This window comes from Flavobacterium sp., from assembly GCF_036759525.1.
Lineage (GTDB): Bacteria > Bacteroidota > Bacteroidia > Flavobacteriales > Flavobacteriaceae > Flavobacterium.
In genome coordinates this window covers 1-57,368 of the sequence record NZ_DAIOUN010000014.1, presented here as the reverse complement: position 1 = coordinate 57,368, position 57,368 = coordinate 1, and the positions used below count along the sequence as shown (strand labels likewise).

The window sequence follows — 57,368 nt, the reverse complement described above, 5'->3', positions numbered from 1 at the left end:
GTTTCTTTATAACCAATTTCAAAGGCTTCATGAAAAGCTTTTACGGCTTCAATCTGTTTTTTCATTTTTAAAAGTTTAGGAAAGTAAAAATACAAAAATGTAAGTTTCAATTCTTGGAGTGAATCCAAAACAATTAACTATTTTTGTTGAAAAATAACCTATTTTATGTTTAGTCAAGGACAATGGATTTTTGCCGGATTTTTTGTAGTTGTGTTTACTGCAATTATGATTTATGTATATCGTAAAGATTTAGCTCTCCATAAGAAATATTACAAAGGAAGTCTCAAAGTATTAGGAGCCTTTTTTTTGTTTATTCTCTTTTTATTTATTGTGAAAATCTATTTGAAACAGAAATAAAAAAAAAATCACCAAGTTTTGGGGTCTTGGTGATTCAGTACAACGGGGTAAACTTGGGGCAATACCATTGTTGTAGGTTAATGTGTTATTTGTTGAGCAAATATGTAACGTAAATCGATGTAAAACAAATTTAATCGATAAAATGCACATAATTTTAAAATAATACATATTTTTCTTATATTTATGAAGATTTTTATTTTCATAATCTTGAATCAAATTCTTAAAAAATAAATTAATTTTACAAAAAATAATTTCAATGAGAATTTTAAAATACATATTGTTACTTTTGATTTTAATTGTGGTTGCCGGATTAGTCTATTTTAGTACACTAAGCGGAGCCTATCAAGTCTCTAGAAGTAAAGTCATTCACTTGGAAAAATCAACTGTTTTTCAATATATAAACGATTATCGCAATTGGGAAGACTGGTGTGCCTTAAAAGATTTTGACTCAAGTGTAAAATATTATTATAGTGATAAGACCATTGGTAAAGGAAGTACATTTGAATGGAAAGGTTCTTCTTTTTCAGGGAAGTTAAAGACTATTTATAGTAAAGAAAATGATAGCATAACTCAAAAACAAATTATTAATAATGTGGAGGCAAATGCCTACATTACACTGAAAGACACCTTAAATGGCACAAAAATAGTTTGGAATTGCAACGGAACTCTTAATTTTTGGGGTAAGATCAAATCCTTTTTCATCGAAAATCAAGAAGACAAAATCGGTACTGTATTTGAAAAAAGTCTACATAAACTCCAAGATGTTCTGCATCATGAAATTAGTCGTTATTCTATAGAAGAAAACGGAGTCGTAGCTTTACCAAAAGAGTATTTTTTAAAACAAAAAGTTGAAATAAGCCCTGAAAACTTTTACAGTAACTTACAACACCTGATACCTGATTTAGAAAATTTTGCGGTAACAAATTCTATCTCTTCCGGTCAACCTTCATTTATCAATTACCTATCAAATAACATTTCCAAAAATCCACTTCGCCTAGAAATTGGTGTTCCTATAAAAGAAGTTATTTTCACTTCTCAAGAAAGTCAATTTACTTGTGATAGTATTCCGGCACACCATGCCATTAAAATCACTTTAAAAGGCGATTATTCGCATACCCGAAAAGCTTGGAAAAAAGCCTTGGACTATTTGTTAAAAAACAAACTTGAAGCATCGGATAAATTAAATTATCGCGAAGTGTATGTGAAAAAAAGTAGTGATATTAAGAATCCCTCGGAATGGTTAACCTATATTTATATTCCATTAGCACAATTTAATCGGGCTAATATTGTTGCATCGGATACCCAGTCATCTGGCGAATAAATAATCAGATTAAACTTTTACTTCCAATTGATGTCTTACTCAAAAAGTAGATTTTGCAAGACGAAAAAGATTTTGTTAAAGAACTGATAGCACCTCAAACGCAAGAACAAGCGTTTAAAAAACTTGTGGAGCTTTATCAAAGACCGCTTTACAATCACATACGTTCTATCGTTTTGAATCATGATGACGCACACGATGTCTTACAAAATACTTTCATAAAAGTTTTCAGAAATATCAATTCATTTAAAGGTGATAGCAAAATATTTTCATGGATATACAGAATTGCAACCAATGAATCATTGACATTTTTACAACAAAAAGCAAAGAAAAATAATAGTTCCCAAAGTGAATACCTCAGTAAAGAAATTGATAAAATGGAAGCTGATGTATATTTTGAAGGTTCTGAGATTGAAATGAAACTTCACCGAGCTATTGCAACATTGCCCGAAAAACAGCAATTGGTTTTCAAAATGCGGTATTATGAAGAAATTAAATACGAAGATTTAGCCGAAATACTGGAAACTTCTGTAGGTGCCCTAAAAGCATCTTACCATTTAGCGGTGAAAAAAATTGAAAAGTTTTTAGATATTAATTAAACCAACATCCCAGAATAGTGTCTTATACATATGAAACCTGTCAAATTAAATACTGAACCAAAAATTAAAACCGGATTTACAGTCCCTGAAGGGTATTTTGAATCTTTTTCTGAAGAATTAATGAACCAAATCAAAGAAACAGATTCAAAAGTTATTCCTTTAAAGTCTAAATTACTTATACGACTCAGTGTTGCAGCCAGTGTTGCACTATTTTTAGGTTTAGGTACCTACTTTTATGTTTTGACAAAATCTGAAAGTGATTATTCCGAGCAAATAGAGATGTATTTAACTTCAAATACCCAATTAACCACACATGATATAGTTTCCTTCATGGAGTATTCAGATGTAAGCTCTCTTGAAGCCAAACACAATTTACAACCCGATGAAATAGAAGGATTCCTTTTGGATAATTATGAAATAGACGAAATTATTACACATTCAACAGAAAATTAAAAATCATGAAAAAATATTTTCCCTTACTTTTAGTTGTTTTATTTTTACAGTCGTTTGAGGTATTATCACAACCCTCAGGTAAAAAAGAGCGTGTTAAGGCATTAAAAACCGCATTTATAACAAGTGAACTAGGATTAACACCTACTGAAGCTGAAAAATTTTGGCCTATTTACAATGCCTTTGAAGAGAAACAATTTGAATTGCGTCATGAAAAAATGCGTTCCTACTTGAATCGAATGAATAACGATGTAGACCAAATGAGTGAAAAAGAAGCGACTCTACTTTTATCTCAAATGGAAAGTGTTGAAGATGAATTGTATCAAATTCGAAAAAAATTAATTCAAGATTTGCGAAATGTACTTCCCGTTCATAAAATTATAAAACTCCGAAAAGCAGAAGAAGATTTTAATCGGGATTTATTACGTCAAATGAGAGAAAATAGACCCTTACCCAAAAGAAATTAATTTTTCCGAATTAACGATTAAAGGTTAACTTATCTATTCTATTTTTTCCGGCTGCAATAGCTACCTGTTTGTTCAAAAAACGAAGAGTATGGTAGTTTGAATTGGAACTTATTTTTTTCCACTTTATGCCACTATCTTCTGAAAAATACAAACCCTGAGTACTAACGGCTACCAATTGTTTACCCCCCGAGTTGGGAACAAACTGTACACAAGAAGTATAACCCGGTCCTTCGCCCTCCCCTATTAATGACCAGCTCTTACCACCATCTATTGTTATGGCTTTATTTTGATTATTTGCAGCTTGATTTTCATAATCCCCCCCAGCTATAATCCCAATGGTGTCATCATAAAAATCAGCCGTAAAAATACCACTCATTTTACTTCCACTTACAATTGGTGTCTCATAAACCTTCCAGGTTTTACCCTTGTCTGCAGAATGAAAAACTCGGGCGTGACTTCCACCTGTAGTTATCCAAGCCTGCTTTCCATGAACTACTAATCCTGTATTGCTTGCCGCAAAACCGTATTCATCTGCAAATAAAGGTGGTAATAGTTGGTTCATTTTTTGCCAAGTTCTTCCACCATCTCTAGTTATCAGAATCGCTAGTTTGTTACCTTGAGGATCGCCTACTGCAATTCCGGACATTTCATCCCAAAATTGAATGGCATTGTAAAATGCTGTAGCTTGCTTGTCTTCAAATACTATTTGAGGCGTATTATTTTTTTTATCTATTTTATAAATTACCGCAGGTTTTTCGGTACTCAGGAGAAAAATATTTGAACTGTTTTGTGCAATTCCTCTAAAATGTGGACTTGTTTTTTGGTGTTGTATTGAATCCTTAAAATGTTTATCATTTTCTAAATCATAATACCCATAGTTACCATTATTTGTAGCATACCAAATTATATTCTTAGAGATATCAATTGCTCTTACACTCATTGAATCTGCAATTAATGTATCAATCGTAACATCTAAAATGGGCAAACGTTCAGCAATCAAAACTTCTTTAGGTGTTTTTTCACAACAGATTAATAGTAGTGCAAATAGAACAAAATAAGAAAAACGCATAATCTCATATTTTTTTCAAATATAAAAAAACAAAAAATTTAACAAGAAAAATTAGTGTAAAGAGTAAAAATAAACGTTGAAATTCATTTTGGCACAAATATTGGTTAGTTATAATTAAAGTTTGAGTATCCATTTCTAAATCAAAAGACTATGAAAACAAAATTTTATATACTATTTGCCATATGGGTTGGGATAACCGATATGTATTCGCAAGATAGAACTACCGTAAGAGCTAATTCTATTGATATAAGTGACAACTTAGATCTAAGAGCTATTGCACACATATTTGGTGAATCAACCAACTTAGAAGATTTTGAAAGACGTTTGAATAATCCAAACAATCCCATTTCAAACTTGGATTTGAATAACGACAATCAAGTAGACTATTTAAGAGTTATTGAATCTGTAGAAAACAGAACCCACCTGATCATAGTTCAAGCGGTTTTAGAAAGAGATATATTTCAAGATGTAGCTACAATTGAAGTTGAAAGAGATCAATCGAATAGAGTACAAGTTCAAATTGTAGGAGATGTTTTTATGTATGGTCCAAATTACATTTACGAGCCGGTTTATGTTTATACTCCGGTAATCTATAACACCTTCTGGGTTTACGGTTACAGACCTTACTTTTCCCCATGGTATTGGGGGTATTATCCCGGCTATTTTTATGCGTGGAACCCTTTTCCTATTTATCATTACAGAAATCATGTTAATGTATTTATAAATGTTAATAATACCTGCCATTATGTAAATCATAGAAGAAGTACACGTGCTATTGCTTTACATCAAAGTAGAAGAGCCAATGGATATGAAAGAATGTACCCAAATAGAAGTTTTAGCAATCGAAATACCGGATTTTCTAACCGTTATGAATTAACCGAAACCCGATCTAACTCTGGAGGAAGATCTCAAAACTATGGAAGTACAAATGGTGTAAGAAACAATCCAAATAACTCTTCGGCTTCAAATTATTCGCCAAAAAACAATCAATCTCGTTCAAATGGTACATATCAAAACAACTATACCAGTACACCTAGAACAAGAAATGGAAATACAACCACTAATTATAGTAGTGAAAATAATTCCTCCAATTATTCGCCAAGAAATAATTCGAATCCAAGAAATAATCAAAGTATAGGCTCAAATGAAAATAACTCTGGTAACAACCAACCGGTTCCGAGAATAAATCAGTATTCTTCAAATCAAAACAATCCGAGAAGCACGAGCAGTTATACTAATCCAAGATCCTATCAAAATAGTTCATCAAGTACTTACACTGCTCCAAGAATAAATCAAAACAATTCTTCGGTGCAAAATAATCCAAGAAGTTCAAACAGTTATTCAAGTCCAAAACCAAATCCAAGTCAGTCCTATCAAGCTACACCAAGAAGTAATCCAAGAACTACCACAGAGTACAACTCATCTGCCAGTTCACCCAAGAGTGCCTCAAGTAGCCCAAGGGTACAAAATTACAATCAACCCAGACCTAGTACTCCAAGCGGAGGAAGCCGACCACAGATTAGTTCTACACCCAGAAGTCAAAGTGCAGGGCAAGGTAGTTCCGGTAGAGGAAATTCAAATGGACGAGGATAATTTAAAAAAGCGGTATAATACACCGCTTTTTTATTTTTTTAATAATATCCCGATTCTAACGAAAGATAAATAGAAATAAAATGAGAAATTGATCCCAGTAAAACAAAACAATGCCAGATAGCGTGGTAATAATTTTTACTACTTTTTACAAAAAAATAAACTCCCGACGTGTAAAAAACACCACCTATAATAACCCAAATCAAAACATGTAAAGGCATATTATCAAGCATTGGATTTGAAATAAAAAGTATCATCCAACCCATTAACAAATAGAGAATTAAGGATACTATTTTAAATCTTTGGGTAAAAAATAATTTAAAAATAGTTCCCAAGCCTACCAATCCCCAAATTATCGATAAAAAAACAAATGAAGTTTCTGCAGGTAAATACCTTAATACCAATGGTGTATAGGTACCGGCAATTAAAAAATAAATACTTATGTGATCTATAATTTGTAAACGATTTTTCTTTTTTCTGTTCTTTGAATAATGGTATAAAGTTGATGCCGTGTAAACAAAGAACAATCCAAAACCAAAGAGAACTACCCCTAAAAAGATTTTAAAATCATAATAAAAATAAGCAATTTCAAACAGAATGGGCATTCCCAAAAAACAAAAAAGTACCCCAACTAAGTGTGTTAGGGTATTATATAATTCTTCATTTTGGGATTGAACACGCTTTTCCATTAAATGTAAAAACTCTAGTTTTCAGGATACTAAATTATATATAAGCTTAGATTTTTCAAAAAAAATTATTTTCAATCTTTAATTTTAAACACTTTTGTCAAAATATCATCCATTAAACACCATTTGGTTAAAGATGATTGCAATAAATTGGCTCCTACAAATGCAGTAAACCACAACCAATTTTGGTTGACATAAACAGCCAATAACAAACTGATAATAATAAATGTGCCAGCGATTCCGCGTACGATTCTGTTTTTCATTTTTTTAAGGTTTTAAGGTTCTGAGGCTCTAAGGTTCTGAGGTTTGGGACTATTTTTAACTTAGTCCCTCAGTTCCTCAGCACCCTAGTACCTCTTAAATAAATTTTTCGATATTAAATGTGGCCAAATGTACTTTGGATTTAGTTTCTAATTCTTGATTGAAAGCGAGAATTAATTCATATACTTTTTCCAAATTTTCAATCGGTACAAAAGCATAAAAAGCAATTGATTCGTTTTCATTTACTTCGCTCCCAAACCAATTTGAGGCTAAAGCTTCTTCTGACACATCTTTAAATCCGGTTACATCTCGATATGAATAGGTTTTTACACCGGATTGTTTGAGCAAATGCTGGATCTCTCGTTTGAAAGAATGAACAGCTGTTATAAGGACTAATTTCATTTTTTAAGGTTCTGAGGTACTAAGGCTCTAAGGTTCTGAGTATTTACTAATTACTATTATCTAAGGATTATCAACTATGGACTATTCACTAAGGACTAAGGACTAATCACTAATCCCTATTCTTCTCCCATTTCTTCCGTTCGGTGATGTAATAAATTAATGGAACAACTATTAAAGTTAATAATGTGGATACAATCGCTCCGGCTACTAACGATATGGCTAATCCTTGGAAAATCGGGTCAAATAGGATAATTGAGGCTCCAATTACAACGGCTCCGGTGGTTAATAAAATGGGCGTGGTTCTAACAGCTCCGGCTTCAATAATGGCTTGTTTAATTTCTATGCCATCATTTAATCTGATTTCGATAAAATCGATTAAGAGCACCGAGTTTCGCACCATTACTCCGGCCAAAGCAATCATTCCGATGAATGAAGTTGCAGTGAAAAAAGCTCCTAGTAACCAGTGTCCTAAAACAATTCCTACCAGCGAAAGCGGAATGGCCAACATCATCACAATGGGTGTTTTGAAGTTTTGAAACCAACCTACAATTAACATATAAATTACTAAGATTACAACTAAGAAAGCCACGCCTAAATCACGGAAAACTTCTAAGGTAATTTGCCATTCACCGTCCCATTTTACGGTAAAATCATTTTCATCTGTGGGCTGTTCCATGTACAATTCGTTCACTTTATAGCCTTTTGGAAGTTGCATTTTTTCCAATTTCTCATTCATTCCTAAAATGGCGTACACCGGACTCTCCAGAGCTCCCGCCATATCAGCTAAAACGTACACCACTCGCTTTTGATCTTTACGATAAATTGTATTTTGCAACGTATCGGTAGTTACTTTAACCAAATCACTCACTGGAACCACATTGCCTCGACTTCCTTTAATTTTTACATTTTGAAGGTCTTCGATGGAAGTTTTATCTGCATCGTTTAAGGATAAAGTAATACCAACCGGATTGTTTGACCGTTCGTCATACAAATGAGAAACCGGTATTTCACGCAATAAATACGTTAAATTCCCAACCACTTGTTGCGGAGCAATTCCGTTTAACATGGCTTTTTCTCGGTCAATTTCCAATTTGTATTCTACTTGAGGAGCTTCTACCATCCAATCGGTATCCACCACATCGGGAGTATTTTCCAAGATGGATTTCACTTGATTGGCCACTTTAATTTGTTCTTGATAATCGGGTCCGTAAACCTCTGCCACCAACGTGGAAAGCACCGGAGGTCCGGGAGGAACTTCTACAATTTTTACATTGGCTCCATACTTTTTCGCAATTTTTTGTATTTCCGGACGAACCCATTTCGCCAAATCATGACTTTGTAAATCACGGTCTTCTTTGTGCAACAAATTCACTTGAATATCGGCCATGTTGCTTCCGCCACGCATATCATAATGACGTACCAATCCGTTAAAAGTTATCGGTGCAGATGTCCCAATATAATTTTGATAATCTACCACTTCGGGTACAGTTGACAAGTATTGAGCAATTTCTTTGGTAACCGCTGCAGTACGTTCTAAAGTGGTTCCTTCCGGCATATCAATCACCACTTGGAATTCATTTTTATTGTCAAACGGCAACATTTTTACCGCAACCGATTTGGTAAAAAACATGACCACAGAACCTACTAATAATACAACAGTTACCAAGAACATTGCATTACGTTTTTTAGAATTATCCAATAACGGTTGTTCTACTTTTTTGTAAATTTTATAAATCCATGATGTTTCTAAACCTTGTTCTTCTTTTTGTTCTTGTTCCTCTTTTTCATGCAATAAATGATAGCCCAAATAAGGTGTAACGGTTAATGCCACAAATAAGGATAACAACATCGCAATAGAAGCTCCAATCGGCATCGGACTCATGTAGGGCCCCATCATTCCGGAAACGAAAGCCATTGGAAGAATTGCCGCAATAACCGTAAATGTGGCCAAAATGGTTGGATTTCCTACTTCATTAATCGCATAAATCGCAGCTTGCTTGAAGGGTAATCGCTTCATTTTAAAATGCCGGTGCATGTTTTCGGCGATAATAATACTATCATCTACCACAATTCCCACCACAAAAACTAAGGCAAAAAGCGTGATTCGATTTAACGTATAACCTAATAAATAATAACTGAATAAAGTCAACGCAAAGGTCAACGGAACAGAAAAGAAAACAACTAAACCTCCTCTCCATCCCATAGCCAACATTACCAATACCGTAACTGCAATGATGGCTACACCTAAGTGTAACAATAACTCGCCCACTTTGTGCGATGCCGTTTCACCGTAATTACGGGTTACTTCTACCTGTACGTCATCTGGAATTAAATTGGTTTTGAGTTGTTCTACTCTTTCTAAAATCTTGTCCGATATTTTCATTGCATCGGCTCCTTTTACTTTTCCAACTGAAATAGTAACAGCGGGATATTCGCTTGGTTTGTCGCTATACTTTTCATTTGCTTTTCCATATCCAAAAGAAACATAACTTCGAGCTGTAGAAGGTCCGTCTTGAATAGATGCCACTTGTTTTAAATACACCGGCATATTTTGATTTATTCCCACTACCAAATTTTCTACATCTTCGGCATTGGATAAAAATTTTCCGGTAGTAATTAAATATTCCGTGTCATTTTGAACAAAACTTCCCGACTGCGAAGAACCGTTATTGGCTTGAATCATTTGCATAATTCCCAGTGCATCTACCTTGTTTTCAGCCATTTTGTCTTTGTCTAAAACGACTTTCAATTCGCGAGTTCTTCCGCCAATTTCTTTGGTAATGGCAACATCTTTTACTTTTTCAATTTCAGAAGTCACTTCTTCTGCCAGTTGTCGAATTTCAAAATCATCATATTTTTCACTCCACAACGTTAATCCCAACATCGGAACATCATCAATCGATCGCGTTTTTACCAAGGGTTTATAAACACCTTGCGGAAAAATATGTTCGTGTTTGGCTAATTCATCATACAATTTCACATAGGACCGCTCAATGTCTTCGCCAACATAAAATTGAACAATTATCATAGCTTGACCGTTCATTGCCATGCTGTGCAAATGTTCAACACCTTTGATGTTTGACAACACTTTTTCCAACGGTTTAATGACACGGCTTTCTACTTCTGCCGGAGTGGCTCCCGGATAACCAATCATAACATCGGCCATGGGAACATTAATTTGTGGTTCTTCTTCTCTTGGAATTAAGAACGAACTGTATACGCCAATTACCATCAAAGCTACCATCAATAAAATGGTTAGTTTGGAATTGATAAAGAAATTGGCAATTTTACCTGAGATACCTTCTTGCATGTTATTTTATTTTTGTTTCAAATTTCAGGTTTCAAGTTATTGTTGTTTGAAAACTGCGACTGAAAACTGTTTACTATTTACTGAACACTCACTTTAGCTCCGTTGAACAATTTCCCTTCTGCCGAAACGATATACGGTTCTTTGGACGATAATCCGGAAAGGACTTCTACTTTGTCGCCGTAGGTTTTTCCGATACGTAACCATCTTAAAATGGCGGTATTGTTGGCAACAGTGTAAATTCCGGTAAGTTGTCCTTGTTTTACCAATGCCGATTCAGGTACTAAAACTTGTTCTGAACCTTCATTTGCAACTGATGTTTTTTCAATTGGAAATTGCACGTTGACAAACATTCCGGAAAGGATGGTTTTATCCATTTCATCTAAATTGACTTTCACCAGATATTGTCCGCCGGTGTTTTTGGCTGATAAACTCACTTCCGAAACTTTTCCGGTTACTTTTTTATTCATTGATTTAATGATGACCGAAACTGCCATTCCTTGTTTGATTTTAGAAATATCACTTTCAGAAACCATAGCGGTCACTTGTAATTTCCCGGAACCTTCCACACTCACCAATGGCATTCCAGGATTGGCCATGTCGCCTTCTTTGATGAATGTATTGGTTACAATTCCGCCAAAAGGAGCTGTAATGTTGGCATAACTAAATTGAGCCATGACTTCGTTACGCATTTGTTTGGCACCTTCTAAACCGGCTTTTGCCATTTCAAAACGAGCAGTCATGTCATCTAATTCTTTTTGCGAAGCACTTTGTTGAGCAAACAAGTTTACAAAACGATCGTAATCTTTTTTGGCATTGTTATAACCAGCAGTTGCTTGTAAAATGGCTGCATCCACTTGTGCTTTTTTGGCTTGTAAATCGGTATTGTTGATGCTCACTAACAGTTGACCTGCTCCTACTTTTTGACCTACTTTCACATGAACTTTGGTTACATAACCCATCATTCGGGTGCTCACGTTGGCACTGTTTTCGGCTTCAATTTTACCACTTGACGTCACAAATGGACTAGTTGAATTTTCGATTGAACCATTAACTTTTACGGCAATGGCAGGTAATGTTTTGACTTCTTTTGGGTCGTTTCCGCAGGAAAATAAAAGGACTGCTGAAAAAATGATTAGAGATTTTATTTTGATATTCATAAGATTGTGATTTAGTATATTGATTTGTTGAATGCTATTATTTCGTTAAAAATTCCAAATACATTTTGGTGAAATTGTATTCAAAAACCGCTTGTAAATATTCTAATTCCTTTTGGGCCGATTGCGTTTCCGTCATCAATAAATCAGTCGTTTTTTCTAACCCTTGAGCAAAACGATTTTGACGGATTCTGAAACTTTCTTGTGTTTGTTCAAAGACCAATTTGGAAAGTGTCACTTTGTTTTGAGCATCGGCTAACTGGCGATTGGTTTTGTTCAATTCCAGCTGACTTTGGTTTTTGTATTGTTCAGCTTCTGTTTCCGCTTTTTGGTATTCAACTTTTGATTTTTGGAATTTTCCGATGGATTTATACCCGTCAAATACGTTCCATGACAATTGAGCCCCTATAGTATAACCGTTTGCACCAAATTGAAAGATTTCGGTATCGTATAATTCATAGGTTCCAAAAGCATTCAAACGGGGCAGAAAACTCATTTTACCGGATTTCATCCTGTTTTTATAGGCTTCGGTTGATTTTTCCATCGCTAAAAAATCTTTTCTTGATGTTGATAATTGAGCGTTTTCTAATGTAGGATTGATATCGTTTTCGAGATTTTCAACCGGTTTATAAATACCGCCTTGGGTATCTTCGTTCAATAAAAAAGCCAAATAATCGGAGGCGTTTCGCACATTACTTTTGGCATAAGAAAGTTGATTGGTAATTTCATTTACCCGAACTTGCACATCCAACACATCTGTTTTTTGCAACATACCTTGTTTGAAATAATTGTTGACCAAATTCAGATTGGCTTGTGCAGTAGAATTTGCTTTCTCCAAAACCTCAACCGCTTTATAAGCCAATTGCAATTGCATGAAAGCTTTGTTCACTTCCAATTCTAAATATTCTTTGGTGCGTTCGGTTTGCAATTGGTAAGCTTCCATTTTAGATTTGGCTGCTTTTCTTTCGTATAAACCATCTACATTTAAAATGGGTTGAAGCACTTCAATTCGAGTGGCATAATTTTGCACTTGTGAAGGATCATTCAACAAAGCCGGATTAAAATCGGCTTGCGTTAAGATTTCTTGATTCAATTTTGAACCAAATGCCATTAAAGGATTGGTTGTTGTAATGGCTGTATGCGAAGCCGAAATATTCGGTAAAAAAAGAGCATTGGATTGGCGGTAATCTGAACGAGCCGACTCAACATTTTGTTTGGAAATTTTCAATTGAAGATTTTGCTCCGATAATTTTATGGCTAAATCTGATTTGGAAATTTGCAACGTATCTTGACTGAAAAGTGCTGATGAACTGATAAATATCCCGATTACAATTGTATTTTTAATAGTTTTCATTCGATTTACTTCTTAATTACAAGGCAAAAGTAGAACGATGAAAAGAAGTGTGCAGTAACATTTGTTACCAAGCGAATTTTTTATACTTTTAGAAGAGTATAATTGGAAAGAATTGGTTAATTATAAACGAAGTTTCGGAAAAAACCGACCCACTTTTTCCTTATATTCTCTATATGAAATGAATTTTTGAGCAAGTTGTTTTTCTTCATAGGTTGATTTCAAATAAAACCAAATGAATAACAAACCTGAAATTAAAAGTTTATAAATTGAATACTTATAAAGTGCATAACCTAATGCAAACATCAATATTCCGGTATAAATAGGATGTCGACTGTATCGAAAAAAACCGTTTGTGAGTAATTCCGCTTTTTCGGTTGGCGTTGGGAAAGCGGTAAGATTGGATTTTAATTCAAAAACGGTTAGCAGTGCAATCATAAAACCGATAAAAGCAATCACCATTCCGAATGTTGCAAGAAATTTTGGAATTTCTAAGGGTTGAAAAAAATCAAACGCATAAGCTCCAAAAAGAAGAAATTGGATAAAAACAAAAATGTAGTCTTTGCTACTCTTTTTCATTTTTTTCCTTTTTCTTAGGCGAAGTTACAAACAAATTAAACAGTAAACCACCCATTAAACCTCCATATAATGTGCTGTTTAATGGTTTGGAGGTGATGGCACATGTTCCACTAACACAACCTATTTGTTGATAATAGAGATATCCAGCAACTAGTCCTACAACCACCCCAATTCCGGTAACAATGATAGCTTTTTTATTCATTTGTTTTTTTTGTAAAGGTAATACTCCAAATCCCACGTACTTCATTTTCATCATATCCAATCGCTAAATCCTTGGGATATAACTTCAAAATTTGACGTTGTACTTCCGGTTTGATTTGTTTTCCGTGACATTGCAAACACATGGTATTGGTTTCTATTGGATAATAAAACTGAATTTTATCTCCTTTTTCCAGAGCAATGGGTTTACTTTCTTTTTTTTCTGCCAATTCTTTCTTGAATTGAGCAATATAGTATAATTCCTCTGCATAAGCTTTGTTATTTGGGTTTCGATTCTTGTCGGAAACTCTTTTTATGTTAGCGTTAAACTGCGTTGCCATACTATCTGTCAACGGAATCGCTTGATGGTTACAAAAGGTCAAAGCTTCCATGGTTCCTTTTTGCTGAATGGCTTCCATTAAATTTTTACCTAATACTTTTTTAGTACCCAATGCATAATCTAAACCGATATCGGCGTATGTTTTAACTTCATCTACTTCTTCTAATTTTTTACCGGATTGTGTCCAATTTTCATTACCGTGACCTTCCCAATGAGCTTTAAACCATTCGGGTTCTTCAATTTGATAGTCATACATAAAGGCAGCAATTTTCTCTATACTACCTTCCGGAAAAGCTTGTTTCGGCATGAGTCCGTGTTTTTTTACTGCACCATACATCAAGGCTTTTTCTTCTGTAGGATGGGCTACAAACGCTTTTACATTTTCAATAAATTCCGCTTTGTTATACCCTTCCCTATCAATATACCTAGCTTTTATGGCCACCATTGGTGGAGCAATTCTACCTTGGTTTTCATCAGCTGTCGGGCTATGGCAAAGGTAACAGTGGGTTTCCATTAATTTTTTGGCTTCAAGTGGGTCAAAAGTTGAAGCCATTGGAATCTCCTCTATATCTTGGTATTCCTGTTTGCTATTTTGGCAACTGATTAATAAAAATAAACAATATACAACATATATATATTTCATAGTCTTTGAAAATATGGCTAAATGTAATGATATAAAAAAATTAAAATTGTAACATAGGTTACATATAAAATATTTGAGATGTAATTCTAGATTAGAAAATTATAGTGATTCAAAAAAATCTCTGTTTGTTTTTGTAAATGATTGTCAAAAAAAGTACATTTCTTGTATTTCAAAAACTCTTTTACAACTTAATTAACTCCCAAAAACATGATTAAAATCATATATTTTAAAAGTATAAATTATGAGATTTGTACAAAAATAGAAACATGAAATTTTGGAAAAAACTGAGTAAATCAGAACAGATAAGCCACATTCAAGAAGCTTTAGCAAAAAATGTAAACTTTTCGGTAGATGCTTCTCTAGGCTACCCTGCATCTAAATTGGATGGTAAAGTGTTTTATGATGACGCTCCATTTTTAAAAGATGCTCCCGTTTTGAGTACCTATGTAGCCAATCCAAATCATATAGGGTGTCATACAACCGGCACTTCAGAATTAGCTTTTAAAGGCACACAAGCCATAGAAAAAGAAGTGTTGGATATCCTTGCTGTGGACGTTTTTGGATCGGATGATAACCAATACGATGGCTACATTGCATCGGGTGGAACCGAAGCTAATATTCAAGCCTTATGGATGTATCGGAACTTTTTTAAAAATGAATTCCAGGCCAAAGCTGACGAAATTTTAATTATCGCTTCAGAAGACACCCATTATTCTATTGCTAAAGGTGCAAACCTATTGGGTTTAGATTGGTTAAATGTACCCGTTGATTTTGAAACTCGAACTATTGACGGACTTGAATTTGAGATAAAGTTAGGCGAAGAAATTAAGAAAGGGAAAAAATATGCAATTGTAGTATGTAATATGGGCACTACCATGTTTGGCTCTGTAGATAATCCGGAGACTTACTTGGAATGGTTGGCTATGTATAACATTCCATTCAAACTTCATATTGATGCCGCCTACGGAGGATTTGTATATCCTTTTTTAGCTGAAAAAAATACTCTTTCCTTTTTAAATCCTAATGTATCATCTATCACCGTTGACGCTCATAAAATGCTGCAAGCTCCCTACGGAACCGGAATATTTTTATGTCGTAAAGGACTCATTGAAAATGTGCTTACCAAAGAAGCAGAATATGTTGAAGGAATGGATTTAACTCTATCGGGAAGTCGTTCGGGGGCAAATGCCGTAGCAATTTGGATGATTTTAACAACCTATGGTTCTAATGGATGGTTTGAAAAAGTAAAAATCCTTCAAATGAGAACAGATTGGCTATGCAAACAATTGGATGATTTGGAAATTCATTATTTTAGAGAACCCAACATGAATATAGTTACAATAAAATCCAATCGAATTCCTTTAGATTTGGCTAAAAAATTTGATTTGGTTCCGCAAAAACATAACGAAACCAATGAATGGTATAAAATTGTAATCATGGAACATGTAGAAGTAGATGACTTGGCAGATTTTCTTTTTCAGCTCAAAGAGCATATTTTATTTGCCGATTAATTTATTAAGTGATTAATCCAATTCATAGAAACAAATTTCTTTGCTTTCAATAAAAATGAAATAATTTTACAACTTGATATGTATAGAAAAAAAAGAGCATCGATTAGAATGCTCTTTTTTTAATTTAAAAACTAAGACTTAGACTCTTTGCTTTTAGATGCACAACAAGATTTCTTTTCAGAACCTGTATCGCATGATTTTTTCTCTTCTGCAGAACAAGATTTTTTTTCTTCAGCTTTTTGTTCTGTTTGTGCCTTTTTCTTTTTGTCTTTATTTTTTGGCTCTCCGGCTGTAGCATCAATAGTAAATAAGAAAGCAACAACAGCCATTAAAGAAATTACTTTTTTCATGATAGAATAAAATTTAAATTAATGAATTTCAAATATATAACTTGCATTTGATTTTTTTTGTTAAAAATTAAAAAATATTTTGATTTCAAATCATATTTATATCGAGTACAAATAAATTTTTTAAGATTTAGATTTAAAAAGTTTAAGGGTTGTGGGATAAAAGTAGGCTTCATCCAGATGCCCCATTTGTTTTTTGTCTTTTGATAAAAGATGTACGTGAATGTTGCTGTCATGATGGGTAAATATAGTGTGATGGTGCGTTGAATAAAACCCAATCAAATCTACATTCTCATTGGTAACACTGTAACTTATCTTTCCCTTGTGTGCATCTTCAGGACTGGAAACTTTTGTACCAGTTGGTAAATTAACAACATGAAAAACCGCACTTTTGATATTGGTTTCAATTTTAAATACAAAGGGTAGTGTATCCTTTTTTTCCAATTTATTTAAAAAGTCTTCCAAAGACTTCAAATCTTCAACTGAATCTGGTACAGGAATTTCCTCCCATTCTTTCACTTCGGCATAAACAAAAAAAGGGGCTTTTACACTAAACGTTTCAGATACAATATGTTTCATTTCCGACTCAACATAGGAAACAAAATTACGGCCTTCAAAAAGAGTGATTTCACCTTGCAAAAATTCAACCGGACCAATACCATATAAATTTGGATTATCCGGAAGCGTATCAAGTGCTATCGTTCCTTGAAGTTCACCTTTCTTCATGACATTTTTCATAGCCCCAGAATACATAACAAGAGGTATTGTTTTTACCTCTTTTTTAACTTCTGAACATGAAATAAGTAAAACTAAAACTCCAATAAACGGTAATTTATACATGTATCTGTGCTTTATCTTTTAGAATTTGAATCAATTGTGCATGTGAAAAAACACCGGATTGTCTCCATAGCTGTTGCCCATTTTGGTACAAAATAAGGGTTGGAACTCCTCTCACTTGAAAATCAGATGCTAAGGATTGATTTTTATCTACATCAATTTTTAGAATTGTAATTGTATCACCCAAAGTATCTTTTACTTCCTTAAGTATAGGAGATAACATTTGACACGGACCACACCAAGTGGCAAAAAAGTCAACTAAAACCGGTTTATTTGATGAAATAATGTCTTGAAAAGATGCCATTTTTATTTAATTCCAATTTAAATATCCTCCTTTTAAATCAATAACTTGAGTGAAACCCAAATCAATCATCTTTTGGGCGGCAGTTTGACTTCTAGAGCCACTTCGGCAATAAATATAAACCGGTTGGGTTTTATCCAATTTTTGAATTTTTGTCTCAAAAGAAGATTCCAACACATCAATATTCTGTGCGTTTACAATAGCCCCGTCAGCGTATTCCTCAGCGGTTCGAACATCTACCAATTGAACCTTTTGATTTTGAATTGCTAATTTGAACTCCTCTTTTGAAACAACCTTAACTTTTGAACTCGATTGTGAATTGCAAGCTAAAGTAACTCCAACAAATAAAAGAAGAAACAGATATTTTTTCATAAACTTTTACTATTTAAATTATAAAGTACTTGGGCACACATAGGCCGTTCTTTTAATTCCTGTATTTTTAATTGCGGCATAACCTCCTTTTACATCAATGACATTGTGATACCCTCTAGCTTTCAAAATAGAGGCAGCAATCATACTGCGATAACCTCCGGCACAATGCACATAAAAATCTTTTTCTTTTGGAAATTCACTTAGATGTTCATTCAAAAAGTCTAAAGGAGTAGATGGCACATCTACAATATGCTCAGAAGCATATTCTCCCGGTTTACGAACGTCAAATACCAATGCTTTTTCATTAATTTTTTCTTCTAAAAAAGTCGCATCTACTGAAGTTATAGTATCATATTCCATTCCGGCTTTTTTCCAAGCATCAAATCCGCCTTTTAAGTATCCTATTGTATTATCATATCCAACACGTGCCAAACGTGTAATAGTTTCTTCTTCTCTACCCTCAGGCGTAACCAGTAAAATAGGCTGTTTGTAATCTAAAATCAATGCACCAACCCATGGAGCAAATTGTCCATCAATGCCAATAAAAATAGATTTTGGAATATGTCCTTTTGCAAAATCATCCTGATGCCGTACATCTAAAACCAATGCATCTGTATCATTTGCAACTGTTTCAAAAACACTAGGATCAAAAGCTTGTGCTTCTTTTATGATGTTTTCAACATTTTCATAACCCTCTTTGTTTAATCTTACATTCATTGGGAAATAAGCCGGTGGCGGCAATAAACCGTCAGTAACTTCTTTAATAAATTCTTCTTTGGTCATGTTGGCTCGTAAGGCATAATTGGTTTCTTTTTGTTCACCAATTGTACCCACCGTTTCTTTGCTTAGATTTTTTCCACATGCCGAACCGGCTCCGTGTGCCGGATAAACAATTACATCATCTGCTAAAGGCATGATTTTAGTACGTAAACTTTCATACAACAATCCGGCTAAATCTTCTTGGGTCATATTGGCCGCTTTTTGAGCTAAGTCAGGACGTCCTACATCACCCAGAAAGAGGGTATCTCCACTAAAAATAGCATAATCTTTTCCGTTTTTGTCTTTTAACAAATAGGTTGTACTTTCCATAGTGTGTCCCGGAGTGTGCAAAACGGTAATGGTTATTTCACCCAATTGAAAAACTTCACCATCTTTTGCAATATGAGCTTTAAATGACGGATTAGCATTTGGACCAAAAATAATTGGAGCTCCCGTTTTTTGGGCTAACGTAACATGTCCACTCACAAAATCGGCATGAAAATGGGTTTCAAAAATAAATTTTATTTTACCGTTCGAATTTTCGGCTTTGTCCAAATAGGGTTGCACTTCACGAAGAGGATCTATAATCGCAATTTCACCTTGACTTTCAATAAAATAAGCTCCTTGAGCTAAACAACCGGTATAAATTTGTTCAATTTTCATATGCTTTTTATTTGTTGTAAAATTACAATTCTATACTCATAATAGATGTAACATTAGTTACAAATATAAAAAATAAAAAAAGCCCAAACGAATCCATTTGGGCTTTGACAAATTTTTAAGACGCTAATCACAATAATGTTGTAGGACAAACAAATTCTGTTGTTGGAATTCCTTCGCTTTTAATAGCATTGAATCCTCCAATAACATCTTTGAAATTGGTAAAGCCATTTTGTTTTAAAATAGAAGCCGCAATCATACTTCTATATCCTCCGACACAATTTAGAATAAATGGTTTTCCTTTTGGGATTTCATTCAATCGATTAGCTAATTCATTCAACGGAATATTAATAGCGTCCAAAACATGTTCGGCATTGAACTCGCTTTTCTTTCTCACATCAATTAACGGAATCTTTTTTTCTAGTTCAATTTCTAAATGATTTGCGGTAATTCGGTTAACGGTATCGATTAGCATTCCGGCATTTTTCCATGTTTCAAATCCACCTTCAAGGTAGCCAATGGCACAATCATAACCCACTCTTGCAAGACGAATGATGCTTTCTTCTTCTTTTCCGGGATAGGTTATCAATACTATTTTTTGTTTGATATCTGGTATCAACTCGCCTACCCACATGGCAAAATTGCTTTCCAAACCAATATTTAAACTGTTTGGAATAAATCCCTTAGCAAAATCTTCCGCTCGACGCGTATCTAAAAGTAAAACATCTGAAGAGGTTACTCGCTTTTCAAATTCATCTAAAGAAAGAGCTTTATTTCCTCTTTCCATTATCGTATCCAAACTTTCATAGCCTTGAATATTCAGCAACACATTTTTAGGAAAATAACCGGGAGGTGTCGTTAATCCGGTGAGCAATTCTTTTACAAATTCATCTTCGGTCATATCCGGACGCAATGCATAATTGGTTTTCTTTTGATTTCCAAGTGTATCGGTTGTTTCTTTACGCATCATTTTTCCGCAAGCAGAACCTGCTCCATGATTGGGATAAACAATCAAATCATCGGGTAAAGGCATAATTTTATTTCGCAAGGAATGAAACAACATTCGGGCTAATTTGTCTTCCGTTAAATCGGCAATCACGTGCTGAGCCAAATCCGGACGACCTACATCACCAATAAATAAAGTATCGCCAGATATAATTCCATGTTTTATCCCTTTTTCATCAATCAACAAATAAGTTGTACTTTCGAGGGTATGACCGGGAGTGTGTAAAACCTTTACCGTGTAATTTCCCACTTTAAATTCTTGATTATCTTCGGCTACTAAAGCTTTGAAATTCGGTTTTGCGGTGGGTCCGTACACAATTGTTGCTCCCTCTTTTTGGGCTAAATCCAAATGACCGGAAACAAAATCGGCATGAAAATGCGTTTCAAAAACATATTTGATTTTAGCGTGGTCTTTTTTTGCTCTATCAATGTAAGGCTGTACTTCCCGTAATGGATCAAAAATAGCAGCTTCGCCATTATTTTCTAGGTAATAAGCTGCATGTGCGATACAACCGGTATAAATTTGCTCTATTTTCATCCTATAAAAATTTTGATAAAAATAAGGAGCACCAGTATTTAATTAAATGATATTTATCAGTTGTTCAAGAAAAAAAGTCCAATTAAAATCAGTAGAATTTGAAATAAGAAAATAACCAATCCGTAAAACAATCCTTTTTTACCGGATTGGATTAATGAAGAAAAACTAACTTTCAATCCAATGGCTGTCATGGCAATAGTTAATAAAATTTTTCCGGTTTCGGATGAAAATTTCAAAACCGAATCGGAAACTGGAAAAATAGAAACCCAAATCGTAATGAGTATAAAACCCCATAAATACCAAGGTAATTGAAAATAACTTTTCCAATTACGAGTAGCCGATTTATCTCTGATGAGAAAATTAAAAAATATTAATCCAGGTGAAAGCAAGGCTACTCTAGCCAATTTAATGGTTATCGCTTGCTCTCCAACCGCATCTGAAACTGCAAATGCAGCTCCCGCAACATTTCCTACAGAATGCAAAGTTCCACCAAGAAGTAAACTAATTTCTGTGGTTGACAATGAAAACAGTCCAATTAAAATAGGTAAAAACAACATGCCGAGTGTTCCAAAAAGATTTACCACTGCCAAAGCGATTCCGGTTTCCTCTTTGCTGTTTTTTAAACTTGGAGCTAATGCTGCTATGGCACTTGAACCACAAATGGCGGTACCAAAACCCACCATCCATCCTACGGTGCTGGGACAATTCATTTTTTTGGAAAGAAAAACACTGAAAATAAGTACCAAAAAAACAACAATTCCTACCAATAAGAAACTTTCCCAACCAATTTTCCCCATGTAAGTATAATTGATACCAACGGCTAAAAAAAGAATCGAAAATTCTAACACTTTTGAACCCGAAATACTAATTCCCGTTGAAAATGGAGCCGGAAGTTTAAAAAAATTCCCAATGATGATTCCGAACAGTAAGCCTATCAAAATGCTATTTAAAAACGGAAAAATCAAACAAACTATCCATGCTAAAGTGGCAATGAACAATGTAAACAAAATTCCCGGATAGGTATCTTTTAAAATCATTTGCAATTATAAAACTAATTCTTTTAGAATAATATAAATTCCCATTAAAAGTACAAACCAACCAAAACCGGTTTTCAGTTTGTTCCCATTGATTTTTTTGGAAAGAAAAATACCAATGAAAATACCTATAATTGAAGCTAAAGTAAAATAAAACAATAAATGCCAATCGATTTCCTGAGTTCCTTTCAAATCACCTAAAAAACCAATCAATGATTTTGCGGCAATGATAAATAAGGATGTGCCAACTGCCAGTTTTATAGGCATTTTGGCCAATAAAACCAAAGCAGGAATAATCAAAAATCCGCCTCCGGCACCCACTAATCCGGTTAAAACTCCAACCACCGTACCTTCCAAAAAAATCAGGGATAAATTGTACTGCATCGGAACATTTTCATCGCTTTTCACTTTAGATGGTTTAATCATGGATACTGAGGCCATTATCATTACAACGGCAAATAAAAGCATCAAAGCGATGGGTTTTGTAAAACTAAAATCACCAATTGTAAAAAGTATTTCTGGTATAAATGGTAAAAGAAAAGCCCGAGTTAAATAAACCGCACCAATGGACGGGATACCAAAAATGAGAACCGTTTTAAAATCAACTTTTTTAAGTAAAGCGTTTTGAATTCCACCAACCAAAGCGGTTGAACCCACAATAAATAAGGAATAAGCGGTAGCCAAAACCGGCTCAACCGCCATGATGTAAACCAAAATGGGAACGGTTAATATTGAGCCTCCACTACCAATTAGTCCTAACGAAACACCTACTAAAACCGCTAATAAATAACCCAAAAGTTTTGTGATTTCCATGTTTTATTTTTGTCAAATGTAGAGGAGTTTAGCAGATAAAAATGTAACTAATGATACTCAACTTATTTCAATTCGATAGAAGCTCGATGCAGTTTAATTCTACCTTCTTTTTCTAATGCTTTCAATAATCGAGAAATTACCACTCTAGAAGTGTGCAAATCATACGCAATTTCTTGATGCGTAGTATGAATTTCTTTAGAGTGTATGATTTTCGATTTATCTTGTAAATAACTTATTAATCGCTCATCCATATTCATAAAAGCCAAGTTATCAATGGCGTTCAACATTTCTTTTAATCGATTATTGTAGCTATTAAAAACGTAATTTCTCCAACTTTTATATTTTCCGAGCCATTCCTCCATTTTATGTACGGGAATCATAATCACTTTACCTTTGGTTTCTGCAACAGCACGAATTTCACTTTTTGTTTCGCCCATGCAACAGGCCATTGTCATAGCACATGTATCGCCTTTTTCGATAAAATATAAAAGCAATTCACCTTCATCAAAATCTTCTCTCAAAATCTTGATTGCCCCTTCTAACAGCAAAGGCATTTTTTTAATATAATCGCCAAAGTCAATTAAGATGTCACCTTCTTCAAAATCCCGAAGTAAGGAAACTGAAACAATTTCATCAATTAATTTATCTTCAAAAACAAATCCATAAGTGCTCTGTAATAATTCTTTCATGCGTTTTGTTTGTACTTGTTTACTATGTAAATATAATTTTTAAAATGTGAATTCCAGAATATTTTATAAAATTAAAGTTTCAGAAAACCAAACAATGTAACAAAAGTTACAAAAATGAAAATTGAAACCAATTGATAGACTTGTTTTTTGTAAATTGTCACAAAAAAAAATCATGAAAAAAATCTTTTTATTAACTGTGCTAATTACACTTCCCTTGCACGCTCAACTAAAACCAATTTCTTATCAAGATGGCAATCAAAAATTAAATGGTTTTATCATTTCGCCCTCTAAAGCATTAGTAAATAAACCCGGAATTTTAATTCTTCCGGCTTGGATGGGAATTGATGAACACGCTAAAGAAGTGGCTCAAAATTTAGCTAATTTAGGCTATCATGCCTTTATTGCCGATATTTATGGGGAAGGAAATTATCCTACCAATTCTAAAGAAGCAGGCCAACAAGCGGGTTTTTACAAAAATAATGTAGCAGATTACCATCGAAGAATTCAATTGGCTTTGGATCAATTAGTAAAAAATGGTGCAAATAAAGACAACATTGTTGTTATAGGCTATTGTTTTGGTGGAACTGGTGCTATCGAGGTCGCCCGAGCCGGAATGAATGTAAAAGGAGTCGTTTCTTTTCATGGAGGTTTAGGCAAAGCTTCAGATAGAATAACAACTGAAATAAAAACTAAAGTTTTAGTGCTACATGGTGCCGATGATCCCTTTGTACCTGAAAAAGAAGTGTTGGCTTTTCAACAAGAAATGAAAGAATCCAAAGCCGATTGGCAAATGGTTTATTATTCCGGAGCTGTTCATTCGTTTACCAATAAAAAAGCCGGAAACGATAATTCCAAAGGTGCTGCCTATAATGAAAAAGCAGACCGACGTTCATTTGTGCATTTTTTAGCTTTCTTGCAGGAGGTTTTGTAGGTTAACTTTGTTATTTTTGCTCACTTAAACTAATTCTTATAATGAAAAAATACATACTAAGTGCTTCGCTTATAGCATTATTAGTTGTTGGATGTTCAACTAATAAAAACGCTTCGAAAGAGGTTACAGCCGAAAAATACCTCTCCGAAATTAAAGCCGAAAATTTAAGCAAACACCTGTATATTGTAGCTTCTGATGAAATGGAAGGTAGAAATACAGGAGAACCGGGACAAAAAAAAGCCGGAGAATATATTATAGAACAATACAAAGCTATGGGAATTTCTTTTCCAATAGGTGCGAATTCCTTTTACCAACCCATTCCTTCTGAATTTTTTAAAAAGCAGTTTAGTCCCAAATTGGGTGATTCAGAAAATATTTGGGCTTTTATTGAAGGTACTGATAAAAAAGACGAAATTCTTGTAATTTCTGCTCATTACGATCATGTAGGAATGAAAAATGGTGAAGTATATAACGGTGCCGATGATGACGGATCCGGAACGGTAGCTCTATTGGAAATAGCCGCAGCTTTCCAAAAGGCCAAAAAAGCAGGCCATGGTCCTAGACGTTCTATCTTATTTTTACATGTAACCGGAGAAGAACATGGTTTACACGGTTCACGTTTTTATGCCGAAAACCCTTTATTCCCTATTGCGAATACCATTACCAACATTAATATTGATATGATTGGTAGAAGAGGTTATGGAAAAGAAGAAAACGACAATTATGTTTACGTCATAGGGTCAGACCGATTAAGTTCAGACCTACATCGAATTTCTGAAGAAGCCAACACCAAATTTATTGGGATGGAATTGGATTATAAATACAATGATTTGAATGATCCCAATCGTTTTTATTATCGATCAGACCATTATAATTTTGCAAAAAAAGGGATTCCTGCCATTTTTTATTTTAATGGCGTCCATGACGATTATCACAAACCTACCGACACGCCCGATAAAATTGATTATCCATTGTTAGCTAAACGTGCTCAATTGGCATTTGTTGTAGCTTGGGAATTAGCCAATGCGGCAGAACGACCTAAGGTAGACAAAGACGGAAAATAAAATCTTTATCACAAAAAACGCAATTCCAAAAATTGCGTTTTTTTTGTACCTTTATAGAAGATTCCTTTAAAATGGATAGTAGTGCACTAATACTTTTTTTACTGCTCACTTTATTGGCTGAAATTATCGGTACAATTGGTGGATTTGGTTCATCAGTATTTTTTGTGCCTTTTGCCGCACTCTTTTTTGATTTTCATACGGTTTTGGGCATAACTGCTGTATTTCATTTATCGAGTAATCTATCTAAAATCTACTTATTTCGAAAAGGATTAAATAAAAAACTAATATTGCAAATTGGAATACCTTCTGTAATTTTTGTCATATTTGGCGGATTTTTAAGCCGATATATTCAAAGTCAGATTCTAGAAATTGCATTGGGTCTTTTTTTAATTGGATTAAGTCTGCTGTTTTTGATTCAAGATAAATTAGTTATCCAACCCCGATTAAAAGAAACGCTATTGGGTGGAGCTATTTCAGGATTTTCAGCGGGATTAATTGGAACCGGAGGAGCGATTAGAGGATTAACCATGGCGGCATTTAATTTGGAAAAGAGTGTTTTTGTAGCTACTTCTGCCTCTATTGATATGATGATTGATCTTTCTAGAACTTTTGTTTACTATGACAACGGCTTCATTACAAAAGACATTTTGATATATATCCCCTATTTATTTATCATTGGATTTATTGGCAGTTGGTTGGGACAAAAATTGTTGGAAAAAATTCCACAAGAGCGATTTAAAAAAATTGCTCTTATTCTAATTTTCTTGATTGGAATATTTTCACTTTATCAAAATTTAAACTAAAAAAAGCCCTGATAATTCAGAGCTTTTCTTTTCAAATGTATAATAATAGATTATTCTAATTCTTCTTTTACAGTAGCATCCGGTGCATTTTTAGCAACAGAAGCAATTCCATTATCACGAGCGGCTACCGACTCATACATTTCACTATTGCCAATAATTTGACCGTTTGAGGCCTTTAAATTGAAATAGGGCTTTCCATTTTTAGATTCCAATCGGTCAAATCGCGAATCTACCTGAGCATTTTTACGAACCGATTCTATCCCGTTTTCACATGCCGCTTTAGTAGAGTAACCTTCACTAGCTAGAATTACTTGACCGTTTCCGGCTTTAAGTACAAATTGAAATTCTCCGTTTTTTCTTTTACTAATTACAAATGTTCCCATATTGATAAAATTTAATGTTTAAGCTTCATTAAAAATAATAAAAAAACGGTAAAATGAAGGCTGAAAATTAAAATTTTATGTAGAATTTGTTCTACAAAAAAAGCTTTGGTTTCCCAAAGCTTTAAAATCAGGGTGAATGAGGGGTCTCGAACCCCCGACCTTCGGAACCACAATCCGACGCTCTAACCAACTGAGCTACAATCACCATTTGTTTTTTATTGCAAAATTACATTTTGTATTGAAACAACAACTTTTCTTTTGCGAGTGCAAATATAGTGTAAAGCTTTAATTCTACAAAGATTTTTAAAATAATTTACATCAAATCTTGTAAGCTATTGACAGCCACATATCTTTCTACAGTAAAACCCTCTGCAAAATCGGTTCCTATGAGTCTTCCCAAGTCTTGCGAACGGTATTTTATACTGTCTAAAAAGTTCTGTGTAGCAATTGGAGTAACCGTTTCATTGGAATTGGGATTGTAAAATTGGGATTCATAGGCTCTAATTGCTTCTACTTTTTTATCCATAAATCCGGTAATATCTACTACAAAATCAGGTTTTATATCTTTCCATTGAATGTAATGGTAAACTACTTTAGGTCGCCAAGCTTCTTGAATATCTCCATTTAGTACGGTTTCAATTCGTTTTAATCCGGATAAAAAACAAGCATCAGAAACCAAACTTGCTCCTTTCCCATGATCAATATGACGGTCTTCTACAGCATTACATAATACAATTTTAGGACGATATTTTCGAATCATTTTAATGACTTCCATTTGATGTGATTCATCATTTCTAAAAAAACCATCTCGCATTTTTAAATTTTCACGAATAGATATGCCCAAAATTTCGGAAGCTCTTTTCGATTCCTTATATCTTATAGCCACAGAACCACGAGTTCCTAACTCGCCTTCGGTTAAATCTATTATACCAACTTTTTTACCTAAAGAAATTTCTTTAGCTAAAGTTCCGGCACAACCTAACTCAACATCATCGGGATGAGCACCAAAGGCTAAAATATCTAACTCCATATTGTACAATTTAAAGGATTTGTATCATCGTTTGCGATTTGTGTTCTGTTTCGTAAAATTCGGCTTCCGGATTACTTTCTCCGGTAATTCCGCAACCTACATAAATATTTACATTTTGACCTTCAAAACTTAAACATCGTAAATTAACAAAAAAATTCATTTCGTCCCTTTTCTCATTTTTTATACCTAAAAAACCCGTATAAAAACTCCTATCGTAGGATTCATTTTTCATAATAAATTCTACGGCTCTATCTTTAGGTAATCCACAAACCGCCGGAGTTGGGTGCAACGATTGCACTAAATCAAAACCAGATTTCTCAGACGTCAAAGTACCCGAAATGTTTGTTTTCAAATGAACCAAATCTCCAGCTTCAGAAGTGTAAGGTAAACTTACATCTAATTCCGATGAAAATTCTGCTACGGTTTGAACTATATAATCGGTAACCATTTTTTGTTCATGCATTTCTTTTGAGGTCCATTCCTTAAACAAACTGCCTTTGTAAGTACCGGCCAATGCAACTGTTTCAAAAGTTTTTCCTTTTATTTGAACCAATTGTTCCGGGGTTGCTCCCATCCAGCCTCCAACTTCAGGATGATAGAATAGGTACCTAAAAGCAGTATGATAACGTTGAATCAAATTTTCAAAAGCGGTAATACAATCCTCATTAAATACTGATTTGATAACTCTTGAAACAACTACCTTTTCAAGGTTGCCACTATGAATTTCATGAACTGCTCGTTCAACTAACCTTTGGAATACACCTGCTTCTGAATCTGATTTTTGTTTTGGATTAACTATGGGTTGCAGATGTTTTTTTGAATAACGTAGTTCATTAAAAACTGCATCTTCAAACGGAATGACTACAGATTCTGTACCTAAGAAAGAAGTAAATACAAATCCATCTTGACCCTTAAAATGATGCAATTTTGAACTTTTTTGCTCACCCAATGTCAAAACATCCGAATTAGGAAGAACATAAGCTACAAAAGGTTTTTTTTGTACCAAACATGTTCTAAGCTGATCAAATAGCGTCATTCACTTAGTTTTTTTTGGGTAAAATCATATTGGTTAACTTACATAAAGAAATTAACTTACCGTTTTCATCCGTTATTTTAATTTCCCATAGATGTAAACTTCTCCCTTGATGTAAGATTCTGGCTGTTGCAAAAACTTCCCCTTCACGTTTACTTCGCAAGTGATTGGCAGAGATTTCAATTCCGCGTGCTTCCTGCTTTTCATGATTTATAAACAATAGAGATGCAGCACTTCCAACACTTTCTGCCAAAGCTACAGTAGCCCCACCGTGAAGCAAACCCAAAGGTTGATGAACTCGAGAAGAAACCGGCATTTTGGCTGTCAAAAAACCTTCACCAACGTCAATATATTTAATTTGCAAAGTTTCCATTAATGTATTTTTAGACCACTCATTACAAAGTTTGAGCATTTTTTCTTTATCAAAATTCATATTGCCTATTTTTTTACAAAAATACGTAACATTATCAATATACACATGGAATGTAAACTAAAATGGAAAGTTCATCGTTATCTGATTTGTTTTGTCGTTTCAAATATTTAGTTAATTTTACAAAAAAAGTACTCCATGCGTCAATTCCTACTAGTGATCATTAGTTTTGTTTCAATTTTTTTAACTTCATGTAGAAACGATTTTGAATTTGAAAATCAAACAGTTGGTTTAGAGTTCTCAAAAGATACGGTTTATCTGGATACGGTTTTCACTAACATTGGCTCAAGTACATATACGTTAAAAGTTTACAATCGCTCAAATAAAAACATTAAAATCCCACAAATAAGATTAGCTCGAGGACTTGAGTCGAAATACAGAATGACGGTTGACGGTATGGTGGGCAATAACCGTATTTTTGAAAATGTAGAAATGCTGGCTAAAGACAGTATGTATATTTTTATTGAAGTTACAGCAGATGTTGCCGCTGCTAATCCATCCGATTTTTTATATACCGATCAAATTCTCTTTGGCCAAGGCAATCTGGAACAAAAAGTGGAATTGGTTACCTTAATTCAAGATGCCTATTTTCTTTACCCCCAGCGTTTTGACGATGGAACCACAGAAACTTTACCTATTGGAGAAGAAGAAATTTTTGGATTTTACTTAGACGAAAACGATCCAACCAACGGAAACGAACTGATTTGGAATGCTTCAAAACCTTACGTGATTTATGGGTATGCTGCTGTGCCTCCCAATAAAACTTTAACTGTAAATGCGGGAGCACGGATTCATTTTCATGCTGAATCCGGATTACTTGTTGCCAACAATGCCAGCATAAAAGTTAATGGTATGCCATCAACAAATCCAAATGACCCTTTTGAAAATAATGTGATTTTTCAAGGCGACCGATTGGAACCCTTTTACAAAAATATACCGGGTCAATGGGGTACTATTTGGCTAACACAGGGAAGCAAAGAAAATGAATTTACAAATTGCATTATCAAAAATGGCATTGTAGGATTGCTGGTAACCGGAAATACCGGGTTGAATAATTCCACCCCAGATGTTACCCTTAGAAATGTTCAAATTTATGATCATTCCAATGTAGGGCTTCTGGCTCGAACCGGAGTTATAAAAGGTGAAAATGTTGTTATTAACACCGCTGGTCAAGCTGCATTGGCTTGCTCGTATGGAGGTAAATACAATTTCAATCATTCAACATTCAACAACAATTGGCCGAGTTCCAGACAATTTTCAGTTCTTTTGAATAATTACATCGTAAATGCAGTACCTGAAGAACAACCAATGGTAGAAGCTACATTTACAAATTGCATAATTTATGGCTCCAATCAAATCCAAATGTTTATTGATAAAAGAGGTAATGGACAGTTCAATTATAAATTTGATCATTGTTTGATTAAATTCAATAACATAAACAATATTTACACAAACAATCCCTTGTATGATTTTACTAATGAATCATTTTACACCAATTGTTTGATTGCAACCAATAGCCTTGTAAACAATCCTAAATTTTTAAACGCAAACCAAAACCAATTAATTATTGGTGATGATTCGGCTGCAAAAGGAAGAGCTAATGCAATCTTTTCTACATTTCCTGATATTTTAAATAATCCTAGAAATCCCCCACTTGATCTGGGTGCATATAATTCTACCCTTTTTGAAGAAGATTAAACATTATTTTATAATTTTACTGTACTAACCCATAAATCAGTATTTTATGAAATTAAAATTTGTAACACTTATTGCGATTATTTCACTTATTTCTTGCGGAAAAAAAGAAGAAACTAATAGTGATAATGCAACTGTAAAAGACTCAACAATTGTTGAAGAAACAACGGTAACAATTCCTGACTCAGCCACTATTGCAAAAGCTTGGAATGATTTTATGACACCCGGAGAGCCACATAAAATGTTGGCATTAGAAAATGGAACCTGGCACGAAGAAATGACCCTGTGGATGGAACCCGGTGCTGAACCCATGAAAAATACAATGACAGCTGTTTCAAAAATGATTCTCGGAGACCGTTATCAAGAAACCATCCACAAAGGAGAATTTATGGGAATTCCATTTGAAGGTAAAAGCACGTTGGCTTATAACAATGCTTCACAAGAATATACTTCCACTTGGATAGATAATATGAGTACAGGAATTATGATAATGTCCGGAAAATATGACGAAGCTACTAAAACCCTTAATTTCTCAGGAACAACAGTTGATCCGGTTACTAAGAAGGAAAAAGCAGTTCGGGAAATCTACACAATTGTAGATGAAAACACCCGAAAAATGGAAATGTTTGATGTGGATTACAGCGGAAAAGAATACAAAAGCATGGAAATCATAATGACCCGAAAAAAATAAATTCACTTTTAATTCTATAAAAAGGCTGTTTTTTAAAAACGGTCTTTTTTGTTTACAACTTCGTGAATAAATATACTTTGAAACTACCTTTTTTCAACGTAAATTTGCACCAACAACAACACAAATATTTTTTATATGATTCATTTCTTCGGAAACGAAAGTGCTACTGTTTTTGCCGTTCAATCGCAAAACGAACTTTCAGCTCAGGATATCACAAAATTAAACTGGTTATTTGGCAATACAAATAAAATAGAAAAATCCGTTGTTACGGATTTTTTTGTTGGACCTCGTGCCGCTATGATAACCCCTTGGAGTACCAATGCCGTGGAAATCACTCAAAATATGGGAATTCATGGCATCATTCGCATAGAAGAATTTCATAAAGTTGAAAGCAATCACTCCGATTTTGATCCGATGTTATTTCAAAAATATTCCGAATTGCATCAAGACATTTTCACCATCAACATTCAGCCCGAATCTATCAAAGAAATTGAAGATATTGCAGCTTACAACAAACAAGAAGGGTTAGCTTTAAGTGATGAGGAAGTCAATTATTTGAATACACTTGCCATCAAATTGAAACGCAATTTAACAGATTCTGAAGTTTTTGGTTTCTCACAAGTGAATTCAGAACATTGCCGTCACAAAATATTCAATGGAACTTTTGTGATTGATGGTGAAGAAAAACCGTCCTCCCTATTCAAATTAATCAAAAAAACATCTGCCGAAAATCCGAACGATATTGTTTCGGCCTACAAAGATAATGTCGCCTTTATAAAAGGGCCTAAAGTGGAACAATTTGCTCCCAAAAGTGCCGATAAACCTGATTTTTATCAAACCAAAGAATTTGATTCGGTTATTTCCTTAAAAGCTGAAACGCATAATTTCCCAACAACAGTAGAACCTTTCAACGGTGCAGCAACCGGTTCGGGTGGAGAAATCAGAGACCGACTTGCGGGTGGACAAGGTTCGCTTCCGTTAGCCGGAACTGCGGTTTACATGACTTCATATTCTCGTTTGGAAGAAACTCGTCCTTGGGAAAATGCCATGGAAGAACGTAAATGGCTGTATCAAACTCCAATGGATATTTTAATCAAAGCTTCCAACGGTGCTTCAGATTTTGGTAATAAATTCGGGCAACCGTTAATTACAGGTTCGGTTTTAACATTTGAACACGAAGAAGATGCTCGAAAATTAGGTTTCGATAAAGTAATCATGTTGGCAGGTGGAATTGGCTACGGAAAAGCCAATCAAGCCCAAAAACACGAACCAAAAACCGGAGATCAAATTGTGATTTTAGGGGGTGAAAATTACCGAATCGGAATGGGCGGAGCGGCTGTTTCCTCAGCCGATACCGGTGCTTTTGGATCTGGAATCGAATTAAATGCTATTCAACGCTCCAATCCTGAAATGCAAAAAAGAGCCGCCAATGCCATTCGTGGTTTGGTGGAAAGTGATGAAAATCCAATTGTTTCCATTCACGATCACGGTGCGGGTGGACACTTAAACTGTTTATCTGAATTAGTAGAAGCGACTGGTGGATTAATCGATTTGGATAAATTGCCTGTAGGCGACCCTACTCTATCTGCCAAAGAAATTATTGGTAACGAAAGTCAGGAACGAATGGGATTGGTGATTGGTCAAAAAGACATTGAAACCTTGCAACGCATTGCCGAAAGAGAACGTTCTCCTATGTATCAGGTGGGAGAAGTTACGGGCGATCATCGTTTTACATTCGAATCAAAAACGACCGGAGCCAAACCAATGGATTTTGAATTGGCCGATATGTTCGGAAGTTCTCCAAAAATGATTATGAAAGATGTTTCAGTAGAACGCAATTTTACCGAAATCAATTATAAAGAAGACGACTTTGAAACCTATTTAGAACAAGTTTTGCAGTTAGAAGCTGTGGCTTGTAAAGATTGGTTAACCAATAAAGTCGATCGTTGTGTTGGTGGAAAAGTAGCCAAACAACAATGTGCCGGACCCATTCAACTACCGTTGAATAATGTGGGTGTAATGGCATTGGATTATAAAGGAAAAGAAGGGATTGCTACTTCCATTGGCCACTCGCCTATTTCGGCGTTAATCGACCCAAAAGCCGGAAGTCGAAATGCGATTGGTGAAGCCTTATCCAACATTGTTTTTGCTCCGCTCAAAGAGGGTTTAAAAAGTGTTTCGCTTTCTGCCAACTGGATGTGGGCTTGTAAAAATGAAGGTGAAGATGCTCGTTTATACAAAGCCGTTGAAGCGTGTTCACAATTTGCAATCGAATTAGGAATCAACATTCCAACCGGAAAAGATTCCCTTTCCATGAAGCAAAAATATGCCAATACCGAAGTTATTGCTCCGGGAACCGTAATTATTTCCGCTGCCGGAAATTGTAATGAAATTACAAAAGTGGTTGAACCCGTTTTTCAAAAAAATGCGGGTTCGATTTACTATATCAATTTGTCGCAAGATGATTTCAAATTGGGTGGTTCTTCTTTTGCACAAATCAGAAATGCGATTGGAAAAGAAACACCAACGATCAAAAATGCAGCTTTCTTTAAAAAAGCATTCAATGTGATTCAGGAATTAATCAAAAACGATGAAATTGCTGCCGGTCACGATATTGGAAGTGGTGGATTGATTACGACTTTATTAGAAATGTGTTTTGCGGATAATCATTTGGGAGCGAAACTCGATTTTTCATCATTTGAAGAAAAAGATGTATTGAAAATTTTATTCGCAGAAAACATCGGAATTGTGCTTCAAGCAAATGATGATAACGTTTTTGAATCATTCTTGAAGGAAGAAAATATCACATTCTACAAATTAGGAAAAGTAACCGATTCGAATAGTTTAGCGATAGGAAATTATTCGTTAGACATTGAAAAATACAGAGATACTTGGTTTAAAACGTCTTATTTATTAGATCAAAAACAAACCAAAAACGGTAAAGCGGCAGCTCGCTTTGTGAATTACAAAAATCAACCGTTACAGTATCAATTTCCATATCATTTTAAGGGTATAAAACCGGAGATTGATGCGTCAAAACCAAGACCAAAAGCAGCCATAATTCGTGAAAAAGGTAGTAATTCGGAACGCGAAATGGCAAACGCCATGTATTTAGCCGGATTTGATGTGAAAGATGTGCACATGACCGATTTGATTTCGGGTCGTGAAAACTTAGAAGACATTCAGTTTATTGGTGCGGTGGGTGGTTTTTCCAATTCAGATGTATTGGGTTCTGCCAAAGGTTGGGCAGGAGCTTTTTTATACAACGAAAAAGCAAAAACAGCATTGGATAATTTCTTCAAAAGAGAAGATACTTTATCGGTTGGAATTTGCAATGGGTGTCAATTGTTTATGGAATTAGAAGTCATCAATCCGGAACATGAAATTCACGGAAAAATGCACCACAACGACAGTCATAAACACGAAAGCGGATTTACTTCTGTCAAAATCCAAGAAAATAATTCGGTGATGCTTTCCACATTGGCAGGTTCAACTTTAGGCGTTTGGATTTCGCATGGCGAAGGAAAATTCAAGTTGCCCTATGAAGAAAGTCAGTATCATATAGTAGCCAAATACGGTTACGAAAATTATCCGGCCAATCCGAATGGTTCCGATTTCAATACAGCCATGATGTGTGATAAAACGGGACGTCATTTGGTGATGATGCCTCATATTGAACGTTCCACTTTCCCATGGAATTGGGCTCATTACCCCAAAGACCGAAACGATGAAGTGTCACCGTGGTTAGAAGCATTTGTGAATGCTAGAAAATGGATTGAAAAAATCAACAATTAACATCTTAGTAAAAAGATTATTATATAAAAATCAAGGAGTTGACAAATTTCAACTCCTTTTTTTAATAAATTGGTTTGAAAATCATTGTTTTTTCTCTAATTTGCATAAAATTCTATAAAAAGATGATTTCAATAACCCGCCTTTTTGATTTTCCCTATTATCAACTGGAAAAAAACAACATTCCGGACTGTTTAGTCACCAAATACAATGGTGAATGGGTAAAAACTTCAACACAAGAATACATCGATAAATCGAATGCAATTTCTAGAGCTTTTATTCGATTAGGAGTTCAAAAAAATGATAAAATAGCTTTAATATCTTCAACTAATCGAACGGAATGGAATATTTTTGACATTGGTTCGTTGCAGGTAGGAGCTCAAACGGTACCTATTTATCCAACTATCGCCTCAGAAGATTACGAATATATTTTAAATCATTCTGAATCGAGTTATTGCATTGTTTCAGATCAAGTGGTATACGACAAATTAATGGCTATTAAAGCCAATGTTCCTTCTTTAAAAGAAGTGTACTCTTTTGATGAGATTTCGGGTTGCAAAAATTGGAAGGAACTGCTTGAACTAGGTTCAGACGCTTCCAATCAAGATGTGGTGGAAGACCGTAAAAACAATGTAAAACCAGAAGAACTAGCAACTATTATTTATACTTCGGGAACAACCGGAAGACCCAAAGGTGTAATGCTTTCTCATCACAATATTGTTTCCAATGTTTTAGATAGTGCTCCTCGAATTCCTTTTAAAGAAGGCACAAGTACCGCCCTAAGTTTTTTGCCTATTTGCCATATTTTTGAAAGAGTAATTTTGTACATCTATCAATATTATTCTGTATCCGTATATTTTGCAGAAAGTATCGAAAAATTGACCGATAATTTAAAAGAAGTTCATCCTAATGTGATGACGGTTGTACCTCGATTATTGGAAAAAGTATATGACAAAATTTATGGGAAAGGAGCCGAATTGACCGGTATCAAAAAAATGCTTTTTTTCTGGGCAATTAACCTTGGTTTACGCTACAAACCCTACGGCCAAAACGGTTGGTGGTATGAAAAACAATTGAGTGTAGCCCGAAAATTAATTTTCAGCAAATGGAAAGAAGCACTTGGTGGAAAATTAGATGTTATGGTCTCAGGAAGTGCCGCTCTACAGCCTCGATTAGCCCGCGTTTTTGCTGCTGCAGGAATTCCCGTGATGGAAGGTTATGGTTTGACCGAAACTTCTCCGGTTATATCTGTAAATGATATGAGAAATGGACTTTTTAGAATTGGTACCGTTGGAAAACTTATCAAAGGTGTTGAAGTAAAAATTGCCGAAGACGGAGAAATTCTTTGTAAAGGTCCAAATGTAATGATGGGTTATTATAAAGACGAAAAACTTACCAGTGAAGTTATTAAAGACGATTACTTTCACACGGGAGATATTGGCGAATTTGACAAAGATGGCTTTTTACGCATAACAGATCGTAAAAAAGAAATGTTTAAAACCTCCGGCGGAAAATATATTGCTCCACAATTAATTGAAAACAGACTAAAACAATCATTCTTTATCGAACAAGTTATGGTTATAGGCGACGGCGAAAAAATGCCTGCAGCTTTGATACAACCCAATTTTGATTTTGTGAGAGAATGGGCCAAAAGACATCAAATTAATTTATCTGAATCTAATGAAGACTTAGTCAACAACCTCAAAGTAATAGAAAGATTCCAAGAGGAAGTGAATGAAGCTAATGAAAAATTCGGAAATTGGGAAAAAATCAAACGATTTGAATTAACTCCGGATGTTTGGTCTATTGATGGAGGGCACCTCACTCCTACCATGAAATTGAAACGAAAAATTGTAAAAGAAAAATACCAACATCTTTACGATAAAATATACAGTCAATCCTAATAACAAAACTCTCCAAATGGAGAGTTTTTTTTATTAAAATTGAATCATTTTAGCATTTTACAATTGTATTATTCAAAATTAAAATGTTAAAATTAAAAAATACTATGCGTGCATAATAAAATTTTATTAACTTTGAAAACGTTTGCGTAAAATATGAAAGATAAAACCATAGACTATATTCTTCGGGCAACTTGGCAATCAGTAGCCAGAATGTATAACGAAGAAGCTTCAAAATATGATGGCTCAATGGCTATAGGATTTGCATTACTAAGTATTGATAAAGAAGAAGGTACTCCATCCACCTATATAAGTAATAGAATGGGAATGGAGGCAACGAGTCTCACGCGAACATTAAAAACATTAGAGGAAAAAGGATTAATCATTCGGAAAAAAAATCCTGACGACGGTCGTGGAGTTCTTATTTATCTAACCGAATTAGGTAAAGAAAAAAGAGAGTTGTCAAGAAATACCGTCCTAAAATTCAACGAGGTGATTCGAGAAAATATTTCAGATGAACAATTAAAGAATTTTATCGAAGTAGCCGAAGTTATTACAGAGTTGATTAATGAGAAGAAGATTTTTTAATAGAGAATAAAATAAAGAAATTAGCCTTCATCGTTTAGATTTCTTCAATTTAATAAATCTGTGTTCTTAAAAATAAAACAAAAACCAGCGGAATTCTAATTCGCAATAAGAAATAAAAAATGAAAAGAACAATTAAAAAAGTGGCGGTCATCGGTTCCGGAATCATGGGCTCCGGTATTGCGTGTCATTTTGCCAACATTGGCGTAGAAGTACTTTTGTTAGACATCATTCCAAATGCTTTGACTGAAGCGGAAGAGAAAAAAGGACTCACTTTAGAAAGTAAAGTAGTTCGCAACCGTATCGTAAATGACAGTTTAACGAATGCATTAAAGTCCAACCCCTCGCCTATTTACAGTCAAAAATTCGCCAACCGAATCACCACCGGTAATACTACGGATGATATGTCGAAAATTGCCAATGTAGATTGGATTATTGAAGTGGTGGTAGAACGTTTAGATATCAAAAAACTCGTTTTCGAACAAATCGATAAATACAGAAAACCAGGAACATTGGTTACTTCCAATACATCTGGAATTCCGATTCAATTTATGAGCGAAGGTCGTTCCGATGATTTCCAACAGCATTTCTGCGGAACGCATTTCTTCAACCCAGCTCGTTATTTAAAATTATTTGAAATCATTCCGGGACCAAAAACAAGTCAATCCGTTTTAGATTTCTTAACCCATTACGGTTCACAATTTTTAGGAAAAACGTCGGTCGTTGCCAAAGATACTCCGGCCTTCATTGGTAACCGAATTGGTATTTTCGGTATCATGAGTTTGTTTCACCAAGTGAAAGAAATGGGCTTAACCATTGAAGAAGTGGATAAATTAACCGGTCCTGTAATTGGTCGTCCAAAATCGGCAACCTTTAGAACGGTTGATGTGGTTGGTTTGGATACCTTAGTTCACGTAGCAAACGGAATTTACCAAAACTGTCCAAATGACGAAGCTCATAATTTATTCAAATTCCCTGCTTTCATTGACAAAATGATGGAGAACAAATGGTTGGGAAGCAAAACCAAACAAGGATTTTATAAAAAAGTAGATAAGGATATTTTGTCGTTGGATTTGGATACGATGGAATACCGTCCGAATAAAAAGGCCTCCTTTGCCACTTTAGAACTTACCAAAACCATTGACAAACCAATTGATCGTTTCCGTGTTTTGGTAAAAGGAAAAGACAAAGCCGGTGATTTTTACAGAAAGAATTTTGCCGCGATGTTTGCTTATTGTTCCAATAGAATTCCTGAAATATCAGATGAATTATATAAAATTGATGACGCCATGAAAGCCGGTTTCGGTTGGGAAAATGGTCCGTTTGAAATTTGGGATAGCATTGGTGTCGCCAAAGGAATTGAAATGATGCGTGCAGAAGGATATGAACCGGCCACTTGGGTCACTGAAATGGTAAAATCTGAAAATGCTTCTTTCTACACCGTAAAAAATGGAGCCACTTATTTTTATAACATTCCATCAAAATCACAAGAAAAAATTCCGGGTCAAGATGCGTTTATCATCTTAGATAATATCAGAGAAAGCCAAAAAGTATGGGCTAATTCCGATGCTACGATTCATCATTTAGGTGACGGAATATTGAATTTAGAATTCCATTCCAAAATGAATACGATTGGCGGTGGCGTTTTACAAGGTATCAACAAGGCCATTGATTTAGCCGAAAAAGAATACAATGGTTTGGTTATCGGTAACCAAGGAGCAAATTTCTCTGTGGGAGCCAACATCGGAATGATTTTCATGATGGCTGTTGAACAAGAATACGACGAATTGAACATGGCCATCAAAATGTTTCAAGACACGATGATGCGTTGCCGCTACTCCTCTATTCCGGTTGTCGTTGCTCCACATGGCATGACCTTGGGTGGTGGTTGCGAAATGACGATGCATGCTGACCGCGTGGTAGCTGCCGCAGAAACTTACATTGGTCTAGTTGAATTTGGAGTTGGTGTAATTCCAGGTGGTGGTGGTTCTAAAGAAATGACCTTGCGTGCCGCTGATTTATTCCGTAAAAACGATGTAGAATTAAATGTGTTGCAAGAATATTTCCTTACCATCGGAATGGCAAAAGTAGCGACTTCCGCTTATGAAGCTTTTGATTTAGGTATTCTCCAAAAAGGAAAAGATATTGTGGTGGTGAACCGCGACAGACAAATTGCAGTAGCCAAACAAATTGCGTTGCAAATGGCAGAACAAGGTTACACCCAACCGATTCAACGCAAAGACATTAAAGTATTAGGAAAACAAGCGTTGGGAATGTTCTTAGTGGGAACCGACCAAATGCAAGCCGGAAAATACATTTCGGAACACGACAGAAAAATTGCCAACAAATTAGCGTATGTCATGGCTGGTGGTGATTTATCAGAACCTACATTGGTAAGTGAACAGTACTTATTGGATATTGAAAGAGAAGCATTTTTATCGCTTTGTACTGAGAGAAAAACGTTGGAGCGTATTCAATTTATGTTGACAAAAGGGAAACCGTTGAGAAATTAGTATTAAGACGGAAGTATTAAGTATTAAGACAGAAAAAGACTATATATATGCACAATTTTGAAAAACTTAAAATATGGCAAAAAGCAATGGATATTGCTGTTGAAGTTTATGAGATTTCTTTATTACTTCCAAATGATGAAAAATTTAACTTACTATATCAAATTAAAAAATGTGCAGTTTCTATACCATCAAACATTGCAGAAGGCTCAGGAAGAAATCACAATAAAGAATTTATTCAATTTTTAGGAATAGCAAATGGATCAACTTTTGAATTAATTACACAATTAATATTAGCCAAGAGACTAAAACTCATAAATGAAGAAATAGTTCAACCCATCATTAACCAGTTAGTTGAAGTTTCAAATATGAACTTTTCCTTTCAAAAAACATTACAAACAACATAATTAATTAGGAGTTAAAGTCTTAATACTTAATACTCCCATCTTAATACCAAAAACATGAAAACAGCATATATAGTATCAGGATTTCGTACCGCAGTTGGTAAAGCACCAAAAGGAGTTTTTCGTTTCAAACGTCCTGACGAATTAGCCGCAGAGACTATCGAATACATGATGGCTCAATTTCCCGATTTCGACAAAAAACGCATCGACGACGTAATGGTCGGAAATGCAATGCCCGAAGCCGAACAAGGTCTAAACGTAGGGCGTTTAATTTCATTAATGGGATTAAAAGTCACTGATGTTCCGGGTGTAACCGTGAATCGTTATTGTGCTTCCGGCTTAGAAACGATTGGAATGGCAACGGCAAAAATTCAATCCGGAATGGCGGATTGTATCATTGCGGGAGGAGCCGAAAGCATGAGTTTTATTCCAATGGGTGGCTACAAACCAACACCGGATTATTCAGTTGCCGCATCCGGTAACGAAGATTACTACTGGGGAATGGGTTTAACTGCGGAAGCGGTGGCAAAACAATTCAACGTGTCACGTGAAGACCAAGATGAATTTGCTTATCATTCCCACCAAAAAGCTTTAAAAGCTCAGGCAGAAGGAAAATTTGACAAACAAATCGTTCCGATTACCGTTGAACAGACATTTTTAAATGAAAACGGAAAAAAAGAAACCAAATCCTATACCGTTACCAAAGACGAAGGACCACGTGCGGACACCAATAAAGAAGCATTAAGCAAATTAAAACCTGTATTTGCTGCCGATGGTTCAGTTACAGCTGGAAATTCATCGCAAATGAGTGATGGTGCGGCTTTCGTATTAATCATGAGTGAAGAATTAGTCAACGAATTAGGCATCAAACCTATCGCCCGTTTAGTCAATTTCGCATCCGCCGGAGTGGAACCCAGAATCATGGGAATTGGTCCGGTAAAAGCCATTCCGAAAGCCTTAAAACAAGCCGGTTTAACTTTGAATGATATTGATTTAATTGAATTGAATGAAGCTTTTGCATCACAATCCTTAGCTGTAGTTCGAGAATTAGGGTTAAATCCTGACATTGTAAACGTGAATGGTGGAGCCATTGCATTGGGTCATCCACTAGGTTGTACAGGAGCAAAACTATCGGTTCAATTGTTTGATGAAATGCGTTTGCGTGGCAGTAAATACGGAATTGTGAGTATGTGTGTGGGAACTGGTCAAGGTTCGGCTGGGGTGTTTGAATTGCTTTAGAAGAAAGAAGCAAGAAACAAGAGAAAAGACTTATGAAGCATAACTTTAAAAATCTCAAAATTTGGTTAATAGCAATGGAAATAGCTGCAGATATTCACAAAATTTCTTTAGAATTTCCAAAATCTGAAATTTATGGTTTGGTAAGTCAAATGAATAGAGCTGCAGTTTCAATGCCATCAAATATTGCCGAAGGTTCAAATAGAGGAAACATACATTTCAAACATTTTTTAAATATCAGTCTGGGCTCTTCTTTCGAATTACAAACACAATTATTAATAGCAAATCAAAATAAATATATAACTAATGAAAAAACGATTGAAATAGAAAATAAGATTATTGAGTTCCAAAAAATGACCACTGGTTTTATCAGTAAGTTAGACTCTTAATCTTTCTTCTTGCTTCTTTCTTCTTTTCTCTAAAAAAATAAATATGAACGACATAACAAGAGGAGGACAATTCCTAGTAAAAGAAACCAAATGTGAAAATGTATTCACACCCGAAGATTTCTCAGAAGAGCAAATCATGATGCGTGATTCGGTAAAAGAATTTGTAGACAAAGAAATTTGGGCCAACAAAGACCGATTTGAAAAGAAAGATTATGCCTTTACAGAAGAAATGATGCGTAAAGCCGGAGAAATGGGCTTTTTAAGCGTTGCTGTTCCAGAAGCGTATGGCGGAATGGGAATGGGATTTGTTGATACCTGCTTAGTATGTGATTACATTTCAGGGGCAACCGGTTCGTTTTCTACTGCTTTTGGAGCTCACACCGGAATTGGAACTATGCCGATTACTCTTTATGGAACCGAAGAACAAAAGAAAAAATACGTCCCAAAATTAGCCTCAGGTGAATGGTTTGGAGCGTATTGCTTGACTGAACCCGGAGCAGGTTCTGATGCAAATTCCGGAAAAACAAAAGCTGTTTTATCCGAAGACGGAACACATTACAAAATCACCGGACAAAAAATGTGGATTTCTAATGCCGGATTTTGTTCGTTATTCATCGTTTTTGCTCGCATTGAAGATGATAAAAACATCACCGGATTTATTGTAGAAAATGATCCATCCAACGGAATCACGATGAACGAAGAAGAACACAAATTAGGTATTCGTGCTTCTTCGACTCGTCAAGTGTTCTTTTCAGAAACCAAAGTTCCGGTTGAAAATATGTTAGCAGCTCGTGGTGAAGGATTCAAAATTGCGATGAATGCCTTGAATGTAGGTCGAATAAAATTGGCAGCCGCTTGTTTAGATGCACAACGCCGTGTGACTTCTAATGCAATCAATTATGCCAATGAAAGAATTCAGTTCAATACACCAATTTCACAATTTGGAGCTATTCGTTATAAATTAGCAGAAATGGCAACTTCGGCTTATGCCGGTGAAAGTGCCACCTATCGTGCAGCAAAAGACATCGAAAACCGAATTAAAATCCGTGAAGCAGAAGGTGCCACACATCAGGAAGCGGAATTAAAAGGTGTAGAAGAATTTGCTATCGAATGTTCTATTTTGAAAGTAGCTGTATCGGAAGATGTTCAAAATTGTGCCGATGAAGGCATTCAAATTTATGGCGGAATGGGATTCTCCGAAGACACTCCGATGGAAAGTGCTTGGAGAGATGCCCGTATTGCCAGAATTTATGAAGGTACTAACGAAATTAATCGTATGCTTTCGGTGGGAATGTTAATCAAAAAAGCCATGAAAGGTCATGTGGATTTATTAGGTCCAGCCATGAAAGTGCAAGAAGAATTAATGGGTATTCCATCGTTTGAAACACCTGATTATTCGGAGTTATTTTCGGAAGAAAAAGAAATGGTGGCCAAATTGAAAAAAGCTTTCTTAATGGTTGCAGGTGCTGCTGTCCAAAAATACGGAATGGATTTAGATGGGCACCAACAATTATTGATGGCTGCAGCCGATATGTTGATAGAAATTTACATGGCAGAAAGTACCGTTTTGCGTACCGAAAAATTAGCCAAAAAAGTAGGCGAAGAAAAAGCCAAAGAACAAATTGCGATGGCCAAATTGTATTTATACAAAGCGGTTGACGTTGTATCTCAAAAAGGAAAAGAAAGCATCATTTCATTTGCCGAAGGCGATGAGCAACGTATGATGTTGATGGGATTACGTCGCTTCACCAAATATACCAACATGCCAAATATTGTTGGCTTAAGAGAAACCATTACGGCCAAATTAGTAGCTGAAAACAGTTACTGCTTTTAATCTTGTAGTTTAGTTTAATTCTGAAAGACCACACTTTAACAAGTGTGGTTTTTTTTAATACAACAAGGTTACCTCTTTAATTCCAAATTCTCTGAAGGTATCATCTTCAAGTAAAACCTTCAACTTTCCTTCATGAGTAACTTCTTTTATAATTCCCATGAACTTATTCCCTCCAAGGTCTTTAAATACAGAGGGTAAATCAATTCTAAACATAAGAGTATGGTAATTTTTCCAAACCAAATTCACATCTTGATGCATAACCATTACTCCTCTTTTAATTTCATTACAAAGCGAAACTAACAATTCATCGGTATCAAAAACCCGATTTGAAACCAAAGCTAAAGAGGATGCCTTTGGCAAATCATCAAAATGAGTCTGATTTACATTTAATCCTACACCAACAATTGAGAAGAATTCACCGTTAGTTTTGACCGTATTTTCAATTAAAATGCCTCCAACTTTTTTGGAACCTGACATTATGTCGTTAGGCCATTTAATACTAACATTAGGAATAGAATGTTTTTTTAACAAATGGCAAATCGCAATAGAAATCGTGGCATTTAAAGTAAATAAATCCTGAATTTCCAAAATCAAATCTTTAATTAAAATACTAAATGTCAGATTCTTACCTCCATCAGAAACCCAAGTTGTTCCCATTTGACCTTTACCGGCATACTGTTCTTTTGCAACAACAATTGTAAAGTTTTCAACCAATTGTTTAGAAGATAACTCTTTTAAATAGTGGTTGGTTGAGTTTATGGCATTTAGTTTGATGATATGCATATAAATTAGAGCTATCTATTTAATCTTGTGTTAAGGTTCAAAAATAAACACAAAAATTGATAACTTTGCGAAAATTATAAACATTAATGGCTAAAAAAACGATAAGTAAAGATGAGCTACTTAGTAACATCATCAAAGGTATAGAAGAAGTTAAAGGAAACGATATCGATATTTTAGATTTAAGAGAAATCGAAAACACGGTTTGTGACTATTTCATTATATGCAATGGAAATTCCAATACACAAGTAAATGCTATTGTAAATTCGGTTCAAAAAACAGTATCCAAAGAATTAAAAGATAAACCTTGGCATGTTGAAGGTGTAGAAAATGCCGAATGGGTTTTAATGGATTATGTAGATATTGTAGTTCATGTATTCCAAAAACATGTGCGAGAGTTTTACAACATTGAAGGATTGTGGGGAGATGCAAAAATTACTACCATTCCAAACAAATATTAATACGTATTATTACATATAAAAAAATGGCTAAAGAAAATAACTCGAATTCAAATCCAAATAAATTTAAAATCAATCCCTGGTTCATCTATTTCATAGTTGTAGGGATTTTAATATTTATAAGTATAGTTTCTGGTGGAAGTTCGTTTCAAGAACCCGGGAAACTTACAATTTCAAAGTTCAATGAATTTTTGGATAACGGTGAAATTGAAAAAGTAATTGTTTATAACAAAGGGGAAAACATTAGTGAAGCCGAAGTATTTATTACTAAAGAAGCTTTAAAAGACCAAAAACATAAAGCGGTTGTAAAAGATGTTTTAGGAAGAGAAAACACTGGAGCTCATTATCTTTTGCCCAATATTGCAGACGGTAAAATTTTTCAGGAAAAATTAGAATTAGCCAAAAAAGAAAATAAACTTTCCGACTATAATTACTTAGTAAAAAGCAATTGGGGTGGCTATTTGATTAATTTTTTACCCTTAATTCTAATTATTGTAATTTGGATTATCATCATGAGACGAATGTCTGGTGGTGGTGCCGGCGGTGGTGGCGGTCAAATTTTTAACATTGGAAAATCAAGAGCTAAGTTATTTGATGAAAAAACCGATGTAAAAGTTACCTTCAAAGATGTAGCTGGTTTAGAAGGTGCTAAAGAAGAAGTACAAGAAATTGTAGAATTCCTCAAAAACCCTGAAAAATATACCAATTTAGGAGGTAAAATTCCAAAAGGAGCTTTGTTGGTTGGCCCTCCCGGAACAGGAAAAACGCTTTTAGCTAAAGCGGTTGCCGGTGAAGCCAAAGTACCATTTTTCTCTTTGTCGGGTTCAGATTTTGTAGAAATGTTTGTGGGAGTTGGTGCCTCTCGTGTAAGAGATTTGTTCAAACAAGCCAAAGATAAATCTCCTTCCATCATTTTTATTGATGAAATTGATGCAGTGGGTCGTGCCAGAGGGAAAAATAATTTTTCTGGTTCAAATGACGAGAGAGAAAATACTTTAAATCAGTTACTAACCGAAATGGATGGTTTTGGAACCAATACCAATGTAATTGTTTTGGCTGCTACCAACCGTGCTGATGTGTTAGACAAAGCCCTAATGCGTGCCGGACGTTTTGACAGACAAATTTATGTGGATTTACCGGATATTAGAGAGCGTAAAGAAATTTTTGAAGTGCATTTGGCTCCTTTAAAAAAGGTTGAAGGATTGGATACCGAGTTTTTAGCCAAGCAAACTCCAGGGTTTTCAGGAGCAGATATAGCCAATGTATGTAACGAAGCCGCCTTGATTGCAGCCCGAAATAACAAAACAGCTGTAGACAAACAAGATTTTCTAGATGCAGTCGATCGTATAGTAGGCGGTTTGGAAAAGAAAAATAAAATTGTAACTCCAGAAGAAAAAAGAGCAATTGCCACACATGAAGCCGGTCACGCTACAGTAAGTTGGATGCTAGAACACGCGGCACCTTTAGTAAAAGTAACTATAGTACCAAGGGGTCAAAGTTTGGGTGCAGCCTGGTATCTTCCGGAAGAACGATTGATAGTTAGACCAGACCAAATGCTTGATGAAATGTGTGCTACAATGGGTGGAAGAGCTGCTGAGAAAGTAATTTTCAACCGAATTTCTACAGGAGCATTAAGCGATTTGGAAAAAGTTACCAAACAAGCTCGTGCTATGGTTACGGTTTACGGATTGAATGACAAATTGGGCAATGTTACTTATTACGATTCAAGTGGGCAAAGTGAATACAATTTCTCAAAACCCTACTCCGAAGAAACTGCAGTAACTATAGATAAAGAAATTTCAAATTTAATTGAAAGTCAATATCAAAGAGCCATTAAAATTTTGGAAGAGAATAAAGAAAAACTGGTTCAACTTGCTGACATTCTGATTGAAAAAGAAGTTATTTTCAAAGACGACCTAGAAGCCATTTTTGGTAAAAGACCCTTTGGAGATGAAATTCATGTAACTTTGGCCGAATAAAAAAATAATATATTTTTTAAAAATTAAAAAAACTCCAATCAAAAATGATTTTGATTGGAGTTTTTTTTATCTTTGAATGTTTTCAATCACTCTAATTAGAATTGTTCAAAAAAAAGTATGAGTCTTTTTAAAAAACTTTTTGGTTCAACTAGCGAATCTTCTGAAGAAAATAAAGAAAAGGAAGCAAGCCCTTTCAATCCTGAAATAAAAATTCCGGTTGACGAACTTTTTACCTTTAATTTTAAAAAAAATGGAGGTAAGTTTCTTTACTGTGAAAATTTGGAAGAAGTTAAAGAACAATTTTTAAATATATTAGAAGAAAACGACTGGTTTGAATGCGAAGCCGTTTGTTATGAACCTAAACTTTTTCATTTATTGGATGAAAATAAACTAACTTATAAAAATACAACTCAACCCCGATTTTTATTGGCTACTTGTGAAAATCTCATCGCTGATGAAGGGTCTGTATTGTTAACTTCGAATCAGATTAAACAATTTAAACCTCATGAATTACCGGCCAACATTGTAGTTTTTGCTACAACCAGTCAAATTCTTGAAAATAAAAGTGATGGCCTTCGCGAAATAAAAAAACGTTACGAAAAAGATTACCCAACTAACATTACAACCATTAAATATTTCGAAAAAGCAAAAGAAGAAGATTTTTTACATTACGGTAGTGCCGCCAAAAATCTATACCTTTTACTTTTGGAAGATCTCTAACATGAACGAAACGCTTCAAAGAGCCATATCGGGAACCGTTTATGTTGCTTTGCTCTTAGCTTGTATTTTACATTCAAGTTTTACCTTTTATATTCTGTTTGGTATTTTTTTAATTCTTACTATTCATGAATTCTCAAAACTGGTCAAAATTAACAAGTGGACTTCCCTTTTATTAGGAATTATAATTTATTCTTGGGCTTACCAAACCCAATTCAACCCCATTCTTGATGCTTGCATAACTCTATTTTGTATAAGTATTGCCCTAAAATTAATAGCCTTTTTATTTTCTAATCAGAAAACAAACTTGTATAGTTATGAAAAGTGGATGTATTTACTTGGCTATATTATATTGCCGTTTTTAATACTAAATAAGATTCCACTTGGAATAAAAGGGTACAATCCAAAAATTTTAATCGGTATTTTTATTTTGATTTGGACCAATGACACCTTTGCTTTTATAGTTGGAAAATCAATAGGAAAACATAAACTCTTCGAAAGAATATCACCCAAAAAAACTATCGAAGGTTTTCTTGGAGGTTTAATTTTTTCAATTCTTACCGGTATTGTAATTGCAAAATTCATCATCGAAACCAGTAATACTCATATCTGGATTGGAATAGCAGTATTAGTTAGTATATTTGCAACACTGGGTGATTTAATTCAATCTAAGTTTAAACGAATAGCAGGAGTAAAAGACAGCGGTACTATTATGCCCGGTCACGGAGGAATTTTAGATAGACTAGATAGTATTATCTTTGTAGCACCGTTTATTTATTTATTTTATCAAATTTTAAATTATGTTTCATAAAGAAGGAGCAAAAATTATTTTAATCACAACCGTTTTAGTAGCCATTGGAATATTAGCTGCAGATGAATTGATATCTATCGTTTGGTTGCGAATGGCAATTCAAATTATAGGTTTAATTTTCCTAATTCTAATTTTACAATTTTTTAGAAATCCAAAACGTTACACCAACCCAAATGACGATTATGTGATAGCTCCCGTTGACGGAAAAGTTGTAGTTATTGAAGAAGTCTATGAAGGGGAATATTTTAAAGATCAAAGGTTACAAGTTTCTATTTTCATGTCTCCCATAAACGTACATGTGACGCGTTATGCCGTAAATGGAAAAGTAAAGTTTAGCAAATATCATCCGGGTAAATACCTAGTTGCATGGCATCCAAAAGCCAGTACGGAAAACGAAAGAACAACAGTTGTAATTGAAAATCGCGTTTTTGGTGAAGTTTTATACCGACAAATAGCAGGGGCTTTAGCCAAAAGAATTATAAATTATGCAGAAGAAGGCATGCAAGTAATTCAAGGTGCCGATGCCGGTTTTATCAAATTTGGTTCAAGAGTTGATTTGTATTTACCTCTGGGAACAAAAATAAAAGTAAATTTAAATCAAACCGTTAAAGGCGGTGAAACCCTTATAGCTGAAAAATAGTTCATGGCTGAAAATGAATTGGATAAGCGTTTTGCAGAAGCTTTTGAAAAAGCTTCTAACATGACGGAAGCACTCCCGCCGGATGTTATGTTGCGTATTTATGCCTACTATAAACAAGCAACACATGGTACGGTAGGTTTTGCAAACTTGAGCAATAACGATTTAAGAAATGCTTTTAAAACTAATGCATGGATGCAAATAAGCCATCTTTCTGCAGATGAAGCCAAAGAAAAGTATATTGAAATTATTAATGAATTGCTTAATAAAAATAAATAATTATGAAAAAAAATGTATTTCTAGCTGTTTGTATTTCTTCATTCTTATGGAGTTGTAACAATTCAAAAAAACTTGAAGAAGTTGTTGAAGTTCCCTTACCCGAAACCGAGGAAGTAGTGGTTGAAATGGGAAATCCAGCCGATGTAAAAGTAGACGAAGGTGGTGCCTTTGAGATGATTCCACTACCCTATGCTTACAATGCATTAGAACCTTTTATTGATGCCCAAACCATGGAGATTCATTTCTCTAAACATCATTTGGCCTATGCCAATAATTTAAATAAAGCAATAGCAGGAACAGAAATGGCCAATATGTCTATTGAAGATATATTGAAAAAACTGGATTTGGAAAATAAAGCGGTAAGAAATAATGGGGGTGGCTATTACAATCATAATTTTTTCTGGGAAATCTTAGGTGCTAATACCGCAAAAGAACCCAGTGGTGCTTTGGCTGAAGCAATTAAAAAAGATTTTGGCAGTTTTGATAATTTTAAAACTCAATTTATAGAAGCGGGATTAAAACAGTTTGGTTCAGGATGGGCTTGGTTACTTACTGATAAAAACGGGAAGTTAACAATTACAACCACTGCCAACCAAGATAATCCTTTGATGACAAAGTTAGGAATAACCGGAACCCCAATTATGGCTGTTGATGTTTGGGAACACGCTTATTATTTGAAATATCAAAATAAACGAAAAGATTATTTGGAAAACTTTTTCAATGTAATAAATTGGGTAAAAGTTTCGGAAAAATATACGGCAGCAACACAAACCGGTATTTAAAAAAAAGTCCCTTACTAGGGACTTTTTTTATTTCAAACTGGCAATGCTTTGTTCCAAAGTGGCAATTTTTGCCAATGCATCTGCTTCTTTCTTACGCTCCATTTGAATGACTTGTTCGGGTGCACCCGAAACAAAACGTTCATTGGATAACTTCGCTTGTACCGATTTTAGAAATCCTAAACTGTATTTTAGTTCTTCCTCCAATTTTGCAATTTCTTCAGCAATATTCACATTTCCACTAACCGGAATAAAGTATTCATTCGATTTTACTCTAAAAGTTAAGGCTCCATGAATAGGCTCCTTGATATATTCTAATTCTGAAACATTACCTAATTTCAATACAATAGTATCAAAAGCTTTACTAGACTGTTCGTGATTTATAACTTTTAAAGTAATAGATTCTTTAAATGAAATATTTTTCTCTTTACGAATGGTTCTGATACCCGAGATAACTTCAGAAGCAAACTCAAAATCCGATACTAGAGATTCGTTTGTTCCAGAAATTTTAGGCCAAGTAGCAACTATTAATGCCTGCTCTGGTGAACGTTCTGTAATGTATTGCCAAATCTCTTCTGTTAAAAAAGGCATGAAAGGATGTAATAACTTTAAATTGGTTTCCAAAGCCTCAATAGCCTTTGCATGTGTTACAGCATCAATAGGTTGTTGGTATCCCGGCTTAATCATCTCTAGGAACCATGAACAAAAATCATCCCATACCAATTTATAAATAGTCATTAAAGCCTCAGAAAGTCGGTATTTATCAAAAAGATCATCTATCTCTACTAATGTTTTTTCCAATTTAGATTCATACCATTCTGTGGCAATTTTAGCATATTCCGGTTGAGTAAGAGAAGCATCAACATCCCATCCTTGAATCAACTTAAATGCATTCCAAATTTTGTTTGCAAAAGCTTTTCCGTTTTGACATAATTCTTCATCAAACATGATATCATTACCGGCAGAAGCACTTAACAAAAGTCCGACACGAACACCATCCGCACCATAATTATCTATCAAATCCAAAGGATCAGGGGAATTTCCAAGGGATTTAGACATTTTTCTTCGTTGTTTGTCTCGAACCAAACCGGTTAAATAAACATTGGTAAAAGGCTTTTCACCCGTATATTCATATCCCGCAATAATCATACGAGCTACCCAGAAAAACAAAATATCCGGACCGGTAACCAAATCATTGGTAGGATAATAATACTTAAAATCTTTATTTTCAGGATCTAAAATACCTCCAAATACTGCCATAGGCCACAACCACGAAGAAAACCAAGTATCCAAAGCATCTGCATCTTGTTTGATGTCTTTAAGGGTAAGATTTGAATTACCTGTTTTAATTTTAGCTAATTCTAAAGCTTTTTCCGGAGTTTCTGCTACAACATAATCTTCTTTTCCATCACCAAAATAATAAGCCGGAATTTGTTGACCCCACCACAACTGACGAGAAATATTCCAATCTCTTATGTTTTCTAACCAATGTTTATAGGTATTTAAAAATCGGTTAGGGTACAATTTAATCTCTTCGGTTTCTAAAACAGCCTGCAAAGCCGGTTTTACCAACTCATCCATTTTTAAAAACCATTGGTCTGACAATCGGGGTTCTATTACTGCTTTGGTTCGCTCTGATGTACCTACTTTATTGATATGATTTTCAATTTTATCAACATGCCCTAATTGCTGTAACTCTTGAACGATTTCCTCACGAACTACAAAGCGATCTTTGCCTTCATAATGTAATCCAAAAGAATTTAATGTAGCATTTTCATTAAAAATATCAATTATTTCCAATTCATGTTTATTGCCTAATTCTTTATCATTTACATCATGTGCCGGAGTTACTTTCAAACAACCTGTACCAAATTCCATATCAACATATTCGTCAAAAATGATTGGAATTGGCCTATTGCATATTGGCACTATAACTTTTTTACCCTTCAAATGTTTAAAACGCTCATCGTTTGGGTTAATACATACTGCAGTATCTCCCAAAATAGTTTCGGGACGAGTTGTAGCAATGGTCACAAAATCTTCGGAATCTTGAATTTTGTATTTTAGAAAGTACAATTTTCCTTGACGTTCTTCATAAATAACTTCTTCGTCAGAAAGTGTAGTCTTAGCTTCGGGATCCCAATTTACCATTCGATATCCTCTATAAATGAGTCCTTTATTGTATAAATCAACAAAAGATTTTATGACAGAGGCACTCATATCATCATCCATCGTAAATTTGGTTCTATCCCAATCGCAAGAACAACCCAATTTTTTCAATTGTTCCAATATAATACCTCCGTGCTTGTCAGTCCATTCCCAAGCATGTTTTAAAAACTCCTCACGTGTTAAATCCTCTTTATTTATGCCTTCTGCCTTCAACTTTGCAACAACTTTGGCTTCTGTAGCAATAGAAGCATGATCGGTACCGGGAACCCAACACGCATTGAATCCCTTAAGTCTGGCACGACGAATCAATACATCTTGAATAGTATTGTTTAACATGTGTCCCATATGGAGTACGCCCGTAACATTTGGCGGTGGAATCACTATTGTATATGGCGTTCTGTGATCTGGCTCTGAATGAAAATAGTTATTTTGCATCCAATATTCATACCATTTACTTTCGGCTTTTTTGGCATCAAATTGAGTAGGAATTCCCATAAAAAATATAAAGATTGAAACGTTAATTATTAATTTTTAGAAACAGATTTTGGTCTAATTTTTGTAACAATTTACAAAAGTACGGATTTAGGCAGAGTATTAAAAAAGAAATTATAATTTGTAGTTTGACTAAAAGTACTTAATTTTACAAAACCCAAAAATTCTAACCATGAGAAAAATTATTTTTACAGCTCTATTTGCTCTTTTTAGTATATCATTTTACGCTCAAAAAGGACCAAAAATTGTTTTTAAAGCAGTTGATAATACCATTGACTATGGAAAAATCTACAAAGGTGAAGACGATGGCGTTCGAGTTTTTGAATTTACAAATACCGGTGATGCCCCATTAATTATCACCAATGTGCAATCTACCTGCGGTTGTACGGTACCTTCAAAGCCAAAAGAACCCATAATGCCCGGTAAATCTGATAAAATTGAAGTAAAATACAACATGGCTTTAGGGCCAATTCGAAAAAGTATTACAGTAGAGTCAAATGCCGTTAATTATGAAGGCGGTAAAGTACACCTCAAAATAAAAGGGGATGTATTAGAAAGAACCGAAACTAGTCCGCTTGAAAAGAAAAAAGTAGGGCCACTACAATAAATCTAAAATCCCTTTGTTTAAAGGGATTTTTTTATAGAAGATTTTTTAATTTAAAGGTATACTTTAATATTTTACCTTCTCTATTTACTTCAAATTGAATCGTTTTTCCCGATTCAGCTTTAAGTAAATTATTTATTTCCTGTAGCGTAAAATTATGAGCATCCTGATTATTAATGGTAAGTAAAATATCTTCTTTTTGCAAACCGGCCAAAGCTGCTGGCGAATCTTCTCTAACAAAAGCTATCACATACATAGGTTTTAAAGAGAACTTATACTTTATTTTATCGTCACGATAATTCAAAGGTTCATTGATTTTCACATCAATGGAAGAAAAAGTTGAATTTTGTCGCTCAGAAACCCATTGTAAACCCGCATGATTTACTTCTATCCCGCTCTTATTGAAGTCAAAATCATTTTTAAAATTTTTGTTCCTTTTTAAATAAAGTGAATTTCTTTTGTAATCAAAAACGGTATAAAACCTTTTGAAAATTTCACCTCCCAAAGAACCTATTCTTTGAGGAACCCACTTAATATTTTGAATGGAAAGCGAATCCGGAAATGCAATTAAAGTATTTTCAAAACTAAATTTTTCAAAATTTAACTCATTAACTCTCGAACGATCGCCAAAAATATCACCGTTAAAGCCCCGCCCTAGAAAATCACGAAAAGTATGGCTTGGTTTTGTAAAATTTGATATTTGATTAGGAAAAAACCAAAAAGCATCACTATTGCCAATATCTAATAATACTTTTCCGAACCAAGTATTTGAACCTATATTAAAATGAGTAGTCAGATAGGGTTTATTGTTAATAACTTCAATTGGAAACTGATTATATTTAGATTTCTTTTTATCAAAAACGCTCTTGTTTGGATTGTAAATAATAATTTTGTTTGAAATGTAATCAATCTCAACTTCAAAATTCTTAAAAAATTGATAACCTATTATACCATTTACAGGGATTCCAATACTAGATGAAAAATTAAATTCTTCATCTAAGACAATATAGATTACATGATTTTTATCTACAATTGAATTCCGAATAACAATTCGGTTTTCAGAAGATTTTAATCCTTCAATAAGAGCAGCATTTCCCAATCCTCTCAATTTTATTTTTTCAACATTTGAAAATTGAATTTCAGATTTTTCATCCAAACTAAACAAAATAGTTTCTTCAACTCCGGTGTCTACTAAAAATGTAACAGGTACACCATTAATTTCTAGTGGAATAAAAATGAGATTATTTATGAACTTAAAGGGAATGGATAGGGATTTTCTTGAAGACATGTATCGAAATCCCTCTTGACCAAAGCCCAAAGTACAAAACACAAAAAAGCATAAAAACAGAGCCTTCAACTTCATAAACTTTTTTTCCTAAAATTAGGAATTTATAAATTAAAAATCAATTCTTTAAATATATCCTAAAAAGGATTGGGTCTGAATAAAAAAAGTTGCAAATTTGCAATTCAAAAAAGTTTAATCATGCCAAAAATTTCAATTAAAGGGCAAAGTATGCCCGAATCACCCATTCGTAAATTAGTTCCTTATTCTGAAAATGCAAAAAAAAGAGGCATAAAAGTATACCATTTGAATATTGGTCAGCCCGATATTAAAACCCCGGAAGTAGCTCTTAATTCGATTAAAAATTTGGATATTTCGGTATTAGAGTACAGTCATTCTGCCGGATTTGAAAGTTACAGAAAAAAATTAGCTGCCCATTACCAAAAACAGAATATTCCTGTCAATGTTGAAGATATTATTATTACAACAGGTGGCTCAGAAGCTCTTCTTTTTGCCATGGGTAGTACAATGGATAGTGATGATGAAATTATTATTCCCGAACCTTTTTATGCCAATTACAATGGATTTGCTACTGCATCCGGAGTTAAAGTTGTACCCGTAATTTCCACATTAGAAGAGGGATTTGCCTTACCTCCAATTAGCGAATTTGAAAAATTAATTACGCCCAAAACAAAAGCTATCTTAATATGTAACCCCGGAAATCCAACCGGATATTTATATTCGCAAGATGAAATTTTACAATTAGCAGAATTGGTAAAAAAACATGATTTGTTTTTAATAGCCGATGAAGTATACAGAGAGTTTACATATGATGGCGACAAGCATTTTTCTGTAATGAATGTAGAAGGTATTGAAGAAAATGCAATAATGATAGATTCTGTATCAAAAAGATACAGCATGTGTGGAGCTCGTATTGGGTGTATTGTTTCCAAAAACAAAGCGGTAATGGCTACTGCCTTGAAATTTGCTCAAGCCAGATTGAGCCCTCCAACATTTGCTCAGATTGCAAGTGAAGCTGCATTAGACACACCTGAAACCTATTTTAACGAAGTAATTTCAGAATACAAAGAACGAAGAGATATTCTTGTAAATGAACTTAATCAAATTGAAGGGGTCAAGGTAGCAATTCCAAAAGGAGCTTTTTATTGTATTGCTAAATTACCTATCAAAAATGCTGATGCTTTTGCCCAATGGCTTTTAGAAAACTATAATTATAATGGAGAAACAGTTATGGTAGCTCCAGCTGCCGGTTTTTATTCTTCACCGGGTGTAGGTTTAGATGAAGTTCGTATTGCTTACGTATTAAATAAAGAAGACCTCATTAAATCGGTTCGAATAATAAAAGAAGCCTTAAAAGTTTACAATGACTAATAAAAAAACCAGTTCAAATGAACTGGTTTTTTATTGTAAATCAATTTTTCTAAACCATCCTAAATTTAATTCACCATATCTAAGATTGATTTCTGAATTCAAAGTGGTTTTATTAAACTTCAAGGGAACCGTTGTAGTAATAACTGTGTAACTGTTTAGATCTTCTTGAATCTCTAGCACATCGTCATTAGTGTAATGGTATGTAATATCATCAAATTTAAACCGAATGAGATTTGACTTAACTAACAAAAATTCTTGAGTGTGAACTCCTTCATAATTGCCTTTTAACCATTCAGGCACACGCAATGTTTGAGCATCAACCTGTACTTCTTCTGTTTCGCAAGAGAAGAGAAATAAAGAGATTAATAGTAATGTTAAATATCGTAATTTCATAGTTTTATCTTAAACTCATGGATAAAACTACAGTATTCCTCAACATGCAACTATTTATATCGTTGAATTGTAAAAAAAATCGTTGTGCAAATTTACTATTGCATTTTACCGATAAAAAAACTCCCAATTCTAAATTGGGAGTTTCATTTTTATTTCATTTTTATAATTAACGTTTCAAAGAGAAGTGTGATTTAAACACCTTAATTTGTCCTTGTTCTTCATACTCTACTGTAAACCAATAATCT

General features: G+C 34.5%; 56 protein-coding genes and 1 tRNA gene. 29 read left to right on the top strand and 28 right to left on the bottom strand.

All coding sequences use genetic code 11. The annotated features are described in order from the left end of the window. The first annotated feature begins 165 nt into the window (after positions 1 to 165). The 5 genes from V7M80_RS10190 (at position 166) to V7M80_RS10170 (ending at position 3,191) form a co-directional block, all read left to right on the top strand. Positions 166 to 357 (top strand): hypothetical protein, encoded by a 192-nt coding sequence (locus V7M80_RS10190; protein ID WP_333695863.1) that lies wholly within the window; start codon positions 166 to 168, stop codon positions 355 to 357. Between the two features lie 256 nt (positions 358 to 613). Next, positions 614 to 1,678, top strand: a complete 1,065-nt coding sequence (locus V7M80_RS10185) for a GyrI-like domain-containing protein (RefSeq protein ID WP_333695862.1) — start codon at positions 614 to 616, stop codon at positions 1,676 to 1,678. A gap of 53 nt (positions 1,679 to 1,731) precedes the next feature. After that, positions 1,732 to 2,274 (top strand): RNA polymerase sigma factor, encoded by a 543-nt coding sequence (locus V7M80_RS10180; protein WP_333695860.1) that lies wholly within the window; start codon positions 1,732 to 1,734, stop codon positions 2,272 to 2,274. Between the two features lie 30 nt (positions 2,275 to 2,304). Then, positions 2,305 to 2,727 (top strand): hypothetical protein, encoded by a 423-nt coding sequence (locus V7M80_RS10175; protein ID WP_333695859.1) that lies wholly within the window; start codon positions 2,305 to 2,307, stop codon positions 2,725 to 2,727. A 5-nt stretch (positions 2,728 to 2,732) separates the two neighbouring features. Continuing rightward, positions 2,733 to 3,191: a sensor of ECF-type sigma factor gene (locus tag V7M80_RS10170; protein WP_333695858.1), complete on the top strand. Its 459-nt coding sequence runs from the start codon at positions 2,733 to 2,735 to the stop codon at positions 3,189 to 3,191. Between the two features lie 10 nt (positions 3,192 to 3,201). Here V7M80_RS10170 and V7M80_RS10165 read toward each other — a convergent pair whose 3' ends face one another. Continuing rightward, positions 3,202 to 4,260 carry a WD40/YVTN/BNR-like repeat-containing protein gene (locus tag V7M80_RS10165; protein WP_333695857.1) on the bottom strand — a complete coding sequence of 353 codons (1,059 nt, stop codon included), beginning with the start codon at positions 4,258 to 4,260 and terminating at the stop codon, positions 3,202 to 3,204. A gap of 150 nt (positions 4,261 to 4,410) precedes the next feature. Between V7M80_RS10165 and V7M80_RS10160 the strand changes: the two genes are divergently transcribed. Then, positions 4,411 to 5,853, top strand: a complete 1,443-nt coding sequence (locus V7M80_RS10160; RefSeq protein ID WP_333695856.1) for a hypothetical protein — start codon at positions 4,411 to 4,413, stop codon at positions 5,851 to 5,853. A 38-nt stretch (positions 5,854 to 5,891) separates the two neighbouring features. Here the strand turns inward: V7M80_RS10160 and trhA are convergent, their stop codons facing one another. The 9 genes from trhA to V7M80_RS10115 form a co-directional block, all read right to left on the bottom strand. After that, positions 5,892 to 6,539: a PAQR family membrane homeostasis protein TrhA gene (trhA, locus tag V7M80_RS10155; RefSeq protein WP_333695855.1), complete on the bottom strand. Its 648-nt coding sequence runs from the start codon at positions 6,537 to 6,539 to the stop codon at positions 5,892 to 5,894. Between the two features lie 71 nt (positions 6,540 to 6,610). Then, complete coding sequence (locus tag V7M80_RS10150; RefSeq protein ID WP_333695854.1) at positions 6,611 to 6,799, bottom strand: YgaP family membrane protein; 189 nt, start codon at positions 6,797 to 6,799, stop codon at positions 6,611 to 6,613. 94 nt (positions 6,800 to 6,893) lie between these two features. Further along, complete coding sequence (locus tag V7M80_RS10145) at positions 6,894 to 7,199, bottom strand: hypothetical protein (protein WP_333695853.1); 306 nt, start codon at positions 7,197 to 7,199, stop codon at positions 6,894 to 6,896. A gap of 109 nt (positions 7,200 to 7,308) precedes the next feature. Continuing rightward, positions 7,309 to 10,509, bottom strand: coding sequence for an efflux RND transporter permease subunit (locus V7M80_RS10140; protein ID WP_333695852.1), 3,201 nt, complete (start codon positions 10,507 to 10,509; stop codon positions 7,309 to 7,311). A gap of 77 nt (positions 10,510 to 10,586) precedes the next feature. Continuing rightward, positions 10,587 to 11,666 (bottom strand): efflux RND transporter periplasmic adaptor subunit, encoded by a 1,080-nt coding sequence (locus V7M80_RS10135; protein ID WP_333695850.1) that lies wholly within the window; start codon positions 11,664 to 11,666, stop codon positions 10,587 to 10,589. A gap of 37 nt (positions 11,667 to 11,703) precedes the next feature. Beyond that, positions 11,704 to 13,017 carry a TolC family protein gene (locus V7M80_RS10130; protein ID WP_333695848.1) on the bottom strand — a complete coding sequence of 438 codons (1,314 nt, stop codon included), beginning with the start codon at positions 13,015 to 13,017 and terminating at the stop codon, positions 11,704 to 11,706. 120 nt (positions 13,018 to 13,137) lie between these two features. After that, complete coding sequence (locus V7M80_RS10125) at positions 13,138 to 13,593, bottom strand: methyltransferase family protein (RefSeq protein ID WP_333695846.1); 456 nt, start codon at positions 13,591 to 13,593, stop codon at positions 13,138 to 13,140. Continuing rightward, positions 13,580 to 13,795, bottom strand: a complete 216-nt coding sequence (locus tag V7M80_RS10120; RefSeq protein ID WP_333695844.1) for a DUF6132 family protein — start codon at positions 13,793 to 13,795, stop codon at positions 13,580 to 13,582. Before V7M80_RS10120 ends, V7M80_RS10125 begins: the two co-directional genes overlap by 14 nt. After that, the gene (locus tag V7M80_RS10115; RefSeq protein WP_333695842.1) at positions 13,788 to 14,774 is read right to left on the bottom strand and encodes a c-type heme family protein; all 987 of its coding nucleotides are present in this window, start codon (positions 14,772 to 14,774) and stop codon (positions 13,788 to 13,790) included. Before V7M80_RS10115 ends, V7M80_RS10120 begins: the two co-directional genes overlap by 8 nt. Positions 14,775 to 15,040: 266 nt before the next feature. Here V7M80_RS10115 and V7M80_RS10110 point away from each other — a divergent pair, with 266 nt between their 5' ends. Next, the gene (locus tag V7M80_RS10110) at positions 15,041 to 16,285 is read left to right on the top strand and encodes a pyridoxal phosphate-dependent decarboxylase family protein (protein ID WP_333695841.1); all 1,245 of its coding nucleotides are present in this window, start codon (positions 15,041 to 15,043) and stop codon (positions 16,283 to 16,285) included. Between the two features lie 131 nt (positions 16,286 to 16,416). Here V7M80_RS10110 and V7M80_RS10105 read toward each other — a convergent pair whose 3' ends face one another. From V7M80_RS10105 to V7M80_RS10065, 9 genes are all read right to left on the bottom strand, one after another. Then, positions 16,417 to 16,635, bottom strand: coding sequence for a hypothetical protein (locus V7M80_RS10105; RefSeq protein ID WP_333695840.1), 219 nt, complete (start codon positions 16,633 to 16,635; stop codon positions 16,417 to 16,419). 120 nt (positions 16,636 to 16,755) lie between these two features. After that, the gene (locus V7M80_RS10100; protein WP_333695838.1) at positions 16,756 to 17,472 is read right to left on the bottom strand and encodes an acetolactate decarboxylase; all 717 of its coding nucleotides are present in this window, start codon (positions 17,470 to 17,472) and stop codon (positions 16,756 to 16,758) included. Further along, positions 17,465 to 17,773: a thioredoxin gene (trxA, locus tag V7M80_RS10095; RefSeq protein WP_333695837.1), complete on the bottom strand. Its 309-nt coding sequence runs from the start codon at positions 17,771 to 17,773 to the stop codon at positions 17,465 to 17,467. The genes V7M80_RS10100 and trxA overlap by 8 nt, the downstream gene beginning before the upstream one ends. A gap of 6 nt (positions 17,774 to 17,779) precedes the next feature. Then, positions 17,780 to 18,142, bottom strand: coding sequence for a rhodanese-like domain-containing protein (locus V7M80_RS10090; protein WP_333695836.1), 363 nt, complete (start codon positions 18,140 to 18,142; stop codon positions 17,780 to 17,782). Between the two features lie 18 nt (positions 18,143 to 18,160). Beyond that, positions 18,161 to 19,564 (bottom strand): MBL fold metallo-hydrolase, encoded by a 1,404-nt coding sequence (locus V7M80_RS10085; protein ID WP_333695835.1) that lies wholly within the window; start codon positions 19,562 to 19,564, stop codon positions 18,161 to 18,163. 127 nt (positions 19,565 to 19,691) lie between these two features. Continuing rightward, complete coding sequence (locus V7M80_RS10080) at positions 19,692 to 21,104, bottom strand: MBL fold metallo-hydrolase (protein ID WP_333695833.1); 1,413 nt, start codon at positions 21,102 to 21,104, stop codon at positions 19,692 to 19,694. 56 nt (positions 21,105 to 21,160) lie between these two features. Beyond that, complete coding sequence (locus V7M80_RS10075) at positions 21,161 to 22,141, bottom strand: YeiH family protein (RefSeq protein WP_333695832.1); 981 nt, start codon at positions 22,139 to 22,141, stop codon at positions 21,161 to 21,163. A 6-nt stretch (positions 22,142 to 22,147) separates the two neighbouring features. Beyond that, positions 22,148 to 22,951, bottom strand: coding sequence for a sulfite exporter TauE/SafE family protein (locus tag V7M80_RS10070; protein ID WP_333695831.1), 804 nt, complete (start codon positions 22,949 to 22,951; stop codon positions 22,148 to 22,150). Between the two features lie 62 nt (positions 22,952 to 23,013). Beyond that, on the bottom strand, positions 23,014 to 23,640 hold the full coding sequence (locus V7M80_RS10065) for a Crp/Fnr family transcriptional regulator (RefSeq protein ID WP_333695829.1): 627 nt from the start codon (positions 23,638 to 23,640) through the stop codon (positions 23,014 to 23,016). 172 nt (positions 23,641 to 23,812) lie between these two features. On the opposite strand from V7M80_RS10065, the gene V7M80_RS10060 reads away from it, so the two are divergent. The 3 genes from V7M80_RS10060 (at position 23,813) to V7M80_RS10050 (ending at position 26,438) form a co-directional block, all read left to right on the top strand. Beyond that, complete coding sequence (locus V7M80_RS10060) at positions 23,813 to 24,571, top strand: dienelactone hydrolase family protein (RefSeq protein WP_333695827.1); 759 nt, start codon at positions 23,813 to 23,815, stop codon at positions 24,569 to 24,571. A gap of 41 nt (positions 24,572 to 24,612) precedes the next feature. After that, complete coding sequence (locus tag V7M80_RS10055) at positions 24,613 to 25,635, top strand: M28 family metallopeptidase (RefSeq protein ID WP_333695826.1); 1,023 nt, start codon at positions 24,613 to 24,615, stop codon at positions 25,633 to 25,635. Positions 25,636 to 25,706: 71 nt separating this feature from the next. Next, positions 25,707 to 26,438 (top strand): sulfite exporter TauE/SafE family protein, encoded by a 732-nt coding sequence (locus tag V7M80_RS10050; RefSeq protein ID WP_333695825.1) that lies wholly within the window; start codon positions 25,707 to 25,709, stop codon positions 26,436 to 26,438. Positions 26,439 to 26,488: 50 nt separating this feature from the next. Here the strand turns inward: V7M80_RS10050 and V7M80_RS10045 are convergent, their stop codons facing one another. From V7M80_RS10045 to V7M80_RS10025, 5 genes are all read right to left on the bottom strand, one after another. Next, on the bottom strand, positions 26,489 to 26,821 hold the full coding sequence (locus V7M80_RS10045; RefSeq protein ID WP_333695824.1) for a YegP family protein: 333 nt from the start codon (positions 26,819 to 26,821) through the stop codon (positions 26,489 to 26,491). Positions 26,822 to 26,951: 130 nt separating this feature from the next. Next, positions 26,952 to 27,027: transfer RNA gene (locus V7M80_RS10040), tRNA-His, on the bottom strand. Between the two features lie 107 nt (positions 27,028 to 27,134). Next, positions 27,135 to 27,851: a bacillithiol biosynthesis deacetylase BshB1 gene (gene bshB1 / locus V7M80_RS10035; RefSeq protein ID WP_333695823.1), complete on the bottom strand. Its 717-nt coding sequence runs from the start codon at positions 27,849 to 27,851 to the stop codon at positions 27,135 to 27,137. Between the two features lie 10 nt (positions 27,852 to 27,861). Then, positions 27,862 to 28,887, bottom strand: a complete 1,026-nt coding sequence (locus V7M80_RS10030; RefSeq protein ID WP_333695822.1) for a chorismate-binding protein — start codon at positions 28,885 to 28,887, stop codon at positions 27,862 to 27,864. A gap of 4 nt (positions 28,888 to 28,891) precedes the next feature. Further along, on the bottom strand, positions 28,892 to 29,317 hold the full coding sequence (locus V7M80_RS10025; protein ID WP_333695821.1) for a PaaI family thioesterase: 426 nt from the start codon (positions 29,315 to 29,317) through the stop codon (positions 28,892 to 28,894). A 135-nt stretch (positions 29,318 to 29,452) separates the two neighbouring features. On the opposite strand from V7M80_RS10025, the gene V7M80_RS10020 reads away from it, so the two are divergent. The 10 genes from V7M80_RS10020 to V7M80_RS09975 all read left to right on the top strand — a co-directional run bounded on the left by V7M80_RS10020 (position 29,453) and on the right by V7M80_RS09975 (position 44,351). Next, the gene (locus V7M80_RS10020) at positions 29,453 to 31,012 is read left to right on the top strand and encodes a hypothetical protein (protein ID WP_333695820.1); all 1,560 of its coding nucleotides are present in this window, start codon (positions 29,453 to 29,455) and stop codon (positions 31,010 to 31,012) included. Positions 31,013 to 31,058: 46 nt separating this feature from the next. Beyond that, a complete protein-coding gene (locus V7M80_RS10015; RefSeq protein WP_333695818.1) occupies positions 31,059 to 31,700 on the top strand; it encodes a DUF1579 domain-containing protein in 642 nt (213 codons plus the stop codon). A gap of 135 nt (positions 31,701 to 31,835) precedes the next feature. Continuing rightward, positions 31,836 to 35,495 (top strand): phosphoribosylformylglycinamidine synthase, encoded by a 3,660-nt coding sequence (gene purL / locus V7M80_RS10010; protein WP_333695816.1) that lies wholly within the window; start codon positions 31,836 to 31,838, stop codon positions 35,493 to 35,495. Between the two features lie 122 nt (positions 35,496 to 35,617). Continuing rightward, positions 35,618 to 37,396, top strand: a complete 1,779-nt coding sequence (locus V7M80_RS10005; RefSeq protein ID WP_333695815.1) for an AMP-dependent synthetase/ligase — start codon at positions 35,618 to 35,620, stop codon at positions 37,394 to 37,396. A 153-nt stretch (positions 37,397 to 37,549) separates the two neighbouring features. Continuing rightward, complete coding sequence (locus tag V7M80_RS10000) at positions 37,550 to 37,981, top strand: MarR family winged helix-turn-helix transcriptional regulator (protein WP_333695814.1); 432 nt, start codon at positions 37,550 to 37,552, stop codon at positions 37,979 to 37,981. A gap of 119 nt (positions 37,982 to 38,100) precedes the next feature. Beyond that, positions 38,101 to 40,491 carry a 3-hydroxyacyl-CoA dehydrogenase/enoyl-CoA hydratase family protein gene (locus V7M80_RS09995; protein ID WP_333695812.1) on the top strand — a complete coding sequence of 797 codons (2,391 nt, stop codon included), beginning with the start codon at positions 38,101 to 38,103 and terminating at the stop codon, positions 40,489 to 40,491. Between the two features lie 47 nt (positions 40,492 to 40,538). After that, entirely contained in the window at positions 40,539 to 40,895 is a 357-nt protein-coding gene (locus V7M80_RS09990; RefSeq protein WP_333695811.1) for a four helix bundle protein, read from the top strand. 54 nt (positions 40,896 to 40,949) lie between these two features. Continuing rightward, positions 40,950 to 42,131, top strand: coding sequence for an acetyl-CoA C-acyltransferase (locus V7M80_RS09985; RefSeq protein ID WP_333695809.1), 1,182 nt, complete (start codon positions 40,950 to 40,952; stop codon positions 42,129 to 42,131). Between the two features lie 32 nt (positions 42,132 to 42,163). After that, positions 42,164 to 42,517, top strand: coding sequence for a four helix bundle protein (locus tag V7M80_RS09980; RefSeq protein ID WP_333695808.1), 354 nt, complete (start codon positions 42,164 to 42,166; stop codon positions 42,515 to 42,517). A 43-nt stretch (positions 42,518 to 42,560) separates the two neighbouring features. Continuing rightward, positions 42,561 to 44,351, top strand: coding sequence for an acyl-CoA dehydrogenase family protein (locus tag V7M80_RS09975; protein ID WP_333695806.1), 1,791 nt, complete (start codon positions 42,561 to 42,563; stop codon positions 44,349 to 44,351). 54 nt (positions 44,352 to 44,405) lie between these two features. Here the strand turns inward: V7M80_RS09975 and V7M80_RS09970 are convergent, their stop codons facing one another. Then, positions 44,406 to 45,134 (bottom strand): biotin--[acetyl-CoA-carboxylase] ligase, encoded by a 729-nt coding sequence (locus tag V7M80_RS09970; RefSeq protein WP_333695805.1) that lies wholly within the window; start codon positions 45,132 to 45,134, stop codon positions 44,406 to 44,408. Positions 45,135 to 45,220: 86 nt separating this feature from the next. On the opposite strand from V7M80_RS09970, the gene rsfS reads away from it, so the two are divergent. From rsfS to V7M80_RS09935, 7 genes are all read left to right on the top strand, one after another. Further along, positions 45,221 to 45,592, top strand: a complete 372-nt coding sequence (rsfS, locus tag V7M80_RS09965) for a ribosome silencing factor (RefSeq protein WP_333695803.1) — start codon at positions 45,221 to 45,223, stop codon at positions 45,590 to 45,592. A 23-nt stretch (positions 45,593 to 45,615) separates the two neighbouring features. Beyond that, positions 45,616 to 47,568 carry an ATP-dependent zinc metalloprotease FtsH gene (gene ftsH / locus V7M80_RS09960; protein ID WP_333695801.1) on the top strand — a complete coding sequence of 651 codons (1,953 nt, stop codon included), beginning with the start codon at positions 45,616 to 45,618 and terminating at the stop codon, positions 47,566 to 47,568. Between the two features lie 117 nt (positions 47,569 to 47,685). After that, the gene (locus V7M80_RS09955) at positions 47,686 to 48,288 is read left to right on the top strand and encodes a lactate utilization protein B/C (protein WP_333695800.1); all 603 of its coding nucleotides are present in this window, start codon (positions 47,686 to 47,688) and stop codon (positions 48,286 to 48,288) included. Position 48,289: 1 nt separating this feature from the next. Beyond that, a complete protein-coding gene (locus tag V7M80_RS09950) occupies positions 48,290 to 49,096 on the top strand; it encodes a phosphatidate cytidylyltransferase (RefSeq protein WP_333695798.1) in 807 nt (268 codons plus the stop codon). Next, on the top strand, positions 49,086 to 49,736 hold the full coding sequence (locus tag V7M80_RS09945) for a phosphatidylserine decarboxylase family protein (protein ID WP_333695797.1): 651 nt from the start codon (positions 49,086 to 49,088) through the stop codon (positions 49,734 to 49,736). Before V7M80_RS09950 ends, V7M80_RS09945 begins: the two co-directional genes overlap by 11 nt. A 3-nt stretch (positions 49,737 to 49,739) precedes the next feature. Further along, positions 49,740 to 50,012 (top strand): acyl-CoA-binding protein, encoded by a 273-nt coding sequence (locus V7M80_RS09940; RefSeq protein ID WP_333695795.1) that lies wholly within the window; start codon positions 49,740 to 49,742, stop codon positions 50,010 to 50,012. Between the two features lie 2 nt (positions 50,013 to 50,014). Next, on the top strand, positions 50,015 to 50,794 hold the full coding sequence (locus V7M80_RS09935; protein ID WP_333695794.1) for a superoxide dismutase: 780 nt from the start codon (positions 50,015 to 50,017) through the stop codon (positions 50,792 to 50,794). A 27-nt stretch (positions 50,795 to 50,821) separates the two neighbouring features. Here the strand turns inward: V7M80_RS09935 and V7M80_RS09930 are convergent, their stop codons facing one another. Then, entirely contained in the window at positions 50,822 to 53,455 is a 2,634-nt protein-coding gene (locus tag V7M80_RS09930) for a valine--tRNA ligase (RefSeq protein WP_333695793.1), read from the bottom strand. 169 nt (positions 53,456 to 53,624) lie between these two features. Between V7M80_RS09930 and V7M80_RS09925 the strand changes: the two genes are divergently transcribed. Beyond that, complete coding sequence (locus V7M80_RS09925; RefSeq protein WP_333695791.1) at positions 53,625 to 54,059, top strand: DUF1573 domain-containing protein; 435 nt, start codon at positions 53,625 to 53,627, stop codon at positions 54,057 to 54,059. 31 nt (positions 54,060 to 54,090) lie between these two features. Here V7M80_RS09925 and V7M80_RS09920 read toward each other — a convergent pair whose 3' ends face one another. After that, on the bottom strand, positions 54,091 to 55,419 hold the full coding sequence (locus tag V7M80_RS09920) for a retropepsin-like aspartic protease (protein WP_333695789.1): 1,329 nt from the start codon (positions 55,417 to 55,419) through the stop codon (positions 54,091 to 54,093). A gap of 120 nt (positions 55,420 to 55,539) precedes the next feature. Here V7M80_RS09920 and V7M80_RS09915 point away from each other — a divergent pair, with 120 nt between their 5' ends. After that, entirely contained in the window at positions 55,540 to 56,730 is a 1,191-nt protein-coding gene (locus V7M80_RS09915; protein WP_333695787.1) for a pyridoxal phosphate-dependent aminotransferase, read from the top strand. Positions 56,731 to 56,760: 30 nt separating this feature from the next. Here V7M80_RS09915 and V7M80_RS09910 read toward each other — a convergent pair whose 3' ends face one another. Then, positions 56,761 to 57,123, bottom strand: a complete 363-nt coding sequence (locus V7M80_RS09910; protein WP_333695785.1) for a hypothetical protein — start codon at positions 57,121 to 57,123, stop codon at positions 56,761 to 56,763. Between the last annotated feature and the right edge of the window lie 245 nt (positions 57,124 to 57,368).

What these genes read in the sequence shown, in the direction of transcription:
- V7M80_RS09945 (WP_333695797.1), top strand. Translation starts at nt 49,086, where the DNA reads ATGTTTCATAAAGAAGGAGCAAAAATTATTTTAATCACAACCGTTTTA.
- V7M80_RS09955 (WP_333695800.1), top strand. Translation starts at nt 47,686, where the DNA reads ATGAGTCTTTTTAAAAAACTTTTTGGTTCAACTAGCGAATCTTCTGAA.
- V7M80_RS09990 (WP_333695811.1), top strand. Translation starts at nt 40,539, where the DNA reads ATGCACAATTTTGAAAAACTTAAAATATGGCAAAAAGCAATGGATATT.
- V7M80_RS10115 (WP_333695842.1), bottom strand. Translation starts at nt 14,774, where the DNA reads ATGAAATATATATATGTTGTATATTGTTTATTTTTATTAATCAGTTGC.
- V7M80_RS10135 (WP_333695850.1), bottom strand. Translation starts at nt 11,666, where the DNA reads ATGAATATCAAAATAAAATCTCTAATCATTTTTTCAGCAGTCCTTTTA.
- V7M80_RS10045 (WP_333695824.1), bottom strand. Translation starts at nt 26,821, where the DNA reads ATGGGAACATTTGTAATTAGTAAAAGAAAAAACGGAGAATTTCAATTT.
- V7M80_RS09920 (WP_333695789.1), bottom strand. Translation starts at nt 55,419, where the DNA reads ATGAAGTTGAAGGCTCTGTTTTTATGCTTTTTTGTGTTTTGTACTTTG.
- V7M80_RS10100 (WP_333695838.1), bottom strand. Translation starts at nt 17,472, where the DNA reads ATGTATAAATTACCGTTTATTGGAGTTTTAGTTTTACTTATTTCATGT.
- V7M80_RS10130 (WP_333695848.1), bottom strand. Translation starts at nt 13,017, where the DNA reads ATGAAAACTATTAAAAATACAATTGTAATCGGGATATTTATCAGTTCA.
- V7M80_RS09940 (WP_333695795.1), top strand. Translation starts at nt 49,740, where the DNA reads ATGGCTGAAAATGAATTGGATAAGCGTTTTGCAGAAGCTTTTGAAAAA.
- V7M80_RS10105 (WP_333695840.1), bottom strand. Translation starts at nt 16,635, where the DNA reads ATGAAAAAAGTAATTTCTTTAATGGCTGTTGTTGCTTTCTTATTTACT.
- V7M80_RS10060 (WP_333695827.1), top strand. Translation starts at nt 23,813, where the DNA reads ATGAAAAAAATCTTTTTATTAACTGTGCTAATTACACTTCCCTTGCAC.
- V7M80_RS10070 (WP_333695831.1), bottom strand. Translation starts at nt 22,951, where the DNA reads ATGGAAATCACAAAACTTTTGGGTTATTTATTAGCGGTTTTAGTAGGT.
- V7M80_RS10090 (WP_333695836.1), bottom strand. Translation starts at nt 18,142, where the DNA reads ATGAAAAAATATCTGTTTCTTCTTTTATTTGTTGGAGTTACTTTAGCT.
- V7M80_RS09935 (WP_333695794.1), top strand. Translation starts at nt 50,015, where the DNA reads ATGAAAAAAAATGTATTTCTAGCTGTTTGTATTTCTTCATTCTTATGG.
- bshB1 (WP_333695823.1), bottom strand. Translation starts at nt 27,851, where the DNA reads ATGGAGTTAGATATTTTAGCCTTTGGTGCTCATCCCGATGATGTTGAG.
- V7M80_RS10000 (WP_333695814.1), top strand. Translation starts at nt 37,550, where the DNA reads ATGAAAGATAAAACCATAGACTATATTCTTCGGGCAACTTGGCAATCA.
- V7M80_RS10020 (WP_333695820.1), top strand. Translation starts at nt 29,453, where the DNA reads ATGCGTCAATTCCTACTAGTGATCATTAGTTTTGTTTCAATTTTTTTA.
- V7M80_RS10125 (WP_333695846.1), bottom strand. Translation starts at nt 13,593, where the DNA reads ATGAAAAAGAGTAGCAAAGACTACATTTTTGTTTTTATCCAATTTCTT.
- V7M80_RS10005 (WP_333695815.1), top strand. Translation starts at nt 35,618, where the DNA reads ATGATTTCAATAACCCGCCTTTTTGATTTTCCCTATTATCAACTGGAA.
- V7M80_RS10190 (WP_333695863.1), top strand. Translation starts at nt 166, where the DNA reads ATGTTTAGTCAAGGACAATGGATTTTTGCCGGATTTTTTGTAGTTGTG.
- V7M80_RS10175 (WP_333695859.1), top strand. Translation starts at nt 2,305, where the DNA reads ATGAAACCTGTCAAATTAAATACTGAACCAAAAATTAAAACCGGATTT.
- V7M80_RS10080 (WP_333695833.1), bottom strand. Translation starts at nt 21,104, where the DNA reads ATGAAAATAGAGCAAATTTATACCGGTTGTATCGCACATGCAGCTTAT.
- V7M80_RS09910 (WP_333695785.1), bottom strand. Translation starts at nt 57,123, where the DNA reads ATGAAATTACGATATTTAACATTACTATTAATCTCTTTATTTCTCTTC.
- V7M80_RS09925 (WP_333695791.1), top strand. Translation starts at nt 53,625, where the DNA reads ATGAGAAAAATTATTTTTACAGCTCTATTTGCTCTTTTTAGTATATCA.
- V7M80_RS09915 (WP_333695787.1), top strand. Translation starts at nt 55,540, where the DNA reads ATGCCAAAAATTTCAATTAAAGGGCAAAGTATGCCCGAATCACCCATT.
- V7M80_RS10075 (WP_333695832.1), bottom strand. Translation starts at nt 22,141, where the DNA reads ATGATTTTAAAAGATACCTATCCGGGAATTTTGTTTACATTGTTCATT.
- V7M80_RS10165 (WP_333695857.1), bottom strand. Translation starts at nt 4,260, where the DNA reads ATGCGTTTTTCTTATTTTGTTCTATTTGCACTACTATTAATCTGTTGT.
- V7M80_RS10025 (WP_333695821.1), bottom strand. Translation starts at nt 29,317, where the DNA reads ATGAATTTTGATAAAGAAAAAATGCTCAAACTTTGTAATGAGTGGTCT.
- V7M80_RS10055 (WP_333695826.1), top strand. Translation starts at nt 24,613, where the DNA reads ATGAAAAAATACATACTAAGTGCTTCGCTTATAGCATTATTAGTTGTT.
- V7M80_RS10030 (WP_333695822.1), bottom strand. Translation starts at nt 28,887, where the DNA reads ATGACGCTATTTGATCAGCTTAGAACATGTTTGGTACAAAAAAAACCT.
- trhA (WP_333695855.1), bottom strand. Translation starts at nt 6,539, where the DNA reads ATGGAAAAGCGTGTTCAATCCCAAAATGAAGAATTATATAATACCCTA.
- V7M80_RS10120 (WP_333695844.1), bottom strand. Translation starts at nt 13,795, where the DNA reads ATGAATAAAAAAGCTATCATTGTTACCGGAATTGGGGTGGTTGTAGGA.
- V7M80_RS10015 (WP_333695818.1), top strand. Translation starts at nt 31,059, where the DNA reads ATGAAATTAAAATTTGTAACACTTATTGCGATTATTTCACTTATTTCT.
- V7M80_RS09980 (WP_333695808.1), top strand. Translation starts at nt 42,164, where the DNA reads ATGAAGCATAACTTTAAAAATCTCAAAATTTGGTTAATAGCAATGGAA.
- V7M80_RS10145 (WP_333695853.1), bottom strand. Translation starts at nt 7,199, where the DNA reads ATGAAATTAGTCCTTATAACAGCTGTTCATTCTTTCAAACGAGAGATC.
- ftsH (WP_333695801.1), top strand. Translation starts at nt 45,616, where the DNA reads ATGGCTAAAGAAAATAACTCGAATTCAAATCCAAATAAATTTAAAATC.
- V7M80_RS09995 (WP_333695812.1), top strand. Translation starts at nt 38,101, where the DNA reads ATGAAAAGAACAATTAAAAAAGTGGCGGTCATCGGTTCCGGAATCATG.
- V7M80_RS09985 (WP_333695809.1), top strand. Translation starts at nt 40,950, where the DNA reads ATGAAAACAGCATATATAGTATCAGGATTTCGTACCGCAGTTGGTAAA.
- V7M80_RS10085 (WP_333695835.1), bottom strand. Translation starts at nt 19,564, where the DNA reads ATGAAAATTGAACAAATTTATACCGGTTGTTTAGCTCAAGGAGCTTAT.
- V7M80_RS10065 (WP_333695829.1), bottom strand. Translation starts at nt 23,640, where the DNA reads ATGAAAGAATTATTACAGAGCACTTATGGATTTGTTTTTGAAGATAAA.
- V7M80_RS10150 (WP_333695854.1), bottom strand. Translation starts at nt 6,799, where the DNA reads ATGAAAAACAGAATCGTACGCGGAATCGCTGGCACATTTATTATTATC.
- rsfS (WP_333695803.1), top strand. Translation starts at nt 45,221, where the DNA reads ATGGCTAAAAAAACGATAAGTAAAGATGAGCTACTTAGTAACATCATC.
- purL (WP_333695816.1), top strand. Translation starts at nt 31,836, where the DNA reads ATGATTCATTTCTTCGGAAACGAAAGTGCTACTGTTTTTGCCGTTCAA.
- V7M80_RS10160 (WP_333695856.1), top strand. Translation starts at nt 4,411, where the DNA reads ATGAAAACAAAATTTTATATACTATTTGCCATATGGGTTGGGATAACC.
- V7M80_RS09975 (WP_333695806.1), top strand. Translation starts at nt 42,561, where the DNA reads ATGAACGACATAACAAGAGGAGGACAATTCCTAGTAAAAGAAACCAAA.
- V7M80_RS10110 (WP_333695841.1), top strand. Translation starts at nt 15,041, where the DNA reads ATGAAATTTTGGAAAAAACTGAGTAAATCAGAACAGATAAGCCACATT.
- V7M80_RS10185 (WP_333695862.1), top strand. Translation starts at nt 614, where the DNA reads ATGAGAATTTTAAAATACATATTGTTACTTTTGATTTTAATTGTGGTT.
- V7M80_RS09970 (WP_333695805.1), bottom strand. Translation starts at nt 45,134, where the DNA reads ATGCATATCATCAAACTAAATGCCATAAACTCAACCAACCACTATTTA.
- V7M80_RS09930 (WP_333695793.1), bottom strand. Translation starts at nt 53,455, where the DNA reads ATGGGAATTCCTACTCAATTTGATGCCAAAAAAGCCGAAAGTAAATGG.
- V7M80_RS10050 (WP_333695825.1), top strand. Translation starts at nt 25,707, where the DNA reads ATGGATAGTAGTGCACTAATACTTTTTTTACTGCTCACTTTATTGGCT.
- V7M80_RS10140 (WP_333695852.1), bottom strand. Translation starts at nt 10,509, where the DNA reads ATGCAAGAAGGTATCTCAGGTAAAATTGCCAATTTCTTTATCAATTCC.
- V7M80_RS09950 (WP_333695798.1), top strand. Translation starts at nt 48,290, where the DNA reads ATGAACGAAACGCTTCAAAGAGCCATATCGGGAACCGTTTATGTTGCT.
- trxA (WP_333695837.1), bottom strand. Translation starts at nt 17,773, where the DNA reads ATGGCATCTTTTCAAGACATTATTTCATCAAATAAACCGGTTTTAGTT.
- V7M80_RS10170 (WP_333695858.1), top strand. Translation starts at nt 2,733, where the DNA reads ATGAAAAAATATTTTCCCTTACTTTTAGTTGTTTTATTTTTACAGTCG.